The organism is Aureivirga marina (genome assembly GCF_015767265.1).
Taxonomy (GTDB): Bacteria; Bacteroidota; Bacteroidia; order Flavobacteriales; family Flavobacteriaceae; genus Aureivirga; species Aureivirga marina.
Map to the genome: position 1 here is coordinate 288357 of NZ_JADPIB010000004.1, position 57671 is coordinate 346027.

General features: G+C 27.6%; 60 protein-coding genes and 5 tRNA genes (1 of these 65 only partly in view). 40 read left to right on the forward strand and 25 right to left on the reverse strand.

Annotation, left to right across the window (positions count from 1 at the left end):
* Positions 1 to 199 carry the 5' portion of a carboxylating nicotinate-nucleotide diphosphorylase gene (gene nadC, locus I1A51_RS10290; protein ID WP_196893590.1) on the reverse strand. It extends 659 nt beyond the left edge of the window, so only the first 199 of its 858 coding nucleotides appear in the window; its start codon is at positions 197 to 199; its stop codon lies beyond the left edge, outside the window.
* Between the two features lie 75 nt (positions 200 to 274).
* Here nadC and rlmH point away from each other — a divergent pair, with 75 nt between their 5' ends.
* The 17 genes from rlmH (at position 275) to I1A51_RS10375 (ending at position 16004) form a co-directional block, all read left to right on the forward strand.
* Complete coding sequence (rlmH, locus tag I1A51_RS10295) at positions 275 to 748, forward strand: 23S rRNA (pseudouridine(1915)-N(3))-methyltransferase RlmH (protein ID WP_196893591.1); 474 nt, start codon at positions 275 to 277, stop codon at positions 746 to 748.
* Positions 741 to 1325 (forward strand): non-canonical purine NTP diphosphatase, encoded by a 585-nt coding sequence (locus I1A51_RS10300; RefSeq protein ID WP_196893592.1) that lies wholly within the window; start codon positions 741 to 743, stop codon positions 1323 to 1325. The genes rlmH and I1A51_RS10300 overlap by 8 nt, the downstream gene beginning before the upstream one ends.
* A 67-nt stretch (positions 1326 to 1392) precedes the next feature.
* Entirely contained in the window at positions 1393 to 1890 is a 498-nt protein-coding gene (locus tag I1A51_RS10305) for a hypothetical protein (RefSeq protein ID WP_196893594.1), read from the forward strand.
* Positions 1891 to 2234: 344 nt separating this feature from the next.
* Positions 2235 to 3392: an MBL fold metallo-hydrolase gene (locus I1A51_RS10310; protein ID WP_196893596.1), complete on the forward strand. Its 1158-nt coding sequence runs from the start codon at positions 2235 to 2237 to the stop codon at positions 3390 to 3392.
* A 6-nt stretch (positions 3393 to 3398) separates the two neighbouring features.
* Positions 3399 to 4397, forward strand: coding sequence for a hypothetical protein (locus tag I1A51_RS10315; protein ID WP_196893598.1), 999 nt, complete (start codon positions 3399 to 3401; stop codon positions 4395 to 4397).
* Between the two features lie 68 nt (positions 4398 to 4465).
* Positions 4466 to 5170 carry a hypothetical protein gene (locus tag I1A51_RS10320; RefSeq protein WP_196893600.1) on the forward strand — a complete coding sequence of 235 codons (705 nt, stop codon included), beginning with the start codon at positions 4466 to 4468 and terminating at the stop codon, positions 5168 to 5170.
* A 152-nt stretch (positions 5171 to 5322) separates the two neighbouring features.
* Complete coding sequence (locus tag I1A51_RS10325) at positions 5323 to 6279, forward strand: phytanoyl-CoA dioxygenase family protein (RefSeq protein ID WP_196893602.1); 957 nt, start codon at positions 5323 to 5325, stop codon at positions 6277 to 6279.
* A gap of 11 nt (positions 6280 to 6290) precedes the next feature.
* Complete coding sequence (locus I1A51_RS10330; protein WP_196893604.1) at positions 6291 to 6839, forward strand: hypothetical protein; 549 nt, start codon at positions 6291 to 6293, stop codon at positions 6837 to 6839.
* Positions 6840 to 6873: 34 nt separating this feature from the next.
* Positions 6874 to 8139: a DUF6348 family protein gene (locus I1A51_RS10335; protein ID WP_196893606.1), complete on the forward strand. Its 1266-nt coding sequence runs from the start codon at positions 6874 to 6876 to the stop codon at positions 8137 to 8139.
* 238 nt (positions 8140 to 8377) lie between these two features.
* Positions 8378 to 8872, forward strand: coding sequence for an RNA polymerase sigma factor (locus tag I1A51_RS10340; protein ID WP_196893608.1), 495 nt, complete (start codon positions 8378 to 8380; stop codon positions 8870 to 8872).
* Positions 8873 to 8875: 3 nt separating this feature from the next.
* A complete protein-coding gene (locus I1A51_RS10345) occupies positions 8876 to 9490 on the forward strand; it encodes a hypothetical protein (protein WP_196893610.1) in 615 nt (204 codons plus the stop codon).
* Positions 9487 to 10350, forward strand: a complete 864-nt coding sequence (locus I1A51_RS10350; RefSeq protein ID WP_196893611.1) for a TraB/GumN family protein — start codon at positions 9487 to 9489, stop codon at positions 10348 to 10350. Before I1A51_RS10345 ends, I1A51_RS10350 begins: the two co-directional genes overlap by 4 nt.
* A 113-nt stretch (positions 10351 to 10463) precedes the next feature.
* Positions 10464 to 11192 (forward strand): Dph6-related ATP pyrophosphatase, encoded by a 729-nt coding sequence (locus tag I1A51_RS10355; RefSeq protein WP_196893613.1) that lies wholly within the window; start codon positions 10464 to 10466, stop codon positions 11190 to 11192.
* A 135-nt stretch (positions 11193 to 11327) separates the two neighbouring features.
* On the forward strand, positions 11328 to 12623 hold the full coding sequence (locus I1A51_RS10360; RefSeq protein ID WP_196893615.1) for a TolC family protein: 1296 nt from the start codon (positions 11328 to 11330) through the stop codon (positions 12621 to 12623).
* Positions 12616 to 13659, forward strand: a complete 1044-nt coding sequence (locus I1A51_RS10365; protein ID WP_196893617.1) for an HlyD family secretion protein — start codon at positions 12616 to 12618, stop codon at positions 13657 to 13659. Before I1A51_RS10360 ends, I1A51_RS10365 begins: the two co-directional genes overlap by 8 nt.
* 7 nt (positions 13660 to 13666) lie before the next feature.
* Positions 13667 to 15199 carry a DHA2 family efflux MFS transporter permease subunit gene (locus I1A51_RS10370; RefSeq protein ID WP_196893618.1) on the forward strand — a complete coding sequence of 511 codons (1533 nt, stop codon included), beginning with the start codon at positions 13667 to 13669 and terminating at the stop codon, positions 15197 to 15199.
* A gap of 40 nt (positions 15200 to 15239) precedes the next feature.
* Entirely contained in the window at positions 15240 to 16004 is a 765-nt protein-coding gene (locus I1A51_RS10375) for a hypothetical protein (protein WP_196893620.1), read from the forward strand.
* 38 nt (positions 16005 to 16042) lie between these two features.
* Here the strand turns inward: I1A51_RS10375 and I1A51_RS10380 are convergent, their stop codons facing one another.
* Positions 16043 to 17974, reverse strand: coding sequence for an LTA synthase family protein (locus I1A51_RS10380; protein ID WP_196893622.1), 1932 nt, complete (start codon positions 17972 to 17974; stop codon positions 16043 to 16045).
* A gap of 235 nt (positions 17975 to 18209) precedes the next feature.
* On the opposite strand from I1A51_RS10380, the gene I1A51_RS10385 reads away from it, so the two are divergent.
* The 8 genes from I1A51_RS10385 to I1A51_RS10420 all read left to right on the forward strand — a co-directional run bounded on the left by I1A51_RS10385 (position 18210) and on the right by I1A51_RS10420 (position 23722).
* Positions 18210 to 18989 (forward strand): hypothetical protein, encoded by a 780-nt coding sequence (locus tag I1A51_RS10385; RefSeq protein WP_196893624.1) that lies wholly within the window; start codon positions 18210 to 18212, stop codon positions 18987 to 18989.
* Positions 18990 to 19077: 88 nt separating this feature from the next.
* Entirely contained in the window at positions 19078 to 20004 is a 927-nt protein-coding gene (locus I1A51_RS10390; protein ID WP_196893626.1) for a DnaJ C-terminal domain-containing protein, read from the forward strand.
* Positions 20001 to 20291: a chaperone modulator CbpM gene (locus I1A51_RS10395; RefSeq protein ID WP_196893628.1), complete on the forward strand. Its 291-nt coding sequence runs from the start codon at positions 20001 to 20003 to the stop codon at positions 20289 to 20291. Before I1A51_RS10390 ends, I1A51_RS10395 begins: the two co-directional genes overlap by 4 nt.
* A 62-nt stretch (positions 20292 to 20353) precedes the next feature.
* Positions 20354 to 21103: a molybdate ABC transporter substrate-binding protein gene (gene modA / locus I1A51_RS10400; RefSeq protein WP_196893629.1), complete on the forward strand. Its 750-nt coding sequence runs from the start codon at positions 20354 to 20356 to the stop codon at positions 21101 to 21103.
* 8 nt (positions 21104 to 21111) lie between these two features.
* Positions 21112 to 21510: a TOBE domain-containing protein gene (locus tag I1A51_RS10405; protein ID WP_196893631.1), complete on the forward strand. Its 399-nt coding sequence runs from the start codon at positions 21112 to 21114 to the stop codon at positions 21508 to 21510.
* On the forward strand, positions 21503 to 22177 hold the full coding sequence (gene modB, locus I1A51_RS10410) for a molybdate ABC transporter permease subunit (protein WP_196893639.1): 675 nt from the start codon (positions 21503 to 21505) through the stop codon (positions 22175 to 22177). Before I1A51_RS10405 ends, modB begins: the two co-directional genes overlap by 8 nt.
* On the forward strand, positions 22174 to 23046 hold the full coding sequence (locus I1A51_RS10415; protein WP_196893641.1) for an ABC transporter ATP-binding protein: 873 nt from the start codon (positions 22174 to 22176) through the stop codon (positions 23044 to 23046). The genes modB and I1A51_RS10415 overlap by 4 nt, the downstream gene beginning before the upstream one ends.
* Before the next feature lie 91 nt (positions 23047 to 23137).
* Positions 23138 to 23722 (forward strand): hypothetical protein, encoded by a 585-nt coding sequence (locus tag I1A51_RS10420; RefSeq protein ID WP_196893643.1) that lies wholly within the window; start codon positions 23138 to 23140, stop codon positions 23720 to 23722.
* Here the strand turns inward: I1A51_RS10420 and I1A51_RS10425 are convergent.
* On the reverse strand, positions 23719 to 24027 hold the full coding sequence (locus I1A51_RS10425; RefSeq protein ID WP_196893645.1) for a DUF6787 family protein: 309 nt from the start codon (positions 24025 to 24027) through the stop codon (positions 23719 to 23721). The genes I1A51_RS10420 and I1A51_RS10425 overlap by 4 nt on opposite strands.
* A gap of 281 nt (positions 24028 to 24308) precedes the next feature.
* On the opposite strand from I1A51_RS10425, the gene I1A51_RS10430 reads away from it, so the two are divergent.
* The 4 genes from I1A51_RS10430 (at position 24309) to I1A51_RS10445 (ending at position 27243) form a co-directional block, all read left to right on the forward strand.
* Positions 24309 to 24812: an FKBP-type peptidyl-prolyl cis-trans isomerase gene (locus I1A51_RS10430; protein WP_196893647.1), complete on the forward strand. Its 504-nt coding sequence runs from the start codon at positions 24309 to 24311 to the stop codon at positions 24810 to 24812.
* A gap of 106 nt (positions 24813 to 24918) precedes the next feature.
* Positions 24919 to 25449 carry a DUF1697 domain-containing protein gene (locus I1A51_RS10435; protein WP_196893649.1) on the forward strand — a complete coding sequence of 177 codons (531 nt, stop codon included), beginning with the start codon at positions 24919 to 24921 and terminating at the stop codon, positions 25447 to 25449.
* Between the two features lie 3 nt (positions 25450 to 25452).
* Positions 25453 to 26700, forward strand: coding sequence for a hypothetical protein (locus I1A51_RS10440; RefSeq protein ID WP_196893651.1), 1248 nt, complete (start codon positions 25453 to 25455; stop codon positions 26698 to 26700).
* 63 nt (positions 26701 to 26763) lie between these two features.
* The gene (locus I1A51_RS10445; RefSeq protein WP_196893653.1) at positions 26764 to 27243 is read left to right on the forward strand and encodes a GNAT family N-acetyltransferase; all 480 of its coding nucleotides are present in this window, start codon (positions 26764 to 26766) and stop codon (positions 27241 to 27243) included.
* A 43-nt stretch (positions 27244 to 27286) separates the two neighbouring features.
* On the opposite strand, the gene I1A51_RS10450 is transcribed toward I1A51_RS10445, so the two are convergent.
* From I1A51_RS10450 to I1A51_RS10470, 5 genes are all read right to left on the reverse strand, one after another.
* Positions 27287 to 27359, reverse strand: a tRNA-Gly gene (locus I1A51_RS10450).
* Positions 27360 to 27405: 46 nt separating this feature from the next.
* Positions 27406 to 27478: transfer RNA gene (locus I1A51_RS10455), tRNA-Gly, on the reverse strand.
* A 44-nt stretch (positions 27479 to 27522) separates the two neighbouring features.
* Positions 27523 to 27595, reverse strand: a tRNA-Gly gene (locus I1A51_RS10460).
* 46 nt (positions 27596 to 27641) lie between these two features.
* Positions 27642 to 27714: transfer RNA gene (locus I1A51_RS10465), tRNA-Gly, on the reverse strand.
* Positions 27715 to 27772: 58 nt separating this feature from the next.
* Positions 27773 to 27845 (reverse strand) — tRNA-Gly (locus tag I1A51_RS10470).
* Between the two features lie 234 nt (positions 27846 to 28079).
* On the opposite strand from I1A51_RS10470, the gene I1A51_RS10475 reads away from it, so the two are divergent.
* Complete coding sequence (locus I1A51_RS10475) at positions 28080 to 28520, forward strand: GNAT family N-acetyltransferase (RefSeq protein ID WP_196893654.1); 441 nt, start codon at positions 28080 to 28082, stop codon at positions 28518 to 28520.
* On the opposite strand, the gene I1A51_RS10480 is transcribed toward I1A51_RS10475, so the two are convergent.
* The gene (locus I1A51_RS10480) at positions 28517 to 28921 is read right to left on the reverse strand and encodes a hypothetical protein (protein ID WP_196893656.1); all 405 of its coding nucleotides are present in this window, start codon (positions 28919 to 28921) and stop codon (positions 28517 to 28519) included. The genes I1A51_RS10475 and I1A51_RS10480 overlap by 4 nt on opposite strands.
* A 46-nt stretch (positions 28922 to 28967) precedes the next feature.
* Complete coding sequence (locus I1A51_RS10485; RefSeq protein WP_196893658.1) at positions 28968 to 29381, reverse strand: hypothetical protein; 414 nt, start codon at positions 29379 to 29381, stop codon at positions 28968 to 28970.
* Positions 29382 to 29532: 151 nt separating this feature from the next.
* Here I1A51_RS10485 and I1A51_RS10490 point away from each other — a divergent pair, with 151 nt between their 5' ends.
* The 5 genes from I1A51_RS10490 (at position 29533) to I1A51_RS10510 (ending at position 34592) form a co-directional block, all read left to right on the forward strand.
* The gene (locus tag I1A51_RS10490) at positions 29533 to 29922 is read left to right on the forward strand and encodes a TraQ conjugal transfer family protein (protein ID WP_196893660.1); all 390 of its coding nucleotides are present in this window, start codon (positions 29533 to 29535) and stop codon (positions 29920 to 29922) included.
* Positions 29923 to 30005: 83 nt separating this feature from the next.
* Positions 30006 to 31082, forward strand: a complete 1077-nt coding sequence (gene wecB / locus I1A51_RS10495) for a non-hydrolyzing UDP-N-acetylglucosamine 2-epimerase (protein WP_196893662.1) — start codon at positions 30006 to 30008, stop codon at positions 31080 to 31082.
* 1 nt (position 31083) lies between these two features.
* Complete coding sequence (locus tag I1A51_RS10500; protein ID WP_196893664.1) at positions 31084 to 32595, forward strand: lipopolysaccharide biosynthesis protein; 1512 nt, start codon at positions 31084 to 31086, stop codon at positions 32593 to 32595.
* 6 nt (positions 32596 to 32601) lie between these two features.
* On the forward strand, positions 32602 to 33708 hold the full coding sequence (locus tag I1A51_RS10505) for an OmpA family protein (protein ID WP_196893665.1): 1107 nt from the start codon (positions 32602 to 32604) through the stop codon (positions 33706 to 33708).
* 62 nt (positions 33709 to 33770) lie between these two features.
* Positions 33771 to 34592 (forward strand): aminotransferase class IV, encoded by an 822-nt coding sequence (locus I1A51_RS10510; protein WP_196893667.1) that lies wholly within the window; start codon positions 33771 to 33773, stop codon positions 34590 to 34592.
* Positions 34593 to 34637: 45 nt separating this feature from the next.
* Here the strand turns inward: I1A51_RS10510 and I1A51_RS10515 are convergent, their stop codons facing one another.
* From I1A51_RS10515 to I1A51_RS10535, 5 genes are all read right to left on the reverse strand, one after another.
* Positions 34638 to 35198 (reverse strand): YqgE/AlgH family protein, encoded by a 561-nt coding sequence (locus I1A51_RS10515; protein ID WP_196893669.1) that lies wholly within the window; start codon positions 35196 to 35198, stop codon positions 34638 to 34640.
* A gap of 101 nt (positions 35199 to 35299) precedes the next feature.
* Entirely contained in the window at positions 35300 to 35572 is a 273-nt protein-coding gene (locus I1A51_RS10520) for an HU family DNA-binding protein (RefSeq protein ID WP_196893671.1), read from the reverse strand.
* A 183-nt stretch (positions 35573 to 35755) separates the two neighbouring features.
* On the reverse strand, positions 35756 to 36700 hold the full coding sequence (gene fmt / locus I1A51_RS10525; protein WP_196893673.1) for a methionyl-tRNA formyltransferase: 945 nt from the start codon (positions 36698 to 36700) through the stop codon (positions 35756 to 35758).
* 81 nt (positions 36701 to 36781) lie between these two features.
* Positions 36782 to 38692, reverse strand: a complete 1911-nt coding sequence (locus tag I1A51_RS10530) for a RecQ family ATP-dependent DNA helicase (RefSeq protein WP_196893675.1) — start codon at positions 38690 to 38692, stop codon at positions 36782 to 36784.
* A gap of 1 nt (position 38693) precedes the next feature.
* Positions 38694 to 39227 carry an AAA family ATPase gene (locus I1A51_RS10535; RefSeq protein WP_196893677.1) on the reverse strand — a complete coding sequence of 178 codons (534 nt, stop codon included), beginning with the start codon at positions 39225 to 39227 and terminating at the stop codon, positions 38694 to 38696.
* A gap of 195 nt (positions 39228 to 39422) precedes the next feature.
* Here I1A51_RS10535 and I1A51_RS10540 point away from each other — a divergent pair, with 195 nt between their 5' ends.
* Positions 39423 to 40493 carry a patatin-like phospholipase family protein gene (locus tag I1A51_RS10540; protein WP_196893679.1) on the forward strand — a complete coding sequence of 357 codons (1071 nt, stop codon included), beginning with the start codon at positions 39423 to 39425 and terminating at the stop codon, positions 40491 to 40493.
* Between the two features lie 64 nt (positions 40494 to 40557).
* On the opposite strand, the gene I1A51_RS10545 is transcribed toward I1A51_RS10540, so the two are convergent.
* From I1A51_RS10545 to I1A51_RS10570, 6 genes are all read right to left on the reverse strand, one after another.
* Entirely contained in the window at positions 40558 to 43545 is a 2988-nt protein-coding gene (locus tag I1A51_RS10545) for an ADP-ribosyltransferase domain-containing protein (protein ID WP_196893681.1), read from the reverse strand.
* A gap of 167 nt (positions 43546 to 43712) precedes the next feature.
* Positions 43713 to 44570: an ADP-ribosylglycohydrolase family protein gene (locus I1A51_RS10550; RefSeq protein ID WP_196893683.1), complete on the reverse strand. Its 858-nt coding sequence runs from the start codon at positions 44568 to 44570 to the stop codon at positions 43713 to 43715.
* Between the two features lie 103 nt (positions 44571 to 44673).
* Positions 44674 to 48027 carry a preprotein translocase subunit SecA gene (gene secA, locus I1A51_RS10555; protein ID WP_196893684.1) on the reverse strand — a complete coding sequence of 1118 codons (3354 nt, stop codon included), beginning with the start codon at positions 48025 to 48027 and terminating at the stop codon, positions 44674 to 44676.
* Positions 48028 to 48133: 106 nt separating this feature from the next.
* Positions 48134 to 48355, reverse strand: a complete 222-nt coding sequence (locus tag I1A51_RS10560) for a DUF2795 domain-containing protein (RefSeq protein WP_196893686.1) — start codon at positions 48353 to 48355, stop codon at positions 48134 to 48136.
* 93 nt (positions 48356 to 48448) lie between these two features.
* Entirely contained in the window at positions 48449 to 49021 is a 573-nt protein-coding gene (locus tag I1A51_RS10565; protein WP_196893688.1) for a cob(I)yrinic acid a,c-diamide adenosyltransferase, read from the reverse strand.
* 11 nt (positions 49022 to 49032) lie between these two features.
* A complete protein-coding gene (locus tag I1A51_RS10570; RefSeq protein WP_196893690.1) occupies positions 49033 to 49716 on the reverse strand; it encodes an O-methyltransferase in 684 nt (227 codons plus the stop codon).
* Positions 49717 to 49887: 171 nt separating this feature from the next.
* On the opposite strand from I1A51_RS10570, the gene I1A51_RS10575 reads away from it, so the two are divergent.
* The 4 genes from I1A51_RS10575 to I1A51_RS10590 are packed head-to-tail and all read left to right on the forward strand — an operon-like array spanning position 49888 to position 54793.
* Positions 49888 to 50676 carry a polysaccharide biosynthesis/export family protein gene (locus I1A51_RS10575; protein ID WP_196893691.1) on the forward strand — a complete coding sequence of 263 codons (789 nt, stop codon included), beginning with the start codon at positions 49888 to 49890 and terminating at the stop codon, positions 50674 to 50676.
* A 9-nt stretch (positions 50677 to 50685) separates the two neighbouring features.
* On the forward strand, positions 50686 to 53127 hold the full coding sequence (locus I1A51_RS10580; RefSeq protein ID WP_196893693.1) for an exopolysaccharide transport family protein: 2442 nt from the start codon (positions 50686 to 50688) through the stop codon (positions 53125 to 53127).
* A gap of 3 nt (positions 53128 to 53130) precedes the next feature.
* Positions 53131 to 54153, forward strand: coding sequence for a Gfo/Idh/MocA family protein (locus I1A51_RS10585; RefSeq protein WP_196893695.1), 1023 nt, complete (start codon positions 53131 to 53133; stop codon positions 54151 to 54153).
* Between the two features lie 43 nt (positions 54154 to 54196).
* Positions 54197 to 54793, forward strand: coding sequence for a sugar transferase (locus tag I1A51_RS10590; RefSeq protein ID WP_196893697.1), 597 nt, complete (start codon positions 54197 to 54199; stop codon positions 54791 to 54793).
* A gap of 54 nt (positions 54794 to 54847) precedes the next feature.
* Here I1A51_RS10590 and I1A51_RS10595 read toward each other — a convergent pair whose 3' ends face one another.
* From I1A51_RS10595 to I1A51_RS10610, 4 genes are all read right to left on the reverse strand, one after another.
* Positions 54848 to 55405, reverse strand: a complete 558-nt coding sequence (locus I1A51_RS10595) for a GNAT family N-acetyltransferase (protein WP_196893698.1) — start codon at positions 55403 to 55405, stop codon at positions 54848 to 54850.
* A 20-nt stretch (positions 55406 to 55425) separates the two neighbouring features.
* Positions 55426 to 55908: a hypothetical protein gene (locus I1A51_RS10600; RefSeq protein ID WP_196893700.1), complete on the reverse strand. Its 483-nt coding sequence runs from the start codon at positions 55906 to 55908 to the stop codon at positions 55426 to 55428.
* 3 nt (positions 55909 to 55911) lie between these two features.
* Positions 55912 to 56622: a hypothetical protein gene (locus I1A51_RS10605; protein WP_196893702.1), complete on the reverse strand. Its 711-nt coding sequence runs from the start codon at positions 56620 to 56622 to the stop codon at positions 55912 to 55914.
* A gap of 106 nt (positions 56623 to 56728) precedes the next feature.
* Positions 56729 to 57628, reverse strand: coding sequence for a Cif family virulence factor (locus tag I1A51_RS10610; protein ID WP_196893704.1), 900 nt, complete (start codon positions 57626 to 57628; stop codon positions 56729 to 56731).
* Positions 57629 to 57671: the final 43 nt, after the last annotated feature.

Genomic DNA, 57671 nt, shown 5'->3' on the forward strand with positions numbered 1-57671 from the left:
GATCTACATATTTAAATATTCTTTGCGCAAATGCAACTCCTGCAATTACACCTTCGTCTTTTACTAATAATTTTGCTTTTCCTGTAGCATCACTAGGAATACAAGCTAAAGAACTGTGATCTCCATCTCCAACATCTTCACGAATTGCATTACTGATGATAATATCTAGTTCTTTTTCAAATTGTTCGTTGCTTATCATTTTTCACAAATTATTTAGACAAAAATAATGGTTTTATTTTCAATTTTCACCTTTAATTCTTTTTATATTTGCTCCATGAAGATTAAACTTTTAGCAATTGGTAAAACAGATGATAAAAATCTGATACAACTTATTGATAATTACCAAAAAAGACTGAAATACTATATTTCTTTTGATTTAGAAATTATCCCTGATATAAAAAATGTCAAAAACCTTTCAGAAGCCCAACAAAAAGAAAAAGAAGGAGAATTAATTCTAAAAAAACTTCAATCTACAGATCAATTGATTCTTTTGGATGAAAAAGGAAAAGATTATCGCTCTCTTGAATTTGCGAATTTTATGCAGAAAAAAATGAATAGCGGAATCAAACAATTGGTTTTTGTAATTGGTGGACCTTACGGTTTTTCGGATGCTATTTATAAAAAAGCACAAGGAAAAGTTTCTTTATCAAAAATGACTTTCTCACATCAAATGATTCGACTTTTTATGGTTGAACAAATTTATCGAGCGTTTACAATTCTTAAAAATGAACCTTATCATCATGAATAAAACAAAGATTGTTTTTGCAACAAATAATGCAAAGAAATTAGAAGAAGTACAAGCAATGCTTCCTGAATCTATCGAGATTTTAAGTTTAAAAGATATTTCTTGTTTGGAAGATATTCCAGAAACAAGCAATACAATTGAAGGAAATTCGATTTTAAAAGCAGATTATGTTACAGAAAATTATAATTATGCTTGCTTTGCTGATGATACAGGTTTGGAAGTAGAAAGTTTAAATGGAGAGCCTGGAGTTTATTCTGCAAGATATGCTGGAGAACCTGCGGATTCTGAGAAAAACATGGATAAATTGCTTAAAAATTTAGATGGAATTGAAAATAGAAAAGCACATTTTAAAACGGTTGTTTGTTTAAATTTAAATGGAGAACAACATTTGTTTGAAGGAATTTGTAATGGAACTATTTTAAAAGAAAGAAAAGGTGAAAAAGGATTTGGTTATGATCCGATTTTTCAACCAAATGGGTTTTCGCAATCTTTTGCTGAAATGACGATGGATGAAAAAGCAAAAATTAGTCACCGAGGAATTGCTGTTCGAAAATTAATTGAGTTTTTGAATAATTTATAATAAAAAAATATAGAAAAGCATGAGTTTTTGACTTGTGCTTTTTTGATTGAAAAAGAATTTTATTGTTATGAGAAATATTGATGGTTTTTACAATAAATATAAAGGAAAAGAGGAAATCGATTTTGAACTAATTGAAAAGTTTTTTATTACTTACTCTAGATTTGAATTTGCTTTAAAGCAAGTTGAAAAATATCGAAAAAAAAATGGGAAAGGAATAGTTGAGCCTAATTGGGAAAAGTTTTACTCAGAAAATGACTCTATTATGAATTTTGAAATAAATGAAAACTTAAAAGATTCTAAAGAGTATTTAGAGAATTATTCTCCAAATTCGCAATTTATTAATGATGCTAAAGAAGTTATCTGGAGAAATTCTAGCATCAATAATACTGGAAATGATAGAGTACGAATATATATAAGTATTATTAGAAACAACTTATTTCATGGTGGAAAATCTAACAATTTACATCTAGAAAGAAATAAAAAACTTATTGAATCTGCACTGATAATTTTAGATTATTTATTGGAATTAGATCCAGTAGTGAAAAATAAATTTAATCAATATTAACTTTTAAAGAAAAACTAAAACAAAAATATTCTAGCGCACTTTTGTAAGTGTGCTTTTTTTTATGATTTTAAAAGACTTTTCAGAGTTCTAAAATTATCTTTCTGTATTATAAGATTACTTTTTCCATGTTCTGAAATTCACTGTAAAAAAAAGAAATTTGGGATTATTATACTTTACAAGATTGGGAAATAGTCCTAAATGATTTTATTCAAACGTATAAAAAAGATTTTGAGTAAATTTATATAAGATTTTAGATATTATTAAACCTTTGTTAAAAAAGAAAGTGGGAAAGCATTTTAGAGTTAAAATTTTATAGTATTGATTTCTTAACTAAAAAATCAAAAATGAAATCAAAAACTATTCTAATCAAATTAACTTTAATAACACTTTTTACGGTACAATCTCTTTTTTCTCAAGTAGAATATTCCATTAAAAAAATAAATAAAAATGTTTATGTTTTTACAGAGATTTGGGATGATTCTAACAATGGAAATTTAGGTGTTATAATTGGAGATGATGCTGTTTTATTAATCAATTCTATGATGCGTTCCAGTGCGCCTTTTCTAGAAAAAGAGATTCAGAAAATTACAGATAAACCAATAAAATATGTTATTAATAGTGATTCAGATCCGTTTAATCATCATGCAAATAGCTATTTTTCAGATAAAGGAGCAACGATAATTTCGCATGAAAATTTACAATATTCGAATGCATATTGTATGGTTTTATTTCAAGAAAATATATCAATTTCTTTAGGTGATGAAATAATTACTGCTTATCACACGCCAGCGCATACTTTAGACCATTTGGATGTTTATCTTGAAAATAGCAATGTGATTTTTATGAGTGATGGCTTTAAAAATCATTGGTTAACACCGATTGGACCAAATGGATTTGAAGGATTTTTATCAGGATTGGATAAGGCGATTGCTTTTGCAGATGAAAGTACAATTATTGTTTCTGGAAACACTTCTAAAAATCCTGAAAAGTTTGTGAATTCAAAAGAAGATTTACTTAGAATTCGTAAAATTCATGTAAATTTTACAAATAGAGTGAAAGAATTAAATAAAAAAGGTTTTTCACCAGAATCAATTGTTAAAGATGAAGAGATTATTAGAATAACGAAAGTTTTGGAAGCATATCCTGAATTTAAAAAATATTTAATTGATTTAGTTTTAGAAATAATAGAAAATGAATTTGCAAATTCGCAACATTTAAAATTTCCAGATTTGTCAAAATATGCTGGAATTTATAAAACAAATAATTATCGAGAAACTGAAATTGTATTTGAAAAAGGAAAATTATACGCAAGAGAAAAAGGAGCTTTTTTAGTGGAATTAATCCCAATTTCCAAAATAAAATTTCAAATAAAAACAGCAAGAGAGAATTTTTTATCATTTCAAATTTCTAAAAAAGGAAAAGTAATAAGTTTTTCTCCAGAATTGATTAAAAATGGTTGGTGGGAGCGAATTATAAAATCGGAAAAGAGAACTAAAAAATAAATAATTATGTGGTATGAAAAATTAATTGGATGTGAAGAAGTTTCTTCAACTTATGTGAGAAAAAATATAGAAATAAAAGGAAATAAATTGATTTCTAAAGTAAATGGAAAATCCTATCAATTTGGAAAATTAGAAGTTCCAACTTTGAAAGAATTAAAAGAATATTCTTTTTCTAAAACTTCTTTAAAAGGAAAAATTAAAATTGGTGAACTTATTGGAAATGTTCAGGAATATCATATGGATTCTGAAAATAAAAATGCTGTTTTTCAAGCTGCTTCTCAATTTAATTTATTAGAAATGGTTGGCCCAGATGTAACTCCAGAAAAAGGAGTTTCTATTTATGCTTTTGATCATACACAAGGTCCTGCTTGCGCAATTGCATGTGGAGCAGGAACAATTTATCGAAATTATTTTGCTGAGGTAAATAATAAAATCGGGCAAACATATGATAATCAAATTGATTGCTTGGATTTGATTGGAGAAGAATTAGGGAATTCGGAAAATCAATTCTGGGAAATGAAAAATGGTTATGTGATTACGACAGAAGAAAAACTACAACAGATTAATCAGAAATTAAAAGATTTAAACCAAACAGAAAGAGAAGAATTAAAAGATAAATTAAAAGTAGGAATCCAATGGAATACTGAAGTAACAATAGCAAATTCAGAACAAATTGTTTCGCAAGTTTATTGTTCTGCTTTGCCTGTAGCTTATTCTTTTCTTTCAGAAGAAACTTGGGAATTGTTTGCTAGAATTGTTTTAGAAGCAACTTATGAAGCAACTTTTTACGCTGCTTTGCAAAATTTTGAAAAAACAGGTTGTAATAAATTGTTTTTAACTTTAGTTGGTGGTGGAGCTTTTGGAAACAAAATGGAATGGATTATGGAATCTATTGAAAAGGTTTTGAAAAAGTTTGAAAATACATCATTGGAAGTGAATTTTATTAGTTATGGTAAATCAAAAGTTGAAGTTCAAAATTTAATTTACAAGTTTAGCTATAAATAAAAAACACGGAAAAAGGGGATTGAATTAGTTGATTTATACTTGTATTTTTGTTCGAAAATTAAAATAAAATGAAAAAGAAATTAGCTTTTATAATCGCCTTTTTATTGGTAAATATTCAGATTTGTTTGAGTCAAAAAATAAATGAAGAATTGTTTGTGATTAATTTAAAAGGAGCAAAAATTTATGAAAAACCTACTTTTGATTCAAAAACTGTTTCTGTTTTAGAATTAGGAAAACCGATTATAGTAGAAAAAGTAATTGAAACAAAAGAAGAATTTAAAATTGGAAAAGGATTTTCTTTAAAAGGAAAGTGGATTAAATCAAAAAGATTAAAAGGATATGTTTTTAGTTCAGATTTTTCTTTGATTGAACCTAAAATTTCGATTACTCATGGAAGATTAAAAAGTATCGATTTAAAAGGTGAAGAACTTAAGGTAGAAAAAGAGGAAAAAATGATTGAAGCAGTTGATGGAACTAAATATAAAAAAGAATTTGAATATACTTTTTACACAAATGCAACATATGTATATTCCACTTTAGATGGTTGTTTTGATCATGAAACTAGATATAAAAATTTAAAGTTAAATGAAGTATATCATCAAATGTTGAGTGATTATAGAATGGCATTAGAATCCAGTGATTTTATTCTTCCAAATTTTTTAAAGAAAACAAATAATAGAGTCGATTTTAATTCAGAAGGTGGAGCAAATGAATTACATATTTTATTATTAAAAAACGGAGAAATTATCGTAGCATCTTATGATTGTACTTAAGAAGAATCATAAATTAAAGTCAGTTAAATCCAATGTTATGCATTGGATTTTTTTGTTTTATGATATATGTTCTTTCTTATAATTTCAAAAAAGTTATTTTTGAACAATAAAGTTAAAATATGCGCTTTATAATATTAAATAGAAAAAAGAAAATGAGTTTAAGAAGCTATAAATTCACATATCAATTATATAATTTTTTCAAGAAAGATCAATTAAAACATAATATTCCTTTTTATAAAAAATATAACTTAAATAAAAAGTATTATTCTTCAATTTCTAGTGAAGATTTTATAGGAATTGATTCTCCGCCAAATTTATATGATGTTAAAGATTCTAAAGAAGAATTACCTAAAAAGAAAACTTTTCAAACGTTAGATGACAAAACACAAAACGAACTTTTGTCTTGGTCAGATGATGGTTATGTTGTATTGGAAAACTTTTTTTCTGAGGAAGAAATTGAAAGCTATAAACAAGAAATTGATGATTTATTAGAAAGTGGAAAAGTAAAGTTTCGATATGGAAATAAGATAATGTTTGCAATTCATCATTCAAAAACATTGAGAAGTGCTGGAAACAATAAAAAATTACTTCAAATTTTAAGTCTTTTGATGGACAAAAATGTGGAATTATTTCAGAGTATTAATTTCATTGAAGGAAGTCAACAAAGAACACATTCGGATTCTATTCATATGACAACTTTTCCATACGGGAATTTAATTGCAGTTTGGGTTGCATTGGAAGATATAAAACCAGATTCTGGACCTTTACATTATTATCCAAAATCGCATAAATTGCCTTATATTCATAATCGAGATTATGATAATGTAGGGACGAAATATAAGATTGGAGATAAATTGTATAATAAATATGAAGATTGCATAGAAGATGTTTTAAGAAAAACAGATTTAGAAAAGAAAATATTTTTACCTAAAAAGGGAGATTTATTGATTTGGCACGCAAATTTATTACATGGAGGAGAAAAAGTTACGAATGAAAATAGTACAAGAAAAAGTATGGTTTTTCATTATTACACAGATGATGCAATTTGTTTTCATGAAATTTCTCAAAGACCAACATTAAAAAATAAAAAATTGATTGTGAAAGATTAAATTAAAGTCAAATGAAATTTAAAGATAAAAGAGTAGATAAAATGCTTTCAAAAAAGAATCTAAAAATTGAAAGTATATTTTATAGTCCAATTAAATCTTGGTTACTCCTTTATTTTATCATTATTGGTTTGGCTTTACAAATACTTTTACTTGCAATCAGCTTGATTTTTTCTTATATCGAATTGTATACATTTGGAATTTTACTGATTATTTTTGGATTACAATACATACTAGCTTCGATGAAAAGCAATAGTTTTGCTTTAAACTCTGAAGATTTATTTGTTATAAATTCTAATTTTCCTTTTCGAAAGATAAAATCATTCAAAATATCAGAAATAAAAAAAATTAAACTTTCAAGTGAAAATATATATTCTTTATTTTTCATTGGAATTATTGAAGTAAATTATATAGAAATTTATTTTGAAAATAATGTTTATAGATTTTATTGCATAGGATTAGAATTAGACGATTATGAGGAAGGATGGATTGAAAAAACTATGGAGGATTTTCAAGAAATTTTGAAGGAAAAAGAGATAAAAACAGAATGGCTATTTGATTAAGAGAGAATTATACTTAAAAATAAAAAAGAGCAAAATGAAATTATTTAACATTTTTAAATCAAAAAAGAAAGAAGAAAAAATCGATGCAAACCTTCTTGTTTTGCAAAAACTAAAAGAAAAAATTGAAGAAAAAGGAATTGCTGTAGAATTTTCTACAAAATATGCTGCATTAATTGTTGCTTCTAAAATAGAAATCGCTACTGCAATTATGCCTGGTGAACATCATCAAGCAATGTTACCTGTGATATTTTTTACGATTAATGAAAAATATTTTCCAAAAGGAATTGAAGCAAGTTTGGTTGGTTTAGGGAATTCTATAGAAGAAAAAGTAAATTCTGTTATAGAAAATTATATAGAATTTATTTTTGAAACTATTTATAGAAGTTTTTCAGAAAATCATAATGAAGGTTTAGATTTTAAAACTACTAAAGAAAGAGAAATTTTATGGCATGTCAATTCGAGTGATTTAATTTTACAAGGAAAATGGAATAATTCGAATATTGAAGAAGGTTTATTTTCAAAAGTAGAAGCTAAATTGAAAGAAAATTTAGTAGATAAAAAACTGAATTGGCTGAAAATATATGTTGCAAGACAAGCAGATGGAGAGATTACAAGTGAATGTTTATTGAATAATGAGATTTGGGAAGAAGGTCAAGAAATTATTAAAGAATATGCTAAAACTTGGGATGATGAAAGTATTTTTCTATCGCAAAAACAATTTATTGTACTAAGAAGATGTGATGCATTTGATATTGAAGATGAAAATAAAACGAAAGTAACACAGAAATCTCCAACAGAATATTTTCACAAATTAATTGAAGAACCAACAAAAGAAAATTATATCAAAATTCGAGATGTAATTTTTGAAAATCCTAGTTTTAATCCTTATTCAGAAGATTTAAATGAAATTGAATCTTTATTTGAAGAAGAAAAATATGAAGAAGTTTCTAATTATTTGAATTTAGATATTTTACTTTCACCAAGAGCACATTTTTATATGGCTTTTGCTTTTAAAAAGTTAAAAAATGAAATGGGTGAAAAATCTGAAATTTATATTTATCAATCAATTCTTCAAGCAATAAGCTCCACAGGTGATGGAACGAAAAAAAATCCTTTTTTAATTGTAAGAATTTCGGATGAAAGAGATTTAATTCAATATTTAGGAGAAGAATTTAGTAGTCAACAATTAGTTTCAGAAGATGGAAAATTTTATGATGTTATATCTTGTGTTTCTGGGAAGAAATTTTACTTTGATATTACTAAAACTTACCAAAGATTAAAAGAAACAATGAATTCATAGTTTTGAGATAAAATAAAAACAAAACAACATTTTAGTAAATGAAATGTTGTTTTTTTATGCTTTAAATCTATAAAATCTCGATAAATAATTTTAAAATTAAAAAATAATAATTGTAATTTAAATTGCTTTAATTCAGTTGGATAAATAATTTTTATTTTCATTTATATGGAAAAATATATTTTAAAAGTGTAACAAATAATTCAAACAGTCTACCAATTATTTGAAAATTATATTGAGTGTGGAAAAAGATTTAGAGAAAGATTTTTTAGATAAAATAGAAAAAAATCAAAATATTATTCATAAAATTTGTCGGGCCTATACCTCGGATGAGGATTCGCACAAAGACTTGTTTCAAGAAATTACAATTCAACTTTGGCAAGCTTATGGTTCTTTTCGAGGCGAAGCAAAATTTACAACTTGGATGTACAGAGTTTCTCTGAATACAGCAATTAGTATTTATCGTAAAAAAAATCGGCAAGTAAATACAGCAAGTATCGACGAATATAATTTTCAGGTAGCATATAAACCTTATGATTCCACAGAAGAAGAACAGCTGCAAATGATTTATAAAGCGATTCAACAATTATCAGATATTGATAAAGCTTTAATTCTGTTGTTTTTGGAAGATAAGAGTTTTAAAGAAATAGGAGAGACACTCGGAATTTCTTATGTAAATGCGAGAGTTAAAATGATGAGAGCGAAAGAAAAGTTGAAAAAAATTATTGGAGTTTAAAAAATGAAGTTAGAAGATTTAAAAAATACATGGCAAAGTGCCGATCATATAAAGAATAAAGACAGTATTGAGTTTGAGAAATTCCTGTCTAAAAAACCTACGACAATTTTCACCAAAATTCGTAGAAATATAATCATTGAAACATTTATCAATATTATTTTTATGATTGGTCTTCCCTTTATTCCTTTGAAACCAACAGGGAAAGGAGAGTTGTTTTTCTGGGTAAATTATTTGATGGTTGCAATTATTTATATCGCACTTTTAATTAAAATTAGAAAAATATTTAAAAGAGTAATTGTTTCAGATACACTTTTAGAAACCATTATTAAAACTAAAGACTTATATGAGAAATATATTAATATTTATAAATATGTAAGTTACTTAATGGTTTTCCTTGGAATTTTATTAGGAATTATATTCAGATTTTACAGAGGAGAATCTAATACTTCTATTGCAGAATCTATGGAAGCAGAAAATTTAATGTATTTTTTCTTAGGGATAATTGGATTTAGTATCATTATGTTTTTTGCCGTGAAATATTACATCTATTTTGTATATGAAAAGCATTTAATCACATTAAAAAGAAATTTAAACGAACTTATAAACATCGAAAAATGAAACTAATTTTAAGAATAACTTTTCTATTATTTTTAGTTGTAAATTATGGTTGTGCACAACAAAAATTAGAAAATTCAACGCTATGGAAAATTTCAGGAAATGGTTTAGAAAAACCTTCTTATTTGTTCGGAACAATTCACGTTTATTGTGGTGAAGTTCCTTTTGATAAAGAAGATTTAGAAGCAATGGATAAAACTGAACAATTAGCTTTAGAAGTTGATATGTCGAATCCAGCAGCAATGCAACAAGAAGTTTTTAAGTATTCTTTTTTGCCAACAGGAAAATCTATTACAGAATCATTGACAGCGCAAGAAGTAAAGAAATTAGATTCACTTTTTACTAAGAAAATAGGTGTGCCTTTTGCTACTTTTCAAACGATGAAGCCTATTTTAACTTCTAGCTTTTTGATTACGAAAATGATAGATTGTAAATCAATTATGAGTTATGAAGATGCAATTCTTCAAAAATTTAAAAAACAAAATAAAAAGATTTCTGGTTTAGAAACTATTTCAGATCAGATGAAAGCTTTAGATGCAATGCCTTTTGAACTTCAAGTACAAGGATTGAAAGATTTGGTAAATGAGCCTGATAAAATGAAATCATATTTAGAAAAAATGATTACTGTTTATGATCAAGAAAATATTGAAGAATTACTTCTTGTGATGAATGAAGATGAAAGTTTTGATGAAGTATCTTCAAAAGCACTTTTAGATACGAGAAATAAAAATTGGATTCCAGTAATGAAAGAGAAAATGAAAAAAGCACCAACTTTTTTCGCAGTTGGAGCAGGGCATTTAGCTGGAGAAAATGGATTGATTAATTTGTTACGAAAAGCAGGTTATACAGTAAAAGCAGAATAAATACATAATAAACAAATCGATATCTGAAAGCACTTGGTTTAATTTGATTAAATCAAGTGTTTCTTTTTTATCTACATATAACTTCTCTACATTTGCTTTAAACAAAGTAAAAAATGAAAAAAACATATTTCAACTGGAGCTCTGGAAAAGATTCGGCTTTGGCTTTATATAAATTATTGCAAAATGAAGAATATCAAGTGGATTTACTATTGACAACAGTAAATCAAGATACAGAACGCGTTTCAATGCATGGTTTGCGAATTGAACTTTTAGAAAGGCAATTAGAAAGTTTAAAAATTCCTTCAAAATTAATCCGATTGAGTGGAGATGTTTCAATGGAATCTTATAATAAAATCATGCAAGAAAATACTTTAGAATTGAAAGAAAAAGGTTTCGCTATTGCTGGTTTTGGTGATATTTTTCTAGAAGATTTGAAAGAATATAGAGAGAAAGAATTAGAAAAAGTAGGAATAAAAACAGTTTTTCCAATTTGGAAAGAAAATACAAAAGATGTTTTAAAGCAATTATTTAATTTAGGCTTTAAAGCAATCACTGTTTGTGTGAATGGAAAATTATTGGATGCATCTTATGTTGGTAGAATTGTAGATGAAGATTTTATTAATTCTTTGCCAGAAAATGTGGATCCTTGTGGAGAAAATGGTGAATTTCATACATTTGTTTTTGACGGGCCAATTTTTTCAAAACCTATTGATTTTACAATTGGTGAAAAAGTTTTTAAAACCTATAAACCAGTTAAAGATGACTCAAATTGCTTCCAATCAGATGAAAAACAAGAATCTTGGGATACAGGATTTTGGTATTGTGATTTAATTCCGAAATAGACAAAAGAGAACATCTTCGATATTAATAAAATGGAAACTGATAAAAAATACGTTTAATTTAATGTGTTTATTATCAGTTTTTTAGTTAAATTTATAAAAGTGAGAGATTTAGCTAAATCCGTTAAAATGTAGAAGATGGGGAAAAGAAACTGGTTTACAATATTATTTCTTTGTTTTTTTAGTGTTTTTGCACAAGAAAATTATGAACTTCAGACATTCATCGATGCTGCGATGGATTATCATCCTTCTATTTTACAAGCAGAAAATCAGTTACAAGCGAGTGAAAATAAAATTGGTCTTGCAAAAGGGAATGATTATCCAAATGTTTTTGTGGATTTAAATTACCAATTAATAGAACCAAAAAGTGAAATTACACTTCCAGGAGCTGTTCCTTTTTCTGCACAATTATTTCCAACAAATAATTATGATTTTGCTTTAGCTGTTAATTATGATCTTTATGATTTTGGTCGTAATAAAGCGAATATTGACATTGCAAGTTTTGAGAATTTATATGCTAAAGAGAATAAGAATTTAATTAAACAAAGCATTTCTTTTCAAGTTATTAATTTATATTATCAATTGTGTTATTTACGCGAAGCTTTAAAGGTAAATAAAGAACAGCAACAATTGCTTGAAAAAACACAGAAAATTAATAAAATGTTTTATGAACAAGGAGAAGTTACAGATTTAGATTTGATTAATACAGATGCTTCACTTTCGCAAGTTTTAATTCAAGAAGAATCTTTAAAAAAATCCATTTTAGTTTTTAAAACACAATTATTACTTACAACAGGAAAAGAAATTATAGAAGTAAAAAAATTATCGACTCCTTTTATTAAAAAACCAATTACTTATAGAGATACAAGTTTAAAAAATAATATTGAAACACGACTTTCTAAATTACAATCTGAAATTTCATTTAAGGAATTAGAAATTGCAGAAAAAACAGCTTTTCCTGTAATTATGGCGCAAGCAAAAGGAGGATATAAAAATGGTTTGTTGCCAGATATTATGAAATTAAGAGCAAATTATACTGTTGGAGTTGGAGTGCAAATTCCGATTTTTAACGGAAATAAGATTCAGATACAAAAGAAAATTGCACAGAATAATATAGATGCTTCTTTGGCAAGTTTAGATGCAATTACATTAAAAATGAAAGGAGAATTATTAGAATCACAAGAAAATATAAAACAGTTTTTTAGGAAAATACAATTAAGTGAAATAAAGATTTTACAAACAGAAAAAGCAGTAGAAAGAGCATTTTTACAATATGAAAATGGTGAAATTACAAATTTAGATTTGCTTAGAATTGAAGTTCAAATGGCAAATGCTAAACTGCAAAAAATCCAATATTTATTGAATTATACATTGAGTATTTACGCTTATAAAAAAGCACTTGGTCAGACTTTTGAATTGTTGAATTATGAATAGGATTAGAAGAATTAAACATAAAGTAAGTAACAAACACAAAGTAATAATTATCATTTTTATTATTGTTGTGTTGTTGTTTTCTATACGATATATTTATCATGCCATTACGACAACTTCTACGGATAATGCACAAATTCAGAGTCATATTTATCCAATAATTTCAGAAGTTTCTGGGAAAATTGTAGAATTAAATATTGGTGATAATGAAACTGTAAGAAAAGGAGATACTTTATTGATAATTGAACAAACGCAATATATCAATAATGTAAGTAAAGCATTAGCAAATGTAGAAAATGCAAAATTACAAATTGAAGTTGCTGAAAGTAATTTAGAAAAAAGTGGAAAGAATTTAGAAGCTGCAATTGCGAAATTAGAAGAAATTAAAGCACAAAATGAAGCAGTTTATAAAGAGTTTCGAAGAAAACGAAATTTGTTTAAAAATAATGCAATTCCAAAAGCCTCTTTTGATGCAATTTCTGCTAAAAATAAAGCTGCCAAAGCACAAGAAAGAGAACAGGTTGCAATGGTAAAAATTACAGAAATAAGCCATGAAGAATCTGAATTGAATTCGACAATGGCAGAAGCAAATTTTTTAGAAGCAGAAGCAATATTGAGTAATGCAAAATTTGAATTAAAAAATACATATATCATCGCTCCTGAAAATGGAAGAACTCCAAATTTAAAAATTACTATTGGTCAGGTGATTTCTGCTGGACAAATTCTAACGGAATTAGTTGGAGAGAAATTATGGATTATAGCAAACTATAAAGAAACACAAATTAGACATTTAGAAGAAGGAATGGATGCAATTATTGAAATTGATGCATTTCCTAGAAAAGAATTTAAAGCAAAATTAGTCTCTAGAACAAATGCAACTGGAGCAAAATTCGCTTTATTGCCAACAGATAATGCAACAGGGAATTTTGTAAAAATTGTACAAAGAATTCCTGTAAAATTTGAATTTGTAGATGATGAAATATATAAAATTCCAATTGCTTCTGGAATGAGTGTTACTGTAATCGTGGAAAATAAATAATAAAAATTTGGCTTCTGTAGCAAAACATAAATGGATTATAACTTTTACGGTAGTGATGTGTTCAGTAATTGAACTTATTGATATTTCTATTGTAAATGTCGCTTTATATGAAATTATGGGTGGTGTAGGAGCAACTTTAAGCGAAGTCACTTGGGTGATTGCTTCTTATGCTATTGGAAATGTTATTATGATTCCTCTTACAGGCTGGTTTACGGAACAATTTGGAAGAAGACCATATTTTATTACTTCTGTTTTAATTTTTACTCTATGTAGTTTTTTCTGTGGATTTTCAACTTCTTTATGGGAATTGGTAATTTTTCGTTTTTTTCAAGGTTTGGCAGGCGGAGCTTTATTAACCACTTCACAATCTACCTTGGTAGATACATTTCCAAAAGAAGAAATTGGTTTAGCAAATGGAATTTTCGGATTAGGAATTGTAATGGGACCGACTTTAGGTCCAACAATTGGAGGATATTTAGTAGATCATCTTTCTTGGAACTGGATTTTCTTTATCAATGTTCCAATTGGAGTTTTAGCGGTGTTTTTATCTTTTCTATATATTCCAAATCAAAGTGATTTTGATCCAAATAGAAAAAAGAAAAAAATTGATTGGATTAGTTTTTTATTATTAGTTCTTGGTTTGGGTTGTTTACAATTAGTTTTGGAAAAAGGACAACAGGATGATTGGTTTAATTCTGCATTTATTCGAAACTCTGCCATTTTAGCTTTTTTAGGAATTTTAATTTTTACCATAAGACAATTCAAACTAAAAGATCCAGTTGTAGATTTACGAATTCTTCGCTTTAGAAATGTTGGAATAAGTACACTAATGACATTTCTTCTGGGTTTTTGTTTATTTAGTTCTGTTTTAGTGTATCCTGTTTTAGCTGAACAAGCTTTGGGTTACACAGCTACACAAACAGGAATTTTATTAATTCCAGGAGCTTTTGTCGCAGGAATGATGATGCCAATTACAGGACATTTAACCACAAAAATTTCTGTCAAATTGCTAATGTCTGTTGGACTTTTTGTTTTTTTCTTATTTACTTATACGATGTATACAAATATTGCGAGAGAAGTAAATCCACATAGTTTACTTTGGCCTTTGGTGCTTCGAGGAATAGGTTTAGGATTGGTTTTTGTTCCTTTAACCATCATTCCATTACAAGGTTTTAAAGGAAAAGATGTTACACAAGCTGCTGGATTGAGTAATATGGCAAGACAAATTGGAGGTTCTTTTGGAATTGCAATTATTACCAATTATATCATGTCTAGAAGTATTGTTCATGAAGGAGAATTAATTTCACATTTAGATAGAAGTTCTTACAAATTGCAAAATTGGTTAGATACACAAACTTCTTTTTTCTTTCAAAAAGGATATACACTTTTAGATGCAAAACAAAAAGCGACAAAACTTTTACATGAAGAAATGTATTTACATGCAGAATTGCAAAGTTTTATGGACGCATTTATGTATATCGGAATTGGAGCGTTAATTATTATTCCATTTATTTTCTTATTAAAAAAACAGAAAACTTAATAGTTGATACGTAATGATAAAAACTTTAAATAATAACAAAATGAAAAATAATTATTTAAAAATACTTCTTTATTTCTTGGTTATAAATCTAATTTCTTGTTCAAGTGATAATGGAATCGAAGAAATTATAAATCCAGGAAAATTATATTTAAAAAGTGTTTATGAAAATGGAGAATTAAAAAGTTCTTTTACGTATTATACAGATAATCGAGTGAAAGAATGCTATAATTTTGGTGTAACAGCAGAGTTTTATCTTTATGAATATGAAGAAGGAAAAGCAATTGCGTATAAAAATGGAAAAGAAAATTATACAGAAAAAATTGTTGTAACATTTGAAAATTCCAATTTAGTAAAGCAAGAATTATTTATTAAAAATGGAGAAGGAGTTGATGAATTAGAAGAATATATATATTTCAATTTGAATGCTAATGTAAATTGTGGAATAGTAGAATCTACAGTTTATAATCAAGATGATACTGTTTTATATACAACAGAAAATCAATATTTGGATGAAAACTGCTCTCTTATTTCTTATATAACTCAAAATCAAATGACGAATGTACATCAAGAAGTTACGAATGGCGTTTATATAAATCCGTTTTATGATGCTTCTTTTACAAAAGATGTTTTAAAATCAAGTGATAGGAATATAGAAATAGAAAAATTATATGATATTTCAAATGAATTGTCAGATGATTCTTATGAAAGTTCTAATATTGTTATTAATAATCATAATTATGTAATTTCAGAAACTAGAAATTACCATTCAGGAAATTCAGTAAATTTTGTGTTTGAATATTATTAATAAAAAAAACTCCCTCAAATTGAAGGAGTTTTTCTTTATTAATATCTTTCGTTAAAGTAATATTCAATCAAAGTTTCTTCGGCTTTTTTATGTTTTAAAACGTTCTCTTTTTCTGTTGCTTTCCCATGTAAAACTAAATTTTCATTTTTACCATAAAAAAGTGTTGTAGAATCTTTTGTAAATAAATTATTTCCTGCATCAAAATATTCTACATCTGACAGACATAAATTAAAAATAGTTGGAAACATATCTTTGTGTGAACCAAATCTTTCTGTATTTATCGTCAAATTTTCTTTATATTTTTCTGGAATATACATATACAACGGAACTCCCAATTTCTTCAATGGATCATTCAATAAATCATAATTGATAAGGTTTTTCATATTGTGATCTCCAGTTGCAATGACAATTGTATTTTCTGCGTATTTTGATTTTTTTAATTTGTCTAAAAACAATCCTAATTGATGATTTGCATACTGATATGCTTTAAAACAAAGCTTTGTTTCATCTTCAGGTTTATTTACCAAATTTCTAATTTCATTATTTAATTCTAAAGAAAACGGTTGATAATCATCTGGCATTTCATATGGTGTATGATTTGTCATTGTTTGCGCAAAAATGAATTGAGGCACTGATGTTTTTTCTAAATTTAAAAACACATCATCAAAAAGATATTGATCATGAACTCCCCAAGTATCATTTTCTTCTGCATCTTTTACATTTTCTAAAATTCCAGATTTTCCATATGCAACATCAAAATAATTTCTAATTAACATATCATCCAAACTTCTCCAACCAATCGAACCTCCAGAAATATATTTTGTAGTATAATTTGCTTGTTTAAAAGGATAAGCAATGGAAGATTCATAAGTTTTAAATCGCTGCGATGTTGAGGTAATTGGAGGTTGCACCACATTAAAAGCAATACATTCAATACTGTAAATCGTTCCGTTTTGTGCTGGTAAAAAATTCTGAAATAAAATATCTTCTTCTAAATGCTTTTTTAAAGCTCCAGTTAAATTTAAATTTTCATTTTCAAAACTTAAATAATGATTACTCATTCCTTCCATTAAAAAGAAAATCACATTGGGCTTATTCTCTTCAAGAAAAGTGTTTTTTTCCGTTTTATTAAAGAAAATATCTTGTTTTGAAATCTTTGTTGGAATATCTAAATTTTTCTTAGCAGCATAAACTTCTTCTAGAGTTTGATATCCTTTTTGAATTAAAAAATCTTTTTCATCGATTTTAATTCGTTCATCATCTTTTTCTCCAGCTGCTTTCATCAAAGTATAAACTCCATGAAGTGGAATTTTATTGATAAAACTATTTTTAGAAACAGAAGCACTTCTTTCTTGTAAAGGAAATTCTTTAATCGAACCTCTAAATCCAAGAAACACAAAAACAATTAATAAAACAGGAAAAGCATATTGTATTTTTTTTTCATATTCTTTTGTCGTATTAAAATTGTGAAAAATACTTTGTAAAACTTTGTTATTAATTAAAACAAAAATCAGAATTGTCAATAAAATTCGAAGCACAGGATGATCTGTCCACATACTTGTCAAAACCGCAATTGTATCATCTTCTAAAATTCCAAAAGCTAGAAGGTTTAAATGTTCTTGGAAAAAACTATAAAATTGATGATCACAAATCAGAAGAAAAACCAAAACTGGAATAAAAATTCCTAAGTAAATTCGACTGAATTTATCAATGAATTTTTCTCTTTTTTCAAAAGTTACAAATCCAGCAAAACTAAAGAACAAAAGAAGTGGACTTAAAATATAAAGTAACGTTTGTGTGTCGAATAAAAATCCAACTTGAAATGCATGTAAAATATCTAAAAAATTGGTTTTAAATAAACTAAAATCTCCAAATCGAAGTAGAAAAGTGAATCGCATAGCGAAAGTAATTCCAACCAAGAATAAAAAATACTTGGCAAGTTTTAGGGTTGATTTAATAAAAAGATTCATTTTTTATTAATATTAAATTGATTTTTAGGTAATATTAAAATTGTATTTGGAGGGGCAAAATTACTAAAATTTCATAGTAAATATATTTTTTAAGTAAGTTTCTTAAGTTTTATAAAATCGAACTGTGAGAAATAAAAAAATATTGTAGATTCTTCAATTTGAAAATCATCAAGTATATTTGAATTTTAAAAGAAAGTAAATACTATTTTCAAACAAAACTAGAAGACATTATTTCATGAAAAATATTATACAATTATTGATTGTTTTTTGTTCATTAATTGCTTTTGCTCAAGAAGATTATCCATCAAGTCTTGAGGAAATGAAATTGGTTGGAAAAGTAAAATCTGTTAAAGAAAGTAAATATAAAGCAACAGAAAATTTTGGTGTGATTGTCAAGAGAAATTTACTTAAAACAGAATTTTATGTTTTTAATTTTTATGGACAATTAAAAGAAAAAAATGAATTTACTTCTACAGGAGAATTAGAAAAAAAGTACATTTTTGAATTTAATACAAGAGGAAAATGTGTTTCAATGAATCGCTATAATCCGAATGGAAGCTTGTTTGGAAAAATGATTTATCATTATGATGCAACTGATAAAGTGAATATGTACACTGTTGTAGATGAAATTGGAAATATGAAATTTCGAATAGTTTATGTCTACAATAAAAAAGGGATGTTGAAATCAGAAACATTATATAAAAATGATGCAAACGTACTTTCTTTTAAAACATATGAAAATGATGCTTATGGAAATGTTATTGTAGAAAATTATTTTGCAGATAAAAAAGATTTACAATTAGAAAAAACGACCTATGAATATGATAAAAAAGGAAATTTGATTAAAAAAGGAAATTATAAAATCAAAAAAGAGAAAAAGCTTGATAAATTCTATTTAGTGGATCAGATTTCTTATGTATACAAATACGATAAAAACTTCAATTGGACGCAAAAAGTAATTTATAAAAATAATGTTCCACAAGAAATTGTTGAAAGAGAAATTATTTACTTCTAATATTCTGAAAAAATATTTTTAAAATACTTGATAAAATTGTAATTTATAATTCATTGATTTCTAGTTTTTAACTTAAAAATATTTCTCAGTGGATTATATTGATTATTATAAAGTTTTGGGTGTAGATAAAAATGCAACGCAGAAAGATATTAAAAAAGCATACCGAAAACTTGCCAGAAAATTGCATCCAGATTTAAATTCTGATGATGCAGAAGCACAGAAAAAGTTTCAGCAATTAAATGAAGCAAATGAAGTGTTAGGAGATCCTGAAAAAAGAAAGAAATACGATAAATACGGAAAAGATTGGGAACATTCTGATATTTTTGAGGAAGCTCAAAGAAGACAACAGCAAGGACAACAAAGTGGAGGACAACAATATTCACATTTTAGTTCCAATTTTGAAGGTGGCGATTTTTCCGATTTTTTTGAAGCAATGTTCGGTGGAGCTGGAGGCGGAAGAACTCGTGGAAGAGGAGGTTTTCAGCAACAAAATGTAAAATATAAAGGAGAAGATTTTCATGCAACTTTACAATTGACTGACAATGATGTTTATGAGGAACATAAACAAGTTGTGGAAGTAAATGGAAAGAAAATTCGATTTACAATTCCTGCTGGAGTTGAAGATGGACAAATAATTAAAATTTCTGGTCATGGCGGTCCTGGAATGAATGGTGGTCCAAAAGGAGATTTATATATTACTTTTCATATTCTTTCTAATCCGAATTTTAAAAGGGTAGGTTCTGATATTTATATTGATAAAAAAATCGATTTATACACTGCTGTTCTTGGTGGAGAAACGATTGTTAGCACAATTTCAGGGAAAATTAAGCTTAAAGTAAAAGAAGGAACACAAAACAATATGAAAGTTCGTGTTCGTGGAAAAGGTTTTCCAAAATACAAGCAAAAAGGAGTTTTTGGTGATTTATTTGTGACTTTCCAAGTGGAAATTCCAACAAAATTAACTGCCAAAGAAAAAGAATTATTTACAGAACTTTCTAAACAAAAAGTGTCATGACAGAAGATAAGTTAATCACCATAGAAAAGGTTTGTACAATTTATAAAGTAGAACCAGATTTTGTAAATTCTTTAGTTGAATTTGAATTAATCACCATAGTTTCAAAACAAAAAAAGAAATATTTAGACATAGAATCGTTTAGTGATTTAGAAAAAATGATTCGTTTACATAATGATTTAGGAATTAATGTCGCAGGAATTGATGCAATTCTTCACCTCCAAAAAAAACATAAAGAATTACGAGATAAAATTAATCGTCTTGAAGCAAAATTGCGTTTATATGAGTAAATGACGAATGTTCGGTTTTTATTGTAAAAAATCCAATACATTTGCTTTTAAAATAGAGATAAATGCAGAAAAAAATACTTTTGATTTTTACAGTTTTTTTGATTTTAACTAGCTGTAATTCGAAATTAGAGAAAAAGGAATTAATAATTGCTGTTGCTGCAAATATGCAATATGCAATAAAAGAAATTGGAGAAGAATTTTCTAAAGAAACAAATATTCCTTTACAATATACAATCAGTTCTTCTGGAAAATTAACTGCGCAAATTAGTTCTGGAGCTCCTTATGGAATTTTTATTTCTGCAAATCGAAAATATCCTGAAACATTAAAGAAAGAGAATAAAATTATTGGTGATATTCAAAGTTTTGCTTTTGGAAAATTAATTCTTTGGACAAAGTATGAAAAGATTCAACCAAGTTTAGAGATTTTGAAAAATCCGCAAATTCAGAAAATCGCGCTTGCAAATCCAAAAACAGCTCCCTATGGTGAAGCTGCGAAAGAAGTTTTAAAAAAACTGCATTTATTTTCAGAATTAAAAGATAAATTGGTTTATGGAGAAAGTATCGCGCAAACAAATCAATTTATTGATACAAAAGCAGCAACAATTGGATTTACTTCTAATTCTACACTTAAAATTCCAAATAAAAAAGAAATAGGAAATAGTTTCATTATTCCTGAAAATTTATATAAACCAATTGAGCAAACAGTTGTAGTTTTAAAAGGAAATCAAGCAAAAGAGGCAAAACAATTTTACCAATTTTTAAGCTCTAAAAAAGCAAAAGAGATTTTGAAAAAAAATGGTTATAATATTTAAAACAAAAGATGAATAGTTTTCAAGGAAATATAAAAAATATAGAATCAGATGGAAATTTATCGATGTTAGAAATCGAAGTTTCTTCTGTAATTTTCCATGTTTTAATTGTAGATAATTCAACAACTTCAAAAAATATTGTTTTAGGAAAAAAAGTAACTTGTATGTGGAAAGAAACCGAAGTTATTTTAAGTAAAAATCCAATGGAAATTTCACTTGAAAATTGTTTTTCTTGCACGACAAAATCTATAGAAAAAGAAAAACTTCTAAGCAAAGTGATTTTGATTTCTTCTTTTGGAGAAGTTCATGCAATTATTTCTTCAAAAAGTTTAGAAAAAATGAATTTAAAAACAAAAGAATCTGTTTTTGCAATGATAAATTCTAACGAAATAATGTTGTCTTATGATTGATTGGAATCCACTTTTTTTAACGTTTAAATTAGCTTTTGTAACAACGATAATTCTATTTTTCATTGCAATTCCAATTGCTTATTGGTTAGCCTTTTCAAAATCGAAAATAAAACCGATTATAGAAGCAATTATCAGCATGCCATTAGTTTTACCTCCGACAGTTATCGGATTCTATTTATTGCTTGTTTTTAGCCCTACAAATGCATTTAGTTTATGGTTGAAAGAAACATTCCATTTACAATTTGTTTTTTCTTTTGAAGGATTGGTTTTAGGATCGATAATTTATAGCTTTCCGTTTATGGTTCATCCAATTCAATCTGGATTAAAAACAATTCCAAATTCTATCATAGAAGCTTCATATTTATTGAAAAAATCAAAATTACAAACACTTTTTAAAATTCAACTTCCTTTTATAAAAGCATCTTTGTTGACAGGGATTATTTTAACTTTTGCACATACAATTGGGGAATTTGGTGTTGTGTTGATGATTGGAGGAAATATTCCTAAAGAAACGAAAGTTGCCTCAATCATGATTTATGACGAAGTAGAAGCGCTTCAATATGATGTTGCAAATACCTATTCTTTTATTTTATTTGCAATTACTTTTCTGATTTTACTTTTTGTATATCTAATAAATGGAAAATATTTAAATAAAATTGTAGGATGATTCATTTGCAAATAGAGAAAAAATTACAATCTGCTAGTCAAGATATTTTATTGGATATTCAATTGGAAATTCAATCCAAAGATTTTGTGGTTTTATATGGAAAATCTGGTGTGGGGAAAACTTCGATTTTACGAATGATTGCTGGATTACTTTCTCCAGATGAAGGTGAAATTTCTGTGGATAATTCGCAGTGGTATTCGTCAAAACAAAAAATTAATTTAAAACCACAAAAAAGAGAAGTAGGAATGGTTTTTCAAGATTTTGCATTGTTTCCAAATATGACAGTTCTTGAAAACTTGAAATTTGCTTTACCAAAAAGACAGAAAAATTCTATTATTGAAGAATTGGTTTCAATTATGGAAATTGAACCTTTTTTACATAATTATCCATCCACTTTATCTGGAGGGCAAAAACAAAGAGTTGCTTTGGCTAGGGCTTTAGTGCAAAAACCTAAAATTTTACTTTTGGATGAACCACTTTCTGCTTTGGATTTTGAAATGCGAAAAAAATTGCAAGATTATCTTCAAAAACTTCATCAAAAATATGAATTGACAACTATTTTAGTTAGTCATGATGTTTCAGAAATTGTAAAAATGGCAAATAAAATTTTTGTTATTGAAGATGGAAAAGTATTAAAATCAGGAAAACCAATTGAAATTTTTTCAAACTCAAAAATAAGTGGAAAATTTCAGTTTGTTGGAGAAATTTTAAAAGTAGAAGAACAATCTTTTTTACAAATTATCACCATATTAATTGGAAATGAAATTGTTCGTGTAATTTCCGAAAATTCGCAAGAAAAATTTTCTGTGGGAGATACTGTAATGGTTGCAACAAAAGCATTTCATCCTTTGATTAAAAAAATTGGTTAATCACCTTAATTAATTCTGTTGTTTTTTGATTTTATTTGAATTTTAAAAAAGAATATTTTGTAATTTAAATAGAATATAAAAAAACGATATTATGAAGAAAGCAATTTATGTTTTAGTGAGTTCTGTTTTGTTATTTTCTTGTGGAAAAAAAGAGGTTTTTAAACCACATGATTTTGTTGGATCACCAACAGGAACAGAATATTTGGTGGAAGGAATTGATTCGTTACCAAGCTATGATACACACATGAAATTGGAATTAAAAGATTTTACAATTAATCCAAAAACAAAAGATACAGTTACTGCAACTTATGTAATTTCAAATTTAATGTCAGGAATTTTAAATGCTTGGGGACAAAAACAAGTATATGGTGGAGAAATGTTATTAATTTTAGATCATACAAATCCAGACAATCCAACTTTAGATTTAAAGCAAAATGTAAAAGATAATTTAAAACACAATCCTTTATCAAACTATATTCTTTATGGAGGAACTTCTAGTAAAACAGAAGCAGAAGTGTATGATTTCTTTGAAGTGAATAAAAATTTTCCAAATACTTTTTCTATAAAAGATAAAGTTATCGATATGAATTTCACACACCAAGGTTGGATTGAAAAATCAGATTATTTCGGAAATGTTGGAAATTGGAGTTGTATGGCGAAGTTTAAAAAAGATTAATCTTCTTTAAAAAAACGTTTAAAACCAATTCTTTTTAGCATCTTTTTTTCCATATTCCAGAAAAATTGAAACTGCCCAAAAAGTGCTCCAACAAATACAAGTGTAAATTGATAGATTGGGAAAATTAATAAAATTCGGAATGGCCAATAGATAAAAGGATTTGTTTCTCCTCTGTATAATCCAAAGAAATTTGTTACAGGATTTGCAAGTCTAACGGCTAAAGTTCCGTTAACAGCAAATGCACACATAATCAATAAAATTTGCCAATTCGATTTTATACCCCAGCGTTCTTTCAGTTTTTCCATCTCTGTTTTAAATATTTTGCAAATATAAATTTTTACTAAAAAGATTATAAATAAAATTGAAAAAAAATGCGCAAAATTTGATAGATTTTTTGCGTACCTCTGTTTTAGATTTTTAAAATAAAGAAAAAATAGACAGAAAAAAGTGAAAATTTAAGTAAAGTTATTTTAAAAATAAAAGCATTTTTTGGAATAAAATTTTGAACTTAAAGTGTTTAGAAATTTAATTTTAATTGAACTTAAAAACTAATATTTTAAACGTACCTTTGTTTAAAATCAAAATTATGAGTGATAACACAAAAAAAGTAATAACAGTAAATTATAAGTTGTTTAAAGACAACGCTGAAGGAGAATTAATCGAAACTACAGAAGGTAAAAATCCTTTAGTTTTCTTAACTGGAGTTCAACAAATGATTCCTGAGTTTGAGAAAAACGTACAAGATTTAAATGCTGGTGATGAGTTTGCTTTCGGAATTAAATCTGAAAATGCATACGGAACTAGAAGAGACGATGCTGTTATTGAATTAGCAAAAGACATGTTTATGCATGAAGGACAAATTATCGAGCAATTAGTTGTTGGAGCAATTTTACCACTTCAAGATAAAAATGGAAATGTACTTCCTGCAAAAGTAGTTTCAATCAATGATGCTACTGTGACAATGGATTTAAATCACCCATTAGCTGATCAAGATTTATATTTTGTTGGAAAAGTAGAAGAAGTAAGAGAAGCAACTAGTGAAGAATTAGAGCACGGACACGCGCACGGACCAAATACTCCGCAACACTAATTTTTCTAAAAAAATAGTTTTTAAAAAGTGGTTTGAATTAGCTTTAATTTAAACCACTTTTTTTTGTATCATTGAAAAAGGAAAATTTGATGAAAATAAATTGAAAATGAAAAAATACATTGTCTTATTAAGAGGAATCAATGTTGGAGGACACAGAAAGATTGCGATGAAAGATTTGAAAATTCTTCTTGAAGAAAAAGGTTTTAAAGATTGTAAAACCTATATTCAAAGTGGAAATATTATTCTAAATTCTACTGAAAATAAAGAAAATATAAAATATGAAATTCAAAATAGTATTCAAGAAAAATATGATTTTGAAGTGAAAACATTTGTTTTTGAAATTGACGAATGGAATAAACTTATTTCTGAAAATACAGATGAAATTGAAAATGGAAGTAAATACTTTGTTGCTTTTTTAAATAAATTACCATCTAAAACTTCTTTAGAATCTCTTGAAAATATTGAATTTAAAGATGAAACTTGGAAAATTCAGAAAACACAGATTTATTTTGAAACACCAAGCGGAATAGGAAAATCTAAATTGAATAATAATTTCATTGAACAAAAATTAAAAGTAGAAGCAACTACAAGAAACTGGAAAACTATTTTAAAACTTCAAGAATTAAGCGTAAACTAAAAGATGAAATCAATAATTTATTTACCAGGATTAGGTCAAGACGAACAAAATTCTCTGGAAGCTTATGTAAAAAGATACATGGCTTCAATGGAAAAAATTAATGATAATACAAATAAAAAATATTCTGTAGAATATGAAGATTTATCTTATGGTGACGCACATAATTATAATGCAAAAAGAGCTGTTATTTCAGAGTTTTTAGAAGAAACTGGTCATAAAAAAGTGATTGAAATTATCGGATATAATTACAATGAAGAATTGACAGCACATTTCAATAATAAAAAAATATTTGTACAAGCTTTTTTATTATTTAGCACCTTAAGTATTCGTTTTTGGAGATTGATTTCTTCTGTTTTTTCCTTTAGAAGAACAAGTTTATCTTTAGATAAGAAGCTTCAAGTTTTCTTTATGTTAATCATTTTTTCAATGCTTACATTGTTTGGAATTTTAATGATTCCTGCAATTATTGGTGTTGTAATTGAATTGATTCCTAAGATTTTAAATGCTTTTTCAGAAGATACTTTTACTTTACGTTTTTTAGGTGAAGATTCTAAATTTATTGAAGCTTTAAAAAGAGTTTCAGAAATTATTGTTTCCATGACAACCATTATGTTGGTTTTCTTTCCAACAATGCATGAAAAATTAACACAGATGTCAAGTAAATATCTTTGTGTGGATCATTATTTAAGTTATGGGAAAAATAAATTAGAAATCATCGGAAAATTAGAAACTCTAATTAGTAAAGTGGACGAAAATAAAGAAAGTACAACTTTAGAGCTTCATAGTTATAGTTTTGGTTCGATTGTTTTATTGGATCTAATTTTTCCATATAAAAGAGTGCCATTAAAAACAATTCAAAAAAATGTTTCTAAAATCGTTACGATTGGTTGTCCATATGATTTTATTAAACAATATTATCCAAATTATTTTTCAAATAGGAATGAATCTGATGTGATGAAAAATGTCATTTGGCAAAATGTTTTCTGTCAAGCAGACGTTTTTTCTTCTAATTTTAGAACTGATAATAAATGTTTACAACCAAAAGAAGAATTAAAGCCAGCACAATTAGAAAATTTAATTTTTGATTTTAGTATTGTTCCTACAAATTTATTCTTTGATGTTTATGATATTAAAACACTTGGATCTGTTGATAAAATATTTTTTATCGGATTCAGAGCACACGGAACTTTCTGGGGAAGATCTTATGAATCTGTGAGTTGTATTCAAGATTTATTGAGTTATGAAAAATAAGTTCTTTTTATAAAAACTGAATATTTCGTAAATTTAATAGATAACGAATTAAATTTATTAGATATGAGATATAAAGTAGTTTTAAATGAAGAGATGGATAAAGAGGATAGAGAACGCTTTATAGATTTAGTTTCAGAAGAACAAATTTGTCGTTTAATCTCAAATTTTGGTTGGTCAGAAACAGAAGCAGAAAGTATTACTTTGGCAGGATTAAAACATTTAAAAAAAATTGAGTCCATGGGAGATTTACAAGTATTAACCGCTGTTGAAGTTAAAAATCCCGAAAATATTGCTGGTGTTTTAGTTTTTAATCTGCAACAAGATCATTTAGATTTGTGTTCTATCAAATATATTTATGTAGATGCAAAACATCGAAAAAAAGGAATTGCTAAAATTTTAATGAATAAAGTAGAAGATATTGCTAAAAAAAATGATATTGATAAAATACAATTAAATGTGTTTGAAGATAATGTACATGCAAAGCGATATTATGAAAGAATTGGCTATCACACCAGACATTTGACAATGACAAAAAACTTATAGAAATAAAAAAAGCTTAATCAATAATGATTAAGCTTTTCTTTTGAGCGGGAGACCGGGTTCGAACCGGCGACATTCAGCTTGGAAGGCTGACGCTCTACCAACTGAGCTACTCCCGCAAATAATTTTACTTATTTACAATAAATAAAGTTTTAAAAAAAATCGAGCGGGAGACCGGGTTCGAACCGGCGACATTCAGCTTGGAAGGCTGACGCTCTACCAACTGAGCTACTCCCGCATTATAATTTTTGTTATTTAATAAATAAAGATTCAAAAAATTAGAGCGGGAGACCGGGTTCGAACCGGCGACATTCAGCTTGGAAGGCTGACGCTCTACCAACTGAGCTACTCCCGCAATTAATTTTAATTATTTAATAAATAAAGTCTTTAAAAAAAATTAGAGCGGGAGACCGGGTTCGAACCGGCGACATTCAGCTTGGAAGGCTGACGCTCTACCAACTGAGCTACTCCCGCATAATTTCTTTAAAACTTTTCAATAAAAAAAGAACGATGTTTTTAAAAAATATTTTAGAGCGGGAGACCGGGTTCGAACCGGCGACATTCAGCTTGGAAGGCTGACGCTCTACCAACTGAGCTACTCCCGCTTAAAGCGATGCAAATATACAACAAGATTCTTAATTTGCAAGTGTTTTCAAGGGTAAAATTAAAAAATAATGAAAAAAATTGGCAGAAATTGTATGAATTAATGAAGTAAATTCAATGTAAAATATTCATTAAGAAACTATTATTTGAAGTGAAGTTTAAAATAAAAAAATCGAAAAAAATTATTTTTTTAAGTTGAAAAAAAGGAATTTTGCTCCCTACATTATTTTTAGAACATGAAAACAAGAATTGAAGAAGTAAAAGCAGAAAAAACTTACCCTTTACGATTAGAAATTTTAAGAAAAAATATTCCTTTACCTCATAAATTTATTGAAGATGATGTGAAAACAACTTTTCATTTTGCTATTTATTTAGAGGAAGAATTAGTTGGAATTGTAACTGCAATTAAAAAAGAGCATGAATTTTTTGCTAATGAAGAAATAACATATCAATTAAGAGCAATGGCAATTTCGAAAGAATGTCAGGGAAAAGGGATAGGAAAAATTTTATTAGAGAGTGCTTTAGAAGAATTACTTAAAAAAGGGATTTCACAAATTTGGTTAAAAGCAAGAGAACATGCAATTGACTTTTATAAAAAAATAGGATTTAAAGAATTTGGGGAAGTATACGATGTGAAGTTTGTAGGAAACCATAAAACCATGGTTATTCAACTTTAGAATTTTATGATTTCCTTTTTGTCTAAACTAATAAGTGATTTTAATTTATCACTTATTTTTTTGATTTGATTTTTGATTTTTTCTTTTTTATTCAAAGCTTCTTCTAAAGAATTGCACGGAATTGTAAAATCGTTTCTTGAAAGTAAATCAAATAAAATGATTTGAATTTCTTCTTCTTCGATTTCAGCATCTTTGAAAATTGTTGGCTTTGTATAAAATTGTTCTTTAAAATCAATAATTGGCAAACCAGAAAGTTCGTCTGCATATTTATTTAAAATTGTAATTTCTTCTTCGGTGAAGAAAATATAAGCAGTCAACATATAATAGAGAAACGGTTGTTCTTTTTTATAGGTGACTTTCACTACTTTATGTAGCTTGTCTAATTGAAATTGAATTTTCATAGTAATTAATTGAAAATAAGTTAGTTAATTTTTGAAAGATACAAAATTATCCTGCTAAATCTAAGATTTCTTTATTGTTGATACTTACAAGAACTTCCAATTTTGAGTTGATAATTTCTAAGTTTTTAAGGATTTCTTGTCTTTTTTCAAATATTTCATCAAAGCTTTGATATAAAACTTCAATTTGATTATTTTCTAAAATATCTTCGAATAAAACAATTTTAGTATCTAGCAAAAGTTTGCTTCCAAACATTTTTTTCTGGCAAATATAATCTTCAAAAGTTACTACAGGAAGATCTCGAAGGAAATTTTTAAATAATTTATACATTTCTCTTTCATCTTCTGATAAAATAAAAGTTGCTTTCAAATATTTATTATTTACAATTTCTTTTTTGTTGAATAAAGTAGAAGAGCAGTTGTAAACCATTTCTTCTTCGTGAAAACCAAATTGTACTTTCATAATTTTCTAATTTGAATTGTTGTTTTTATTTATAATTCAAAGATAAAAAGTCACTTAGCCAAATAATGTCGGAGTAATTACTTATATTTTTTTTAACTAAAAAGAGTAAGAGAAATAGTAATTTAATAAAACAAATAAAAAGAAGTAGAATATGAGAAAGTATATGATTTATTTGGTTTTAAGTGTTTTGTTTTTAATGAGTTGTAATAGTGATGATGAAAATCCGAATTTCTCCATTACAGCAAGTTATTATCAAAACATTATTGTGAATACAGACACAGAAATTGAAGTTTTAATTATACCTGTTGAGAATTCAATTGATTCGGTTTATTATTATTCGTATCAGTTAAATGGAGCAGGGCAAGTTCGAATAAAAGATGGAGATGAATTGCAGCCTGGAGATGAATTTGAGACAGAAAGATTGACGAGCGCTTTTATTTTCACACCAACACAACTTGGAGCAAATTATTTAAATTTTACGATTCATAATAACAATTCAAGTAGAGAATTTGAGATTTTTTATGATGTGATTGCAGAATAAATTACTTTTGTTCTTTCCGTTTCGAAAAAGAAAATTTATTTTAAAGAAAGAAATAAGTTTGCTTAGGTAATTTAAAAGAGAGAATGAAGAAAATAGTAACAATTTTAGGAGCAAGACCACAATTTGTAAAGGCGGCTGTTTTAAGCCGTGTGATTCAGAAACATGACGAAATTGAAGAAATAATTATTCATACAGGACAACATTATGACCAAAATATGAGTGAAATTTTCTTTGAAGAAATGCAGATTCCTAAACCAAAATATAATTTGCAAATCAACGGATTAAGTCATGGAGCAATGACTGGTCAAATGTTGGAGAAAATTGAAGTTATTTTACAAGAAGAAAAACCCGAGATTGTTGTTGTTTACGGAGATACAAATTCTACATTAGCTGGAGCTTTAGCAGCAAAAAAAATGGATATAAAAGTGGTGCATATAGAAGCAGGATTACGCTCTTTTAATATGAAAATGCCAGAAGAAATCAATCGAATTATGACAGATAGAATTTCTGATTTATTGCTTTGTCCAACAGATGTTGCTATTTCTAATTTAGAAAAAGAAGGATTTGAAAATTTAAATGTAAAAGTAGAGAAATCTGGAGATATTATGAAAGATGCAGTAGAATATTACAGTGTATTTTCTTCAGAAAAATCGACAATTATACAAGATTTAGAAATAGAAAAAGAGAACTTTGTCCTGGCTACAATTCATCGCCAAGAGAATACAGATGATATTCAAAAATTAATTGAAATTTTTAAAGGATTACAAGAGATTAATTCAAAATGTGAGGTTGTGATTCCTTTACATCCAAGAACTAAGAAAATTTTAATTGAAAATGATTTAATGTTTCAAATGACAGCAATTGAGCCTGTTGGATATTTTGATATGTTAGAATTATTGAAAAATTGTAAAATGGTGGTAACAGATAGTGGAGGTTTACAAAAAGAGGCATTTTTTAATAAAAAACCTTGTATTATTGCTAGAGAAGAAACAGAATGGGTTGAATTAGTTTCGAATAATTTTGCGAAATTAGTAGGAAGTGATTTGGAAAAAATATTGACAGCTTACTATGATTTTTCAGAAGCAAAATTGGATTTTTCTAAAAATTTATTTGGAAAAAATGTTGGAGAAACAATTTACCAATCGATTTTAAAACTATAATATGAGTGTTGTTTTATCACAATCTTTTAAAAATACATTAATCCTTTTTCTAGGATTTGCAATTGGTGGAATCAATACTTTATTTTTATATACGCATTTTATCAGTGAAGATTACTACGGTTTGGTAACTTTCTTATTTTCCGCTTCAAACTTGATTCTTCCAATGGTCGTTTTTGGAACTCAACACACAATTGTAAAATTTTTTTCTAGTTATACTACCAAAGAAAAACAAGATAATTTTTTAAGTTTTTCGCTATTAATTCCATTGTTTTTTATTATTCCTTTGGGAATTATTGGTTCTGTTTTTTATGAAGGAATTTCTAATTGGATTTCAGAAGAAAACCCGATTATTAAAAGCTATAGTTTTATCATTTTTTTGTCTGCAATTTGCATGGGGTATTTTGAAGTTTTTTATGCTTGGACAAAAGTAAAACTGAAATCGGTTTTTGGAAATTTTGTAAAAGAAATATTCCATCGTGTAAGTGCAACCATTTTACTGTTTTTAGTTTATTATAAAGTGATAAATGAAGAACAATTTGTGTATGCAATGCTTTTGGTTTATTTCCTTCGAATGCTCATCATGATTGTTTATGCGTTTATTGTTTATACGCCAAAACTGAATTTTTCGATTCCTGAAAATGTAAAACAAATTTTTTCTTATTCGTTTTTTATAATCATTGCTGGTTCTGCTGGAAGTATTTTATTAGAAATTGATAAAGTAATGATTCCACAAATCTTAGAAATTCAAGAAGTTGCATATTATTCTGTGGCAATTTATATTGGTTCTGTGGTTGGAATTCCTTTACGAGCAATGCAACAAATTATCACGCCTTTAACTGCAAAAGCATTAAACTTAAACGATCAAAAAGAAGTAGAAAGACTGTATTTTAAAAGTTCGATTAATTTACTTTTAGTTGGTGGACTTTTGTTTTTATTAATTAATTTGAATATTCAAGATATGTATCAAATTATTAATAAACCTAGTTATACAGAAGGAATTTTAGTTGTTTTAATTATTTCTATAGCGAAGCTTTTTGATATGCTTTTAGGAACGAATAAAATCATTTTAGCAAATTCAAAATTCTACCGTTTTTTCTTTTATATTTCTTTAGGAATGGCTTTAACAGTGATTGTTTTAAATCGTATTTTGATTGCAAAAATAGGAAATGATGGAGCTGCTTTAGCAACTTTAATTACAAATATGATTTTCGGTTTTGTTGGAATTTATTTAGTATATAAGAAATTTGGATTTCTACCTTTTACAATAAAAACGTGGACTTCTATAGGAATTATTGCTTTAATTTTCTTTGGATTTTCACAAATTCCACAAGGAACATTTCATTTTATAAAAGACATTTATATTTTAGATATTGATATCAGTCCAACAGTTTCCATAATTATTCGTTCTATATTGGTAAGCTTCTTGTATTTAATATTGCTTTACAAGCTAAAATTATCTTTAGATATTAATACAACAATTCAAAATTTAATTCATAAAAGAAGATTATTTTAAGAGATGATGAAAACAAATTTATATTTAATTTTTCTTTTAATAAGTATTATTTCTTCAGCACAAAATTTGGTTAAAAATCCAAGTTTTGAAGAAACAAAACAATGTGCAAATACTTTGGATATGATCCAAGGAAATGTGGAAAATTGGACAAAAGGAAATTTAGCGACACCAGATTTATACAATGCTTGTTTTAAGGAAGGAAAAGAAAATGTTGGATTGTTGAATAATTTTGCTGGATCACAAGCAACGGATTTTGGACAAAATTATGTTGGATTTATTGTTTTAAAAGATGGAGGAAATTATCGAGAATATTTACAAGGAGAATTAACTGAAACTTTAGAAAAAAACAGAAAATATCGTTTGAGTTTTTATATAAGTAATGCAGATGCTTATAATTATGCAATTAAAGATTTAGGAATTTTATTTATTGAAAATCCAATTATTGTTGCGACAAATGAAGTAATTACTAAACCAGAAATTGAAAGACATTCGAAGAAATTACATTATAAAGAAATCAATTCAGAAACTTTTTGGGATAATCAGGAAAATTGGACAAAAATTACTTTAGAATTTATTGCAGAAGGTTATGAAAATTTCTTTGTTTTAGGAAATTTTAGAGCAACAAACGGTACGGAAAAAATTGTCAAAGAGGGAGAATATTTAAGAAGTGGATATGCATATTATTTTGTGGATATGGTTGAAATGATTCCTTTAGAAAAAATAGAAGTGGAAGAGCCTGAAGAGGAAGAAGTAATTGCTATAGAAATTGATAAAAAATATACTTTAAAGAATGTATTGTTTGAGACAAATAAAGCGACTTTAGTAGAAGATTCTGTGATTGAATTGGAGAAATTAGCAAAATATTTACAAAAGTTTCCAGAGATGAAAATTGAAATTCATGGACATACAGATAATGTAGGAACTTTGATTTTTAATCATAAACTATCTTTAGCAAGGGCAAATGCAGTGGCAGATTTTTTAAAGTTAAAAGAAATAACAGAAGATAGAATTAAATGTAAAGGTTATGGAAATTCCAAACCAATAGCTTCAAACGATACAGAAGAGGGAAGAGCAGAGAATAGGAGAGTAGAGTTTTTTATTCGAAAAAAATAAAGAGAATTCGCTTAAAAATTAGAGAAGTCTAGTTACATTTGCAGTTCAAAATTTTATACATTATGTTGAATTTTAATGGAAGTGTAATTACAGAATCAGAATTGGAAATTACAAGTAAGAATAGAGCTTACAATTATGGCGATGCTATTTTTGAGACAATCAAAGTTTTAGCAGGAAAAGTAGTTTTTGTAGAAGACCATTATTTTCGTTTAATGGCTTCCATGCGAATGTTACGTATGGAAATTCCAATGGCATTTACACTTGAATTTTTTGAAGAAGAGATTTTAAAAGTTATACCAAATAAAGAAGAAAATTTCCGAATTCGTTTCACAGTTTCAAGAAAAGATGGAGGATTATATACACCAACTTCTAGAGAGATTGATTATTTAGTGACTTCAGCAGTTTTAGGAGAAACTAGAAAAGAAAAATATACAGTTGATTTATTTAAAGATTATTATGTGTATTCAGGTTTACTTTCGACTGTTAAAACAACAAATAAAATATTAAATGTTGTTGCTAGTATTTTTGCTGAAGAAAATGAATTGGATAATTGTATTTTATTGAATGAAAAAAAACATATTGCAGAAGCAATTAATGGAAATATTTTCGTTGTAAAAGGAGAAGAAATTTATACACCAGCACTTACAGAAGGATGTGTAAAAGGAGTTGTTCGTAAGAAATTACTTGAAATTATTGCGAAGAATTTAAATATGAAATTAATCGAAAAATCGATTTCTCCTTTTGATTTATTAAAAGCAGATGAAGTTTTTATAACAAATGCAATTGTCGGAATTCAATCTGTTACAAATTATAGAAAGAAAGTTTATGAAACTGAAGTAGCAGATGGTTTACGAGAGCAATTAGAAAGAATTATGAAATTATAATCATAAAAAAAGGATTAAACTTTGAAGAAAAGCTTAATCCTTTTTTTAATTTAAACTTGGATTACTTGGTGCATTTGCCCAAATTGCATAATCACCTCCGAGTTTTAATATCTGATTTTTCCAAATAATCGAATCGTCTACATTAAAGATATTTGGATATTTATTTTCTACAACAACCCAAGAATCAATTTTTATTTCTTCTATCAATTGAGAAGAAGCCCATCCAGAATATCCTAAAAAGAATCGAATGTCTTCAGTACCAATTTTATTTTCATTTAATAGAGTACTGACAATTTTAAAATCTCCTCCCCAATAAATTCCATCAGCGACTTCTATACTGTTTGGAATTAAATTTGGAATCTTATGTATAAAATATAAATTTTCTTGCTCTACAGGACCTCCATTATATATTTTAAAGGTACTTTCTATGTTTGGGATTAAATCTTTTATTGTGTATTTGGTTGGTTTGTTTAAAATAAAACCGACAGATCCTTCATTAGCATTATGTTCTGTTAATAAAATCACAGTTCTGTTAAATGAAGAATCATTTAAGATAGATGGCTCTGCAATCAACAAGTTTCCTTTTATTGGGTTTTTTACTGTCATCTGTAACACTTTTTCTCTCAATAAATATATAAATTTAGCTCATAAAAAAAGCTTTCTTTATTGTTAAAAGAAAGCTCTTTAAGTATATTTTAATATAAAATTTAGTTTACAGAATCTTTTAAAGAAGCTCCTGGGCTAAATTTAACTACATTTTTAGCTGCGATATTGATTGGTTTCCCAGTTTGTGGATTTCTTCCAGTTCTCGCCTCTCTTTTTGAAACAGACCAAGTTCCCCATCCTACTAATGCAACTTTATCTCCCTTTTTAAGAGCTTCTATTACATTGTTAGTTAAAGACTCTAAAGCAGCCTTTGCAGCAGTTTTAGAAATTCCTGCGTCTGCAGCCATTGCGTCAATTAAATCCGATTTGTTCATAATTAAAATGTTGAATTAATTTGGTTAAACATTATTTTCTTCAATATAGTATAACAAATATAGACGGAATAAGGGTTTACACAAGTTTTCTGGGAAAAAAAAACAGAAATTGTTAATAACTATACGAAATTGTTAATAACCTGTTCTGAAAACACTTTAAAACTAGCTGAAATTATAGTAAAATCAAAGCATTCGAGCATTTTCTTGGAACGTGAATCCATTCATTAAACTTTTTGCATCCATTAATTTCTTTCCAGACAGTTTTAAAGAATCAATTTTTAAAAATCCATCTTTTACTGCAACTTTTAAATCTGATTTTGTTGCAATAATTTTTCCATTTTCAAAAGAATGCTCTTCATAAACCTTTTTTACATTATAAATTTTAGCAGAAAGTTCTTTATCTCCAGAAACAAGATTTGTCCAAGCTGCTGGATAAGGATTTAAACCTCGAATATGGTTATAAATCGCTTCTAAACTATTTTCCCAATTAATTTTACAAGTATCTGTATGAATTTTATAAGCTGTCTTTTCTTCTTTTTCTGGTTGTTTCTGAGTTATTGCTTTATTTTCAGCAATCAACTTAACAGTTTCTACTACCAAATCACTTCCCATATGCATCAAACGATCATGAAGTTTTCCAACAGTTTCTGTTTCAGAAATTGGTGTTTCTTTTTGTAAAATAATTTCACCTGTATCAATTTTTTCATCAATAAAGAAAGTAGTCACTCCAGTTTTAGTTTCTCCGTTGATAATTGCCCAATTAATTGGAGCAGCTCCACGATATTCAGGTAGCAAAGAAGCATGAAGATTAAAAGTTCCAAATTCTGGCATTCCCCAAACAACTTTTGGTAACATACGGAAAGCAACAACAATATTTAAATTAGGTTTATAACTTTCTAGTTCAGCTAAAAACTCTTCATTTTTTAAATTTGTTGGTTGTAAAACTGGAAGATTTTTTTCTATAGCATATTTTTTTACTGCGGATTGATTTAATTTTCTTCCTCTTCCTGCTGGTTTATCTGGTGCAGTAATTACTGCAACTACATTATAATTATTTTCTAATAATCCGTCTAAAATAGTCACAGCAAAATCTGGTGTTCCCATAAAGACGATTCTCAAATCTCTCATTTTAGCTTGGTTTTAATCGTTAAAATTAAACTTACGATTTTGTATTTGATTGATAAATAGTAGTTTGTTTTAGATAAACAACTATTTAATAAGTTCAAATTTATTTTGCGAAGATAATCGAATTAATTTTTTTTCAAGTAGAATATTTAAAGCATAAATTGTGTTTTCTTGTCCAAAATTAAAATGTGAAATAATTTCTCTTGAAGTAGCTTTTTTATTGGTTTGCAAATAAGTTAAAATTCCTTTACAAAACTCTTGAAAATCAATTTTTTTAGCTTTGTTTTTTTTAGAAATACAAACATCACAAATTCCACAATTTTCTTCTGATTTTTCCGAAAAATAGTCTAAAATCTGTTTACTTCTACAAATTTCATCTTCTTCAATAACAGCAACAAATTTTTCAATCTTGCGCTTTTTTAGTTTATTTTGTTGTTCAATTGTTTTAGAAATTCGATTGATCGTTCTATCATCTTCTCTTGGAACTAAAAATCGAAGTTCAGCTTTGTTTAATGCTTGGCGATATTCTAAAATTTCTTCCTGCTGTAATTCTTCTAAATATTGAATAATTACTTTTTTAGAAAGATGTAATTTTTTACTTAAAATACTTTCATCAATAGCGATAAAATTGTCAAATAAACCACCATAATTTCGAATTAAGACTTTTAATAAATGACTTTTTAAAGTATCTCTTTCAATATATCGAATTGCATAATTACTGGGAACTAATATCTGTAAAGTAGATTTTTTATTAAAATTTCTGTCAATTTCAATGATATTTTCTCTTTCTAAATAATTAAAAGCGTTAAAAGTTTTAGAAGGAGAAAAGTTGTAAATATTACAAAACTCTTGTAAATCAAAAAGAAACGTTTCTTCAGGGATTTCGCCAATTGCCAATCGAAAAAATTGATTTAATTTCTTATAAATTTCTTTTACAAAAGTAACAGATGCTTTGTTTTTTTCATTTTTAGTTTGAAGTTGATATAAATCTTCTTCATTGTATAAAACGGCAGAAAAAGCTTTTTCTAAATCTCTTCCAGCTCTTCCAGCTTCTTGCACATAATTTTCGATAGAATTTGGTAAAGTATAATGAATTACAACTCGAACATTCGATTTGTCAATTCCCATTCCAAAAGCATTTGTAGCAATAATTGTAGAAATTTTTTCTTTAAACCAATTTTCAAAAGTTTTATCTTTCTCTTCTTGCGACATTCCTGCGTGAAAAAAAGAAGTTGAAAATCCTCTTTGATTTAAATAATTGCTCAATTTTTCAGTTCCGATTCGATTATTTGTATAAATAATAATCGGTTTTTTCTGAAACTTTTGTAGAATTTGCTCAATTCTTGAAATTTTATCTTCAGTATTAAAAAACTGATAAGCTAAGTTTTTCTTATAAAAGGATTTTTTAAAGAAAGCAAAATCTTTAAATTCTAGATTTTTAGCAATGTCTTTTAAAACCTGATTTGTAGCTGTTGCTGTCAATGCTACAATTGGAATATTTGGTTGAATTTCTCGAATTTTTTTTATCTGCAAATAAGAAGGCCTAAAATCATGTCCCCATTCTGAAATACAATGTGCTTCATCAATTGCAACAAAAGAAATTGGTAATTCTTTCAATTTTTCTTGAATTAAAGCCGATTGTAACCTTTCTGGAGAAATATATAGAAATTTATATTTTCCAAATTTTAAATTATCAAAAGTTCGAATAATATCACTTTGTGTCATTTTTGGGGAAAACGACAAAGCACGAATATTTTTATTTTCTAATTGTTGAATTTGATCTTTGATAAGAGCAAGTAAGGGAGAAACGACAACACAAATTCCGTTGGAAAGTAAAGCAGGAATTTGGTAACAAATAGATTTTCCTCCTCCAGTTGGTAAAAGCGCAATTGTGTCTTTTTTCTGAAGAATGGATTGGATTATTTCCTCTTGACCTTCTTTAAAAGAGTTATAATTCCAAAACTTTTGCAGAATGTCAAGAGGAGATTTTTGCATTTTAAATAATATTGTTTAGTATAAATTCTGTTCTTTCTTCGATGTTCCCAAAAGGAACTTCTACAATTTTATAACCGATTTCTTCGTAAGCTCTTTTTAAGTGATTATGAATCGCTAATAATTGTTCGAATGATTCATATCTCTCATTGTCAGTGATATAAATTTTTTCCCAAGGCGGCATTAAAAATACTTGATCGTATTTATATTTCAAACTACTTTCTTTATAAATATCTGGATAATCAATACTGATGTAATTCATGTAAGCATGTACATCTGGAATTCCTCTGTCAAAAAATACAACAGTATCATCCGAATTTTCTGCATCAACATATTGTTGAATTCTCCCTTCTAATAACATTTTACTGAAAAGCAGAGGATCTGTTAAAAATAACTGATCAATACCTTCTTCTTGTGCTTTCCTTGTAACTTCTCTCGAAATTTCTGGCATACACAAATATTCTCTACGAATCAACTCTTTAAGTACAGTTGATTTTCCCGTTCCTGGTCCGCCTATGATTAATATCTTCTTTTGCATGTGCAAAAATAGTATATTACTTGAATTTTTAAAGTTAAAACCAAAAAAAAGATAAAGAATCTAACGAATTTATTGATAGTGTATAATTAACATATAATATTTAAAATTAAAAATATATTTTAATAAAATATTCACTTACTTGATTTTTAATGATTAATATTTATATTTAGTGTTAAAAATTTAAAAAAGTTATAAATGCGAAAAATTAGAATACTATCTATTGATGGAGGAGGAATTAGGGGAATTCTTCCAGGAGTTATCATTCAAAGACTAGAAAATATCCTTCAAGAAGTAGGAGAAGATCCAAATATTAGAATTTCTGACATGTTCGATTTCTTTGCTGGAACAAGTACAGGTGGAATTTTAACTTTAACTTATCTGATGCCAGATTCGAATGGAAGACCAAAGTTTACAGCTGAACAAGCAGTGAATTTATATTTGGATAGGGGAGATGAAATTTTTGACGCAAGTTTACTTCAGAAAATTAAAAGTCTAAATGGTATTTCTGATGAAAAATATGATGCTTCAGAATTAGAAGAAGCTTTACATGATAATTTTGGAGACACCAGATTTCATGAACTTTTAAAGCCTTGTATTATTTCTTCTTATGATATTCGAAAAGGAAAACCACATTTTTTTAAACAACACAAAGCTGAGAATGATATTTTTAATTTTAAAGTGAAAGATATTGCTAGAGCAACTTCTGCTGCGCCAACTTATTTTGAAACAGCAAGAATTAAAAATGGTATTGGAACGCCTTTTCCTTTAATTGATGGAGGAATGTTCGCTAATAATCCTGCTTTAGTTGCTTATTCAGAAGCGAGAAATATGAAATTTAGTTTTGAAGATAATCCGACTGCAAAACATATGATGATCGTTTCTATAGGAACTGGTAGCTCTAGTAAAACGTATGAATATAAAAAAGCAAAAGATTGGGGATTAGCTGGTTGGGTGAAGCCAATTATTGATATTATGATGTCTGGAAGTTCGCAAACTGTGAATTATCATTTAAAACAAATTTTTAAAACGATAGAAGGTGAAGGAAAATATGATTATCATCGTTTGGAACCACAAATTGCTTTGGCAGAACCTGATATGGATGATGCTTCTATTAAAAATATGACAAAATTAAAAGAAGATGCATTGAGTTATGTTGCAGATGAAAGAGTGAATCAAGAGCTTTATGCAATAGCAGCAAAACTTTTAAAATACAATAAAGAAAGTGTTGATGCTAAGAAAATAAATATAGAAAATAGAAATGATTAATAAAGGAAAAATCACATTTGAAGAATAATCAAATGTGATTTTTATATATTATTTTAATATATTTTTAAACTTCTACACATTCAATAACATTATGAATTTTAGAAATATCACCATTTGCAGCTTGATTTGCTAATATATTTGTTACTCTAAATTTTGTACCTGGTAAGAATAAAATTTCTCCTTCTGGATATTTAGAAAAAGGCTGAATATCTTTTCCTTTTGTTGCTGCTACTTTTAATAAATTTGGTGGATTATTATCATTTTCTGTCATAAATTCATCTGCATCTGCTTTATTTAAAGAAGTACTTGTGAATTTACTATATGTTATAACATTTCCAACTTGGAATGCTCCAGAATCTTGTCCTCTATAAACGGTATGCGCAGAATCAGGCAAATCTCTCAAAGCATTAATTAAAGCTGCATTATGCGTTTTTCCTTCTTTCATTAATTCAGAAATACTAAAATTACCTCTTTCATGCTTTTCATTTAATTTCTCTAACTCTGGTTTGTTTTTTAAATGATGTCTAATTTTAACATTAGCAACTGGATAAGAACTTTCTCTAGTAGGGTTTTGAACCAAATATGATCCAGTGGTATATAATCCTAAAGCCATTGCAGCTGCTGGACTTGTTCGGTTTTTAGTTATATGTTGCATATAAGTTACCGTAGGTAAATTAGCATGAATTTGTTTCGTATCAAAAGAATCCACTTGATCAATTGCATCTTGAACTAAAATAAAATCATCTTTATGTGAATAATAAACTATTTCATCTGGAAACATTCCATTTTCACAAACATTATGTCTTAAAAGTGCAATTGTTAAAGGTTGAATATCATGATAAGCATAAGAACCAGGTTCATATGGTAATCCAAAAGACTTTGAAACAGCCATAATTTCATGGAAACTATGATCATTACTTGTTAACATCCATCCTAATAAAGCCAAACGAAAATCTAATGGAGAAACAGGGTTCCCTAAGAATTTTAAAGCACGTAACATTCTATCTGTTGTTCCAGAAGGACCAGCAACAACAGGCATTTTTAATTTTTTTATCGCATGTGAAATCCATGCATTATCCATATTTGGTGTAAATCGAGTTCCACCTTCTTCCCAAGGAAGTTTTTTAGTATTATCATATAAACGTGGTGTTTGATTTCCAATTAATCTTTGGAATCGCGCATTTAAACTCATATCCTCCACACTTAAATCTTCTCTCTGTGATGCAATGAATGCTTTTTCACGATTACTTAAATGTGCACTAAATCTTCCATTTGTTAAGTCTGCATCTCTACGATTACTTCCGCTATAAATTTTTCTAAGTTCTGTTTTTAAAGCTTCTAAACTTGTTCTTTTTGTATTAGAATTATCATCTGTTTTACTTTTATTCTGTTCTAACCATTTTTCAACAAGTGGATATAAATTATTGTATTTTATCAATTTTTCATTTCCATCTCCTGCATTGATGAAATCTCTTAATTCATTTTGCACTTTTGTAAATATACTATTGACTTTTCCAACAGCAGTTCCTTGTAATTGCGCAAGAGTGAAATTAAAAGATTGCCAATTAAAATTATAATCATGATCTGAAGTTAATGCAGATTCATTTGCAATAGTTCTTCCTTCAGGAGAAAGCTTTTTAATAACTCCACGTTGCCCTTCTTTTAAGGCATCATCATCTGCACGATAAAAAGGATCCATTGGAGCCATATAAACATCTTTATATTTATGTGATTGTCCAGTTGCTTTTGCTCCCTTATAAATTAAATCTGAATTGAAAAATTTTTCATCATAAGAATCAATCTGATTTTTTCGTTCTTCAATTGCTGCAATTCCAGCTGGATTTATTCCTTTTAAAGCTAAATTATTTTTAGAAAGTTCCCATAAATTGAAAGAACCTTTTTGTTTGATATGATTGTCTAACATATTTTTAAATGGACCAAGCGCAGCATTGTAAAAAGCAGTCATTTTTTCACGTAAGTTACCATGATTAATTGCTGCCATTACAGTATTTACTTCTTTTCCAACAACACCAGCATATTTAGCAGAATTTCCACCAAAAACATCACCCGCTAAAGCATTATTTGCAGTTACACCCATGACATCTTTCATTTTGTTAATTGCCCCTGTTGCTGCAGTTGTCGCTCTATTATTATTAAAAGCATAAAGCCCAAGATTCTTTTCAAATTTTACAGATTCTTTCATTAACATCGAATCATCGCTTCTTGTGGCTAATTCATTTTTTACTAATGCTAAAAGTTCTCGAATACTGGTTCTTTTAGTAACGCTATTTGCATCCACTTTTTTACTATTATCTGTTAGCCAAGTCATTCCATCAGCTTTCATTTTTTTTAATAAAGTAAGTTGTAATGCAACATTTGTTGTGTTTTGATAACTATGTAAAGCAGTTTTAATTTCTTCAAATGTACTTGTACCAAGTAAATTTCCTAACATTCCAGAACTGGTTCCATTTATGACATGTGTATCTAAATTTCTTTGAACAACATTAGGATTTATTGGTTTATTTTTTTTCTGGATTAAATTCGTGGAGCTTTTTGAAAATTGCAAAGCTTTCGTTCCCATTACATCAGCTTCTTTTTCTAATCCAGTGTCGTCATTTAGTGGGATTTGACTTTTCAATTGTTTTGTCGGTTGAACTCGTCCTTGTTTTTGTTGTACAACATGCCAAGCTTCATGAGGTAAATGTTTTTCTTGACCTGGACCTAAATAAATATTACTTCCTTGCGCATAAGCATGTGCTTTTAATTGTGCAGGTTTTGCCGAATTTCGATGTACTTTTACATCATCCATAGCATAACCAGAAAGATTTTCAATTCCAGATTTTAAATTGTCTGGTAATCCTGTGTTATTCTTTTTTTGAATTAATGATTTATTTTCAGAATTATTTGCAACTTTTTTTAAATTATCTTGTTGTTTCGATTCTTTTCGATTGTCTTTAAACTGAAAAGTAGCATTGCTTTCTTTTTTTTGAACAACAGTATTTAAATGCTTCTTTCTAGCTTTATTTTTTTGTTGATTTTTCGATTTTAACATTGCCCTTTCTATGTTTGAATTATTAAGATAATAACGAAAAATGGATGAATCTTAGTGTTGTAATTGTTTTATTCGTAATATTTTATAATAAAAATATTTAAAATTAAATATAACAACTAAAAAAGAACTTCGCAAAAATCACCTAAAAATAATAATTTTTCTAAAGTTTATTTTACCAATTTATATTGTGTGATTTTAGATGCTATTTTTTTGTCGAGAATGATTAAATAATCTTTTCCAAAAGTTTCATTTTCCAATTCATCATAAAGAAAACGAGGTAAATTATTTGTAATAGATTTATCTTGACTTGAAATTGCTAAAACCAAGGAAGCAACAGTGTCTACATCTCCACCAAAATTGATAGCCATTTGTAATCGTTCTTTTAGATTTAAATCACTTACTAATAAAGATAAAACTGCTTCGACAGATGCAATTCCAGACATGGAAACATTTCCTTGCCATTTTCCTTTCCAATTAGCTTTTTGAAAATCATTTAAATATGTTAATAAATCATTTTTCTGCCCTTTTTCATATATAAAAAAATGATTTGCTAAAGCAATTGCATTTGCGGATAAAATTCCTTCTTCTGAATTATGTGTAAGTTTGGCTTGTAAAGTATTTTTAGTTAAAACTTCTTCTTCAGTTGGAAAAACTCCTAGAATATAAGAACGCATTGCTGCTCCATTTCTCGTACTTGTATTTTGAATTTTTTCCAGAAATTCTTGACCATTTTTGATTTCCGTTAAAAAAGAATAAAATCGTTTAGCATATCCTTTTCTTGGATTTCTTTGAAAGGAATTTACAAATGAATTGGCAATATTTAATTCAGTCCAATCACTATCAGAAAGTATTAATTCGGCCAAAGCTAAAGTCATTTGTGTGTCATCTGTATAGTTTCCTTTTAATTCATTATAAAGTGGATGATTTTCATAATTTGTGATATTATTTTTTAATTGAATTTTTTTGAAATCTGCAAATTCAAATCCAGCTCCATAAGCATCTCCAATAGCTCCTTCTAAAATCATAGTTTTAAATTTTTGTTTAAAAATATAAAACATAACACTTTTACCAAATAAAAAAGCGACTGTAAATAAATACAGCCGCTTTTTACTTTATAGAAAAAATAAATTATTCGTTATCAACAATAACCCAAGTTCCAGCTTCAATTAGCGGAATAGCTTGTTTATATTTTACTTCTTTGTTTTCTCCTGTTTGAACATTTTTGATAGTAACTCTTTCATTTCTACCAATTTTCTTTTCAGAACGAATTACAGTTTCAATTGGCTCAGGCTCTTGTGTTTGATTTGTTACAGGAGCACTTTGTTGCGCTTTAGAAGGATCTTGATATTCTTCTTTAGAAGCTTGTACTTGTTCTGGAGCTTGTTCTTTTGCTTGAGAAACTTGATCTGGGTTTGGAGCAGGTAATTCTCCTTTAAATAAGAATGAAAGTAAGTCTTTATTTACTTTATCTAACATTCCACGGAATAATTTGAAAGATTCAAATTTGTAAATTAAAAGTGGATCTTTTTGCTCATATTGTGCATTTCGAACCGTTTGTTTTAATTCATCCATTTGACGTAAATGATCTTTCCAAGCATCATCAATAAGAGCTAAAGAAATGTTTTTCTCAAAATCAAGAATTAATTTCTTACCATTTGATTCATATGCTTCTTTAAGATTTGTTACAACATCTAATTTCTTAATTCCATCAGTAAAAGGAACTACAATTCTTTCAAAACGATCACTTTGAGTTTCATAAACATGTTTGATCACTGGGAAAGCAGTTTCAGCTGCACGTTCCATTTTATCAGTATAATGTTTATAAACAGATTGGTAAAGTTTATCAATTAAATCTTGTGGATTTCCTTTTTCAAATTCTTCTTTTGAAATTGGAGAAGGCATAGAAGTAATGCGGATTAATTCCAATTCAAATGTTTCATAATCATTACTTACTTTGTTATCATTAACTAAAGAATCACAAGTATCATAAATCATATTTACAATATCCAATTGAAGTCTTTCTCCATATAAAGCATGACGTCTTCTTTTGTAAATTACTTCACGTTGTGAATTCATTACATCATCATACTCGATTAAGTGTTTACGAACACCAAAGTTATTTTCTTCAACTTTTTTCTGCGCTCTTTCGATAGATTTACTAATCATTGAATGTTGAATTACTTCACCATCTTTATGACCCATTCTATCCATCATTTTTGCAATTCTATCTGAACCGAATTTACGCATTAAATCATCTTCTAGAGAAACATAGAATTGAGAAGAACCAACATCACCTTGACGACCAGCACGACCACGTAACTGTCTATCAACACGACGAGAATCATGTCTTTCTGTTCCAATAATTGCTAAACCTCCAGCAGCTTTTACTTCTTCAGATAATTTAATATCCGTTCCACGACCTGCCATATTTGTTGCAATTGTTACAACTCCAGATTTTCCAGCTTCTGTAACAATATCAGCCTCTTTTTTGTGTAATTTGGCATTCAGTACGTTGTGTGGAATTTTACGAAGTGTAAGCATTCTAGAAAGTAATTCCGAAATTTCTACGTTTGTTGTACCAACAAGAACTGGTCTGTTTTGTTTTACAAATCGCTCAATTTCTTCAATTACAGCATTGTATTTTTCTCTAGTAGTTTTATAAACTAAATCTTGTCTATCATCACGTGCAATAGGTCTATTTGTAGGAATTTCTACAACATCTAATTTATAGATTTCCCAGAATTCTCCTGCTTCTGTAATCGCTGTTCCTGTCATTCCTGAAAGTTTACGATACATACGGAAATAATTCTGTAAAGTTACAGTTGCATATGTTTGTGTAGCAGCTTCAATTTTTACATTTTCTTTTGCTTCTAAAGCTTGGTGTAATCCATCTGAGTAACGACGACCATCCATGATACGTCCAGTTTGCTCATCAACGATTTTTACCTTATCATCCATTACCACATATTCAACATTCTTTTCAAATAAAGTATATGCTTTTAATAATTGATTTAAACTATGGATTCTTTCACTTTTAATGCTGAAGTTTCTGTATAATTCTTCTTTTTTAGCTACTTTTTCTTCTGTAGTAATATCTAATTTATCAATTTCTCCAACTTCCACACCTAAATTTGGAAGAATAAAGAAATCTTTGTCATTACTCATTCCAGATAAATATTCAATACCTTTATCCGTTAAGTCAATTGCATTAGATTTTTCATCAATAGTGAAATATAATTCCTTATCAATTTTAGGCATTTCACGATTGTTATCTTGCATATAGAAGTTTTCCGTCTTTTGAAGTAATTGTTTCATTCCTTCTTGACTTAAAAACTTTATTAAAGCTTTATTTTTAGGTAAACCTCTATAAGATCTAAATAATAAGAAAGCTCCTTCTTTTGTATCACCTTCTTTAATTTTTTTCTTCGCTTCAGAGAAAATACCTTGTAAATATTGACGTTGTTTGCTAACAATACTTTCAATAACAGGTTTTAACTCATTAAATTCATGACGATCACCCATTGGAGTAGGACCAGAGATAATCAAAGGTGTTCTTGCATCATCTACTAATACAGAATCTACCTCATCAATAATTGCATAATTATGTTCTCTTTGAACTAATTCTTCTGGATTACGAGCCATATTGTCACGTAAATAATCGAAACCAAATTCGTTATTTGTTCCATAAACAATATCACTATTATAAGCTTTTCTTCTTTCTTCAGAATTAGGTTGGTGTTTGTCAATACAGTCGATTGTTAAACCATGAAATTCGAAGATTGGTGCCATCCAAGCAGAATCACGTTTTGCTAGATAATCATTCACTGTAACCACATGAACACCTCGACCAGTTAATGCATTTAAATAGATTGGCAAAGTTGCTACAAGCGTTTTACCTTCTCCTGTCATCATCTCAGCGATTTTACCTTGATGAAGAACAGATCCACCAATTATCTGCACATCATAATGAACCATGTCCCAAGTAACTGCTTTTCCAGCAGCATCCCATGAATTATTCCAAATAGCTTTATCACCATCTAAATTTACATGCTCATTTATTGCAGAAAGTTCTCTATCAAATGGCGTAGCAGTAACTTCTACTGTTTCATTATTTGTAAAACGTCTTCCAGTCTCTTTTAAAACTGCAAAAGCAGCTGGTAAAATGTCCAATAAAACCCCTTCTGAAGCTTCATAAGATGCATCTTTTAATTTATCGATTTCTCCATAAATTACCTCTTTTCTATCAATATCAGCATTTTCACTTTCTTGTTCTAATTTTGTGATATCTGTTTCAAAAGGATTGATGGCATCCTGAATTTGCTTTTTAAATTCTAATGTTTTAGCTCTCAGTTCATCATTTGAAATATTGATCAAATTCTTTTCATAAGCCAAAACTTTATCAACAAAAGGTTGTAAAGCTTTAAGGTCTTTTGTTTTCTTATCCCCTACAAAAGCTTTTAATATGGTATTAAGTAAGCTCATATCTAGTTTTTCTTATTTTATTAATTTTCATAAGTCATTTTTATTAATAACTTAAAATAAAAAAAGTCTCAGTTTTAAATTGAGACTCTTCTTTTTGCTTTTCTGTTTAGTATTCATCCTCATTCCAAAGATAATCATCTTCGGTAGGGTAATCAGGCCAGATTTCTACAATCGATTCATAAATCTCTCCTTCATCTTCAATACCTTGTAAGTTTTCTGCAACCTCCAAAGGCGCTCCAGTTCGGATTGCATAATCTATCAACTCATCTTTAGTCGCAGGCCATGGCGCGTCAGCCAAATACGATGCTAATTCTAAAGTCCAATACATACTTTCAATATATTAAGTTTTTACGCAAAAATATAAATTTTACGCAAAAAGTCAAGTTTTTATATTATTATTTTTTAACTATTTACAAAGAACTTAGTTCTTCTGAGGAATCCAAGGAATTTCCTCTGATTGCGTGTCAATCGTCAACTTTCGTGCCAACACAAAAAGGTAGTCAGAAAGTCGGTTTAGGTATTTTAAAATATGTTCATTTACTGTCTCATCGACCGATAATGCTACACATAATCGTTCTGCTCTACGACAAACGCATCTTGCAATATGACAATATGACACAGTTGTATGTCCGCCTGGAAGTACAAAATGTGTCATCGGAGGTAAGTCTTCATTCATTTTATCAATTTCAGCTTCTAAATCTTCAATATTTTCTGCTGTAATTTTAGGAATGTTTAACCTTTCTTTACCATTTTTTAATTGTTCTTTTTCGGGTGGAGTTGCCAACATTGCTCCAAGTGTGAAAAGTTCATTTTGAATTTTAATTAAAAAATCAAAGATAGATTGCTCCACTTTTTGATCACGAATTAGACCGATATAAGAATTTAATTCATCAACAGTACCATAAGCTTCAATTCGTCCATGGTATTTAGGAACTCTAGTTCCGCCAAAAAGAGCCGTTGTTCCTTTATCTCCAGTTTTAGTATATATTTTCATTTTATGTAGTTTTAAAATTTATAGGAAAGGGTATGTTCTTTCTTCATTTTTGAATTAAAAAAAACAATTCCCATGTCAAAAGTATCAATTGTAGCAATAACTTCAGAATGATTTTTAATAATTTCCCAAGCTTCTAACATTTCTTTAGACCAATGAATATCGTCAAAAATAAAAATGCTTTTTTCTGTTTTAAAATCAAGACATCTTTTAAAATAATTCAAAGTTGGTTCTTTTTGATGATTTCCGTCGAAATAAATTAAATCAAATTTTTGATTTTCTATTTTTTTAAAAGAATTTTCAAATTCACCGACTAAAATTTCGATGTTATTTAAAGCATTTTTCTCAAAATATTCTTTTGCGATTTTACTTGTCTCAGGACAACCTTCCATCGTTGTGATTTTTGCAACCGGATTTCCTATTTTCATCATAGAAGTTCCAATTCCTAAAGAGGTTCCGAACTCTAAAATCTTTTCTATTTTATAAAAAGCGATGAGTTTTAGTAAAATTTCGCTTTTTTTCTTCGACATTCCAGCATATTTTGCGATTAAATGAATCTTTCTTTCATCAGAATTAAATACTCTAGAACCTGCTCCAAAATCTGTAATAGAAATGATTCTGTTATCAAATTTAAATTGTTGTTGAAAAAACGTAACTTTTTGTTTTTCAGTTTGTTTTAATTTTGATTTTTCAATCAATTTACAGACTTTTTTTAACTCTGAATCTTGAATATTATTTCTTAAAATGAAATTTAGAATGAATTTTATATAGGATTTTAACATAAATTACATTTTTGACGAAAATAAGACAAAAAAATATTCTGATATTTATTTAAACTCATATCTTTGCGTTCATTAGAAAAATAAGATATGAACACCAGATTTACCATATTTTTGCTCTTAATTGTATTGACACTTTCATCCTGTGTTTCTAAAAAACAATTGACCTATTTTCAAGGAGAACCGAAAGAAGTTACTAACCTTGAAAAAATAGCTAATGAAACATATAAAATTCAAATTAACGATATTTTATACATTACTTTAAAATCGGATAATCCTGAATTAGTTTCGTTTTTTAACAAACAAGAAAATAGAAGTACACCTGTAAATATTACTTCAGATCAATTATATTTCACAGGATATCCAGTAGATACGCATGGAAATATTCGACTTCCATATTTAGAAGATGTAAATGTTCTTGGATATTCTACAGATCAGGTTCGAGAAAAGATTAAAAATGGACTTTCAAAATATTTCAAAAATACGAATACTATATTTATAGACGTTAAATTAGCAGGAATTCGTGTTACAGTTACTGGAGAAGTAAAATCACCTGGAACTAAAAATATTTTATTAGAACAAGTGTCGGTAGTTGATGTTTTGGCAAATTCTGGTGATATTACAGATTTAGGGGATAGGAGTAAAGTACAAATTATTCGAAAAAAAATAGATAAAGTAGAGAAGATAGAATTAGATTTGACAGATGTCTCAGTTTTTACATCAGATGATTTCTATATACAACCAAATGATATTGTGTATGTGCCACCTTTACCACAAAAATCATGGGGAACAGGAACTACAGGTTTTCAAACTTTTACTACAGTAGTTTCAATTTTATCTTTTTTCACTACAACTTATTTACTAATAAAAAGTCTTTAAATCTCATAAATGGAGCAACCTAAAATACAAATACAAGACCTTGGTTCTGATATTAAAGATTATTTGTATAAAATTCTGAGTTATTGGTATTTTTTCTTAATTACAATTCCAATTGCAATTGGAATCGCATATTATAAGAATATTTCAACACAAAAAATCTACAAACTTTCTACAACAATTGCTGTAAAAGAAAAGAAAAATCCTCTTTTTACTACAGGAACAAATATTGCTTTTAATTGGGGAGGTGTAAGCGATAAAGTAGAATCTACAAAGAAAATTTTAAGTTCTAGAACACATACTGAAAAAGTAGTTAAAGAATTAGATTTTTTTATTAATTATTATGTAGAAGGAAGATTTAGAAATGAAGATGTTTATGGGAAAACGCCATTTATAATTCAAATTGATGAAGAAAAACCACAATTAATAAATACAATTTTTAGCATTCAATTTATTGATGATAAAACATATACATTAACGTTAAATTTAGGAGAAGATTTAAATAAGCCAATTCATAACTATAAAAATGAAGAAACGAAAGTTTATGATTTTGATAAAGCGACTTTTTCACAAACTTTTTCTATTAACGAGAAAGTGAATTTACCATTTTTGTCTTTTCATTTAAATTCACTTAAAACTCTTAAAAACGTTGCTGGAAATAAATATTTGATCAAACTATTGTCAATTGAAAAAACAGTAAAACAATACCAAGGAATTAATGTTTTTGGAGTGGAAGGTACTTCATTGTTAGAACTTTCCAAACTTGGACCAAATAAGGTGAAATTAGCGGATTTTTTAAATACAACCGTAAAAGTTTTAGCTAAAGATCAACTATTAGAAAAGACAAATTATGCCAGAAGCACTAGAAAATTTATTGATGAACAATTTAAAATTGCAGCAGATTCTTTACGTTTAATTGAAAAAAATATTAGTGATTATAAAGCTTTAAATAATATTTTTGATTTATCTGTTGAAGGTACCGCAATTTTTGAAGAAACAACAAATTTAGATCGTTTTCAAAATGAACTAAATCAAAGAATATCCTATTTAGAAAAACTAAATAACTATATACTTTCTCATAATCAATATACAGAATTACCTGCTCCAGCTATTGTGAATATTGAAGACTCTAGTATTGCTGAAAATGTTGCATCATTAACTTCTTTAGCTATAAAAAAACAACAAGAATCTGAAAAACTTACAGATAATCATCCTACGATTATTGAATTAAATAAAGCAATTGAAGCGACTAAAAAAGTATTAATTGAAAATATTGAGTCTTTAAAAAAGGTTTTAAATTCAAAATTAGAAGGAAGTATAAAAAGAGCAAGAGAATTTGATTCAAGGCTTAAAAAATTACCTCCAAAAGAATTAAAACTTTTAAATTTTCAAAGAAATTATGCATTAAATGAACAAAATTATATTTATTTAATGCAAAAAAGGTATGAAGCGGGAATTGCTATTGCAGGTTCTGTTTCTGATGTAAATGTATTAGATTCTGCAAAAGATACAGGACAAGTTTCTTCGATTCCAAGAACTGGATTTAATTATGTTATAGCAATCTTGATAGGAGGAATTTTACCATTAATGGTAATTGTAACTATGCAAATTTTAGATACAAAAATTCATACTGTAGAACAAATTGAAAGAATGTCTAAAATCCCTGTTTTAGGAGTTGTTGGAGTGAATACAACAGAGAATAATTTAGCAATTTTTAATAAACCTAAATCAGTTGTTTCAGAATCTTTTAGAGCATTGCGATCAAATGTGCAATTTTTATTTAAAAGAAAAGAAATTAATAATAAAAATAAAACTGTTTTGGTGACTTCATCGATTAGTGGTGAAGGAAAAACATTTACTTCAATCAATATGGCAAGTATTTTTGCCATGAGTAATAAGAAAACAATTCTAGTTGGATTGGATTTAAGAAAACCAAAAATCTTTGATGATTTTGAGATTTCAAATGATATTGGAGTTGTAAATTATCTAGTTGGACAACAAAATCTTGAAGATGTTATTCAAAAAACAAAAGTTCCAAATTTAGATGTTTTAACTTCTGGACCAATTCCTCCAAATCCTTCAGAATTATTGATTTCTGAAGAAACGAAAATCATGATTGAAACTTTACAAAAAGAATATGATTATGTAATTCTTGATACACCTCCTGTTGGACTAGTTGCAGACGCTTTTGAATTATTACAATATGCGGATGCAACTCTATATATTATTCGTCAAAATTATACACAAAGAGGAATGTTTAAATTAATTGATGATAAATATTCAAAAGGAGAAGTGAAAAATATAAGTTTTGTTTTAAATGGTTATCGTTTAAAGTCAAAATATGGATACGGATATGGTTATGGATACGGATATGGTTATGGTCAAAATTATGGACAAGGATATCATGAAGAACCTGAAAAAAAATCTATCTTTAAACGAATTTTCAAAAAGTAAGAAATGATTATAACAAATAGAAAAGTAAAATTTGCCATAATCGGTGCAGGACATATTGGAAAACGACATGCAGAAATGATTCAAAGAAATGAACTTGCAGAGTTAGTTGCTTTGATTGATATTAAATCTGCTGAAAAATTAGATATTGACCGTTTTCAAGTTCCTTTGTTTTCTGATTTAAAATCATTTTTAGAAAGTGGAATAGAAGTAGATGTTATAAATATTGCAACACCTAATGGATTTCATGCAGAGCAAGCAATTACTTGTTTAGAAGCTAGAAAGCATGTGGTAATTGAAAAACCAATTTCTTTATCTAAAGCAGATGCTGAAAAAGTGATTTTTAAATCATTACAAGTGTCAAGAAATGTATTTGCCGTGATGCAAAATCGTTACTCTCCGCCTTCTGTTTGGATTAAAAATTTAATTGATAATAACAAATTAGGGAAAATTTACTCTGTTCATATTAATAGTTTTTGGAACAGAGATGAAAGATATTATACTCCAAATAGCTGGCATGGCGATAAAAAATTAGATGGAGGAACTTTGTTTACACAATTTTCTCATTTTATTGATATCATGTATTGGCTTTTTGGTGATATTACAAATATTCAAGCAAATTTTAAAGATTTTAAACACCAAGATTTAACAGATTTTGAAGACGCAGGAATGGTGCAATTTGAGTTTGTAAATGGAGGAATGGGAAGTTTTAATTTTTCAACAGCTGTTTGGAATAAAAACATGGAAAGTTCTCTAACAATTATTGCTGAAAAAGGTTCTGTGAAAATTGGTGGACAATATATGAATGAAGTGGAATATTGTAATATTGAAGATTATGAAATGCCAGAATTAGCTCCGACAAATCCAGGAAATGATTACGGAGCATATAAAGGTTCTGCACAAAATCATCATTTTGTTATAGAAAATGTCATTGATGTACTTCAAGGTAAAAAAGCAATCACAACAAATGCTTTAGAAGGAATGAAAGTTGTAGATATCATCGAAAGAATCTATAAAGCTTCTAAGTAAAATATTATTAATTCTTAGTACTTTTAGACAAAGAATTAAAATTATGATTACAAAAAAAGGGAAAATATGTAAGCGTTTATTTGATATATGTTTTTCCTTTTTTGGTATTTTAATATTACTTCCAATTATATTTTTAATTGCTATTTCTGCAACAATTTCTTTTCGTTATAATGGATTTTTTTGGCAAAAAAGAATTGGTCAATTTGGAAAACCTTTTTTGATTTTTAAAATTAGAACAATGTATGTTCAAAGAAAAAATTCCAATTATATTACCGTTGCAAATGATAAAAGATCGAATAAATTTGGTCATTTTCTTCGTAAAACAAAATTAGATGAACTTCCACAATTGTTTAATATTTTTATTGGTAATATGAGTTTTGTTGGTCCAAGACCTGATGTCGAAGGTTATGCAGATAAATTAGAAGGAGAAAATAGAATTATTTTAGAAATGAAACCCGGAGTTACTTCTCCAGCAAGTATTTTTTTTAGAAATGAAGAAGAAATTTTAGCAACTAAAGAAAATCCTAAAGAATATAATGATTCTGTGATTTGGCCTAAAAAAATTGAAATTAATAGAGAATATGTGGAAAATTGGTCAATGAAAAATGATTTGAAATGTATTTTTAAAACTGTTTTTTAAAATTTCAATCCCTTTATAAAAAGGGATTGATTTGAAACATTTCTTCTGGATAAATTAATCGTATTTTTGAATTAATTCTTCTCTATATTTTTTTGTAAGCCATTCACTTTTTAAAATAGAATAAATCGCAACATCAATTTTTTCTCCGTTTTTGATTTCCCATTCACGCATGGTTCCTTCATGAGTAAAATTAATTTTGGATAAAGCAGCTCTACATTTTGAATTTTCACTAACAACAAAACCTTCAATTCTATTTAAATTCAAAGTTGTAAATCCAATCTCAAAAAGCTTAGGCATAACTTCTTTTAAAATTCCTTTTCCCCAGAATTCCTTTAAAAGCCAAAGCCCAATTTCTGCTTTCTGATTTTCTTTTTCCAAACTATTAAATCCACCTGCACCACAAAACTCTTCATTTTCATTATAAATTCCCCACCAAATTCCAGTTCCATTTTTTTTCAAATCTGCATACCATTCCATTTGTTCTTTTGTCGCTTCCAAAGTAGGAAAATGAACATCGTAAAATTGGGTGATTTCTGGATCTGAAAGACCTTTATAAATATTTTCAATATCTGAATCTTGAATTTCTTTTAATGTATAATTCTCTGTTTTCATGCTTTTTTTAAAATGTTAGATTAAATTTTTACTCTTTCATGAACGAATTCTGCAATTTCTTCAAATCCTTTTTTAGTGGAAATTAAAGTTTCGATTATTTGAAGTTTTTGAGAATCTGTTTTAATCTTAAAACTTCTAATATCATTGTTTTCTTCCACTATAAATTTTGTAATATTTTTAAATTCAATCGTAATTGTTTTATTGCTGAATTCATTTTTTGGAGCGTTTATATAATTTTCCGTTAAAATAACTTCTCTATTTGTAAACTTAGTTTTATACACAGCAAAAATGGCAAAGCCAACGAAAACAAAACACAAAGAAAAAAGCGTATAATAGAAATAAGTTGCGCCATTTTTTGAAAAAGTAAAATAACCCAATATTGAAAGTTCTTTTTCATTTGTCCAAGCTAAATAGAAAAAAATAAAGCTAAAAAATCCAAAAAATAGAAAAGAGGAAATTCCTTTTCTAATATTCACTCCATATTTATATCTTTTTTCTTCCATAAATTATTGTTCTACAATTTCTGTTTGATTGACAAATTTAGGAATAAATCCGCCTTGGAAAGTTCCAGGAACAGGAATTAATTGATCTCCCGATTGATCTACAGGAAATTTTTTTTGAATTTGTTGAAACCAATTTTTGTTTCCAAAATTTTCTTTTCGATAAACAGATGCTTTTTCAGGTTGAATCAACAAATGAAATCCACCTCTTGTTTCTAAAATGGTATAATTATTTTCTCCAATTTCTTGATTTAACCAATTTTTATCTAAATCAATATTTTTGTCATCAATATCAAAATCGATAAAACAACTTCTAGATTTCGATTTTTGAATACAACTTAAAGCTTCTGCATGAACATTAAAATTTTCTGATTTCATTAAGTCCCAACATTTTCTTCCCAACATTTCTGTTGCTTTTTTCATGTTTCTAGGATTTACTGTAATATATAATGCTAAAGATTCTTGCGGAACATCTTCACCACTTTTCAGTTTCCAAGCACCATACGGAATTTCTAATTGTTTGATTTTATGAAATAACATTTCCTTATTAGAAACAAATCTTCGTAATTGGGTTTTATCACTCGATTTTAAAACTTCATCGCAATATTTTTTTCTAGAAAATAAACTGATATAATATTTTTCGTTTTCTTCTAATTCTGGAAGCCAATTGATAAAATTGATTAATTCTTTTTCGTCTGCAATAATTTTATAATTCATTTTCTATTTCATTAATTATTTATTCGACAAACATAATTAATATTTCAAAATGAAAACAAAAACAAACCAGATACTTTAAAAATATCTGATTTGCGAACTTTTTTATTTAATATTTTTTAAACATTCTAAATTCATCGTAAGTCATGAACCAATCCCCATCGATTAAATCCCATTTTTCTTGATAAATTTTTCCTTCTCCAATTGTCAAACTCCATCTAGAACCCAAAAAAGCAGAATTTTCTGTTTTCATTTTAAAAATTGGATTGTGAAAAGTCATGTTTTTTGCACCATCATCAATCATTTTTTTCCAAAACTGTTGAATTCCTTCTTTTCCATCAATATTTTCGAAAGGTGTTGCGTTTAATCTAGCCGTTGGTGAATAGACATTTCCTAAAACTTCTGTTTTTCCTTGATTAAAATCTTCAATCCATGTTTTCGATTTTGAAATTACTTTTTTCAAAGAAAGATGAGAAGCAATTGGATTTGTTTCATTTTTTTGAGGTGTTTTATATTTTTCTAAAACTTGAAAATTATCATAAGATAAAACCCATTTTCCATCGATTTTTTCCCATTTTTCTTGAAAAATTATTCCTTCACCAATATTCATGCTCCAATTTGCAGAAAGAAAAGCGATGTTTTTACTTGCAATTTCAACACTTACATTTGTATAAACTAAATTATTCGCTCCAGATTTCACTAAAGAAGTCCAAAACTCAGAAATTTCTTCTTTTCCTTTTTTAATCCCAAAAGGAAGCGCACTCATTTCTGCATTTTCTGTATAACCATCTACACAATTTTGTACATTTCCTTCATTAAAATTGTTAATCCATGCGATGCTTGCATCCAAAACTTCTAAAGCTAATTCATGATGAAAAGTAGGAGGAAAGTTTGCATAATGTTGCACGATTTTCACTTCTTCAATTTCTACTTTTTCTTCTTTAGGTTTACAAGCTGTAAAATTTGCGAATAAGCTGAATAAAACAATTCCAGCGATGATATTTTTCATTTCTATTTATTTTGATTACTAAAATTTTTGTTTTGATTCATAG

What these genes read in the sequence shown, in the direction of transcription:
- I1A51_RS10320 (WP_196893600.1), top strand. Translation starts at nt 4,466, where the DNA reads ATGAAAAAGAAATTAGCTTTTATAATCGCCTTTTTATTGGTAAATATT.
- I1A51_RS10500 (WP_196893664.1), top strand. Translation starts at nt 31,084, where the DNA reads ATGAGTGTTGTTTTATCACAATCTTTTAAAAATACATTAATCCTTTTT.
- I1A51_RS10580 (WP_196893693.1), top strand. Translation starts at nt 50,686, where the DNA reads ATGGAGCAACCTAAAATACAAATACAAGACCTTGGTTCTGATATTAAA.
- I1A51_RS10595 (WP_196893698.1), bottom strand. Translation starts at nt 55,405, where the DNA reads ATGAAAACAGAGAATTATACATTAAAAGAAATTCAAGATTCAGATATT.
- I1A51_RS10315 (WP_196893598.1), top strand. Translation starts at nt 3,399, where the DNA reads ATGTGGTATGAAAAATTAATTGGATGTGAAGAAGTTTCTTCAACTTAT.
- I1A51_RS10330 (WP_196893604.1), top strand. Translation starts at nt 6,291, where the DNA reads ATGAAATTTAAAGATAAAAGAGTAGATAAAATGCTTTCAAAAAAGAAT.
- modB (WP_196893639.1), top strand. Translation starts at nt 21,503, where the DNA reads ATGATTGATTGGAATCCACTTTTTTTAACGTTTAAATTAGCTTTTGTA.
- rlmH (WP_196893591.1), top strand. Translation starts at nt 275, where the DNA reads ATGAAGATTAAACTTTTAGCAATTGGTAAAACAGATGATAAAAATCTG.
- I1A51_RS10505 (WP_196893665.1), top strand. Translation starts at nt 32,602, where the DNA reads ATGAAAACAAATTTATATTTAATTTTTCTTTTAATAAGTATTATTTCT.
- I1A51_RS10350 (WP_196893611.1), top strand. Translation starts at nt 9,487, where the DNA reads ATGAAACTAATTTTAAGAATAACTTTTCTATTATTTTTAGTTGTAAAT.
- I1A51_RS10560 (WP_196893686.1), bottom strand. Translation starts at nt 48,355, where the DNA reads ATGTATTGGACTTTAGAATTAGCATCGTATTTGGCTGACGCGCCATGG.
- I1A51_RS10575 (WP_196893691.1), top strand. Translation starts at nt 49,888, where the DNA reads ATGAACACCAGATTTACCATATTTTTGCTCTTAATTGTATTGACACTT.
- I1A51_RS10540 (WP_196893679.1), top strand. Translation starts at nt 39,423, where the DNA reads ATGCGAAAAATTAGAATACTATCTATTGATGGAGGAGGAATTAGGGGA.
- I1A51_RS10565 (WP_196893688.1), bottom strand. Translation starts at nt 49,021, where the DNA reads ATGAAAATATATACTAAAACTGGAGATAAAGGAACAACGGCTCTTTTT.
- I1A51_RS10375 (WP_196893620.1), top strand. Translation starts at nt 15,240, where the DNA reads ATGAAAAATAATTATTTAAAAATACTTCTTTATTTCTTGGTTATAAAT.
- I1A51_RS10425 (WP_196893645.1), bottom strand. Translation starts at nt 24,027, where the DNA reads ATGGAAAAACTGAAAGAACGCTGGGGTATAAAATCGAATTGGCAAATT.
- I1A51_RS10395 (WP_196893628.1), top strand. Translation starts at nt 20,001, where the DNA reads ATGACAGAAGATAAGTTAATCACCATAGAAAAGGTTTGTACAATTTAT.
- I1A51_RS10605 (WP_196893702.1), bottom strand. Translation starts at nt 56,622, where the DNA reads ATGAATTATAAAATTATTGCAGACGAAAAAGAATTAATCAATTTTATC.
- I1A51_RS10420 (WP_196893643.1), top strand. Translation starts at nt 23,138, where the DNA reads ATGAAGAAAGCAATTTATGTTTTAGTGAGTTCTGTTTTGTTATTTTCT.
- I1A51_RS10510 (WP_196893667.1), top strand. Translation starts at nt 33,771, where the DNA reads ATGTTGAATTTTAATGGAAGTGTAATTACAGAATCAGAATTGGAAATT.
- I1A51_RS10435 (WP_196893649.1), top strand. Translation starts at nt 24,919, where the DNA reads ATGAAAAAATACATTGTCTTATTAAGAGGAATCAATGTTGGAGGACAC.
- I1A51_RS10430 (WP_196893647.1), top strand. Translation starts at nt 24,309, where the DNA reads ATGAGTGATAACACAAAAAAAGTAATAACAGTAAATTATAAGTTGTTT.
- I1A51_RS10600 (WP_196893700.1), bottom strand. Translation starts at nt 55,908, where the DNA reads ATGGAAGAAAAAAGATATAAATATGGAGTGAATATTAGAAAAGGAATT.
- I1A51_RS10365 (WP_196893617.1), top strand. Translation starts at nt 12,616, where the DNA reads ATGAATAGGATTAGAAGAATTAAACATAAAGTAAGTAACAAACACAAA.
- I1A51_RS10475 (WP_196893654.1), top strand. Translation starts at nt 28,080, where the DNA reads ATGAAAACAAGAATTGAAGAAGTAAAAGCAGAAAAAACTTACCCTTTA.
- I1A51_RS10355 (WP_196893613.1), top strand. Translation starts at nt 10,464, where the DNA reads ATGAAAAAAACATATTTCAACTGGAGCTCTGGAAAAGATTCGGCTTTG.
- I1A51_RS10550 (WP_196893683.1), bottom strand. Translation starts at nt 44,570, where the DNA reads ATGATTTTAGAAGGAGCTATTGGAGATGCTTATGGAGCTGGATTTGAA.
- I1A51_RS10610 (WP_196893704.1), bottom strand. Translation starts at nt 57,628, where the DNA reads ATGAAAAATATCATCGCTGGAATTGTTTTATTCAGCTTATTCGCAAAT.
- I1A51_RS10335 (WP_196893606.1), top strand. Translation starts at nt 6,874, where the DNA reads ATGAAATTATTTAACATTTTTAAATCAAAAAAGAAAGAAGAAAAAATC.
- I1A51_RS10310 (WP_196893596.1), top strand. Translation starts at nt 2,235, where the DNA reads ATGAAATCAAAAACTATTCTAATCAAATTAACTTTAATAACACTTTTT.
- I1A51_RS10530 (WP_196893675.1), bottom strand. Translation starts at nt 38,692, where the DNA reads ATGCAAAAATCTCCTCTTGACATTCTGCAAAAGTTTTGGAATTATAAC.
- I1A51_RS10520 (WP_196893671.1), bottom strand. Translation starts at nt 35,572, where the DNA reads ATGAACAAATCGGATTTAATTGACGCAATGGCTGCAGACGCAGGAATT.
- secA (WP_196893684.1), bottom strand. Translation starts at nt 48,027, where the DNA reads ATGAGCTTACTTAATACCATATTAAAAGCTTTTGTAGGGGATAAGAAA.
- I1A51_RS10360 (WP_196893615.1), top strand. Translation starts at nt 11,328, where the DNA reads ATGGGGAAAAGAAACTGGTTTACAATATTATTTCTTTGTTTTTTTAGT.
- I1A51_RS10590 (WP_196893697.1), top strand. Translation starts at nt 54,197, where the DNA reads ATGATTACAAAAAAAGGGAAAATATGTAAGCGTTTATTTGATATATGT.
- I1A51_RS10585 (WP_196893695.1), top strand. Translation starts at nt 53,131, where the DNA reads ATGATTATAACAAATAGAAAAGTAAAATTTGCCATAATCGGTGCAGGA.
- wecB (WP_196893662.1), top strand. Translation starts at nt 30,006, where the DNA reads ATGAAGAAAATAGTAACAATTTTAGGAGCAAGACCACAATTTGTAAAG.
- I1A51_RS10325 (WP_196893602.1), top strand. Translation starts at nt 5,323, where the DNA reads ATGAGTTTAAGAAGCTATAAATTCACATATCAATTATATAATTTTTTC.
- I1A51_RS10545 (WP_196893681.1), bottom strand. Translation starts at nt 43,545, where the DNA reads ATGTTAAAATCGAAAAATCAACAAAAAAATAAAGCTAGAAAGAAGCAT.
- I1A51_RS10405 (WP_196893631.1), top strand. Translation starts at nt 21,112, where the DNA reads ATGAATAGTTTTCAAGGAAATATAAAAAATATAGAATCAGATGGAAAT.
- I1A51_RS10535 (WP_196893677.1), bottom strand. Translation starts at nt 39,227, where the DNA reads ATGCAAAAGAAGATATTAATCATAGGCGGACCAGGAACGGGAAAATCA.
- I1A51_RS10445 (WP_196893653.1), top strand. Translation starts at nt 26,764, where the DNA reads ATGAGATATAAAGTAGTTTTAAATGAAGAGATGGATAAAGAGGATAGA.
- I1A51_RS10485 (WP_196893658.1), bottom strand. Translation starts at nt 29,381, where the DNA reads ATGAAAGTACAATTTGGTTTTCACGAAGAAGAAATGGTTTACAACTGC.
- I1A51_RS10380 (WP_196893622.1), bottom strand. Translation starts at nt 17,974, where the DNA reads ATGAATCTTTTTATTAAATCAACCCTAAAACTTGCCAAGTATTTTTTA.
- I1A51_RS10480 (WP_196893656.1), bottom strand. Translation starts at nt 28,921, where the DNA reads ATGAAAATTCAATTTCAATTAGACAAGCTACATAAAGTAGTGAAAGTC.
- I1A51_RS10385 (WP_196893624.1), top strand. Translation starts at nt 18,210, where the DNA reads ATGAAAAATATTATACAATTATTGATTGTTTTTTGTTCATTAATTGCT.
- fmt (WP_196893673.1), bottom strand. Translation starts at nt 36,700, where the DNA reads ATGAGAGATTTGAGAATCGTCTTTATGGGAACACCAGATTTTGCTGTG.
- I1A51_RS10515 (WP_196893669.1), bottom strand. Translation starts at nt 35,198, where the DNA reads ATGACAGTAAAAAACCCAATAAAAGGAAACTTGTTGATTGCAGAGCCA.
- I1A51_RS10300 (WP_196893592.1), top strand. Translation starts at nt 741, where the DNA reads ATGAATAAAACAAAGATTGTTTTTGCAACAAATAATGCAAAGAAATTA.
- I1A51_RS10345 (WP_196893610.1), top strand. Translation starts at nt 8,876, where the DNA reads ATGAAGTTAGAAGATTTAAAAAATACATGGCAAAGTGCCGATCATATA.
- I1A51_RS10305 (WP_196893594.1), top strand. Translation starts at nt 1,393, where the DNA reads ATGAGAAATATTGATGGTTTTTACAATAAATATAAAGGAAAAGAGGAA.
- I1A51_RS10415 (WP_196893641.1), top strand. Translation starts at nt 22,174, where the DNA reads ATGATTCATTTGCAAATAGAGAAAAAATTACAATCTGCTAGTCAAGAT.
- I1A51_RS10490 (WP_196893660.1), top strand. Translation starts at nt 29,533, where the DNA reads ATGAGAAAGTATATGATTTATTTGGTTTTAAGTGTTTTGTTTTTAATG.
- I1A51_RS10440 (WP_196893651.1), top strand. Translation starts at nt 25,453, where the DNA reads ATGAAATCAATAATTTATTTACCAGGATTAGGTCAAGACGAACAAAAT.
- modA (WP_196893629.1), top strand. Translation starts at nt 20,354, where the DNA reads ATGCAGAAAAAAATACTTTTGATTTTTACAGTTTTTTTGATTTTAACT.